Origin of the sequence: Microcoleus sp. Pol12A5, assembly GCF_036701435.1 — a bacterium.
Taxonomy (GTDB): Bacteria; Cyanobacteriota; Cyanobacteriia; order Cyanobacteriales; family Microcoleaceae; genus Microcoleus.
Genome location: NZ_JAUBQU010000019.1, coordinates 1,700 through 59,370, shown reverse-complemented (window position 1 = coordinate 59,370; position 57,671 = coordinate 1,700). Strand labels below are relative to the sequence as shown.

At 46.5% G+C, this 57,671-nt stretch carries 37 protein-coding genes, 1 other RNA gene and 1 pseudogene (1 of these 39 cut by a window edge); 19 read left to right on the top strand and 20 right to left on the bottom strand.

The genetic code is table 11. The features are described 5' to 3' along the window. From QUA45_RS07795 to QUA45_RS07785, 3 genes are all read right to left on the bottom strand, one after another. A protein-coding gene (locus QUA45_RS07795) for an aldose epimerase family protein (RefSeq protein WP_445305294.1) crosses the window boundary here: on the bottom strand, positions 1–685 show its 5' portion. It extends 185 nt beyond the left edge of the window; the window shows 685 of its 870 coding nt (coding positions 1–685); it begins with the start codon at positions 683–685; its stop codon lies off the left edge, out of view. Between the two features lie 137 nt (positions 686–822). Then, the gene (locus QUA45_RS07790) at positions 823–2,901 is read right to left on the bottom strand and encodes a CapA family protein (RefSeq protein ID WP_333220166.1); all 2,079 of its coding nucleotides are present in this window, start codon (positions 2,899–2,901) and stop codon (positions 823–825) included. 12 nt (positions 2,902–2,913) lie between these two features. Then, complete coding sequence (locus tag QUA45_RS07785; protein ID WP_158307982.1) at positions 2,914–3,069, bottom strand: hypothetical protein; 156 nt, start codon at positions 3,067–3,069, stop codon at positions 2,914–2,916. 601 nt (positions 3,070–3,670) lie between these two features. On the opposite strand from QUA45_RS07785, the gene QUA45_RS07780 reads away from it, so the two are divergent. Beyond that, the gene (locus QUA45_RS07780; protein WP_006633466.1) at positions 3,671–3,982 is read left to right on the top strand and encodes a DUF6679 family protein; all 312 of its coding nucleotides are present in this window, start codon (positions 3,671–3,673) and stop codon (positions 3,980–3,982) included. A 322-nt stretch (positions 3,983–4,304) separates the two neighbouring features. Here the strand turns inward: QUA45_RS07780 and QUA45_RS07775 are convergent, their stop codons facing one another. Then, positions 4,305–5,939, bottom strand: coding sequence for an MBL fold metallo-hydrolase (locus QUA45_RS07775; RefSeq protein WP_333220174.1), 1,635 nt, complete (start codon positions 5,937–5,939; stop codon positions 4,305–4,307). 1,600 nt (positions 5,940–7,539) lie between these two features. On the opposite strand from QUA45_RS07775, the gene QUA45_RS07765 reads away from it, so the two are divergent. From QUA45_RS07765 to QUA45_RS07735, 7 genes are all read left to right on the top strand, one after another. After that, positions 7,540–8,736 carry a glycosyltransferase gene (locus QUA45_RS07765; protein ID WP_333095186.1) on the top strand — a complete coding sequence of 399 codons (1,197 nt, stop codon included), beginning with the start codon at positions 7,540–7,542 and terminating at the stop codon, positions 8,734–8,736. Positions 8,737–9,686: 950 nt separating this feature from the next. After that, positions 9,687–10,883, top strand: a complete 1,197-nt coding sequence (locus QUA45_RS07760) for a glycosyltransferase (protein WP_333220164.1) — start codon at positions 9,687–9,689, stop codon at positions 10,881–10,883. A 296-nt stretch (positions 10,884–11,179) separates the two neighbouring features. Then, on the top strand, positions 11,180–12,496 hold the full coding sequence (locus QUA45_RS07755; protein ID WP_333095189.1) for a glycosyltransferase family 2 protein: 1,317 nt from the start codon (positions 11,180–11,182) through the stop codon (positions 12,494–12,496). Between the two features lie 257 nt (positions 12,497–12,753). Further along, on the top strand, positions 12,754–14,004 hold the full coding sequence (locus QUA45_RS07750) for a glycosyltransferase (protein ID WP_333220162.1): 1,251 nt from the start codon (positions 12,754–12,756) through the stop codon (positions 14,002–14,004). Then, a complete protein-coding gene (locus QUA45_RS07745; protein WP_333220161.1) occupies positions 14,001–14,792 on the top strand; it encodes an ABC transporter permease in 792 nt (263 codons plus the stop codon). The genes QUA45_RS07750 and QUA45_RS07745 overlap by 4 nt, the downstream gene beginning before the upstream one ends. Next, positions 14,793–16,865 carry a Wzt carbohydrate-binding domain-containing protein gene (locus tag QUA45_RS07740; RefSeq protein WP_333220159.1) on the top strand — a complete coding sequence of 691 codons (2,073 nt, stop codon included), beginning with the start codon at positions 14,793–14,795 and terminating at the stop codon, positions 16,863–16,865. Positions 16,866–16,940: 75 nt separating this feature from the next. Continuing rightward, positions 16,941–19,358, top strand: coding sequence for a sulfotransferase (locus QUA45_RS07735; RefSeq protein WP_333220157.1), 2,418 nt, complete (start codon positions 16,941–16,943; stop codon positions 19,356–19,358). Between the two features lie 68 nt (positions 19,359–19,426). Here QUA45_RS07735 and QUA45_RS07730 read toward each other — a convergent pair whose 3' ends face one another. The 3 genes from QUA45_RS07730 to QUA45_RS07720 form a co-directional block, all read right to left on the bottom strand. After that, complete coding sequence (locus tag QUA45_RS07730; RefSeq protein WP_333220155.1) at positions 19,427–20,647, bottom strand: NAD(P)/FAD-dependent oxidoreductase; 1,221 nt, start codon at positions 20,645–20,647, stop codon at positions 19,427–19,429. Between the two features lie 217 nt (positions 20,648–20,864). Next, the gene (gene dxs / locus QUA45_RS07725; protein WP_333095197.1) at positions 20,865–22,772 is read right to left on the bottom strand and encodes a 1-deoxy-D-xylulose-5-phosphate synthase; all 1,908 of its coding nucleotides are present in this window, start codon (positions 22,770–22,772) and stop codon (positions 20,865–20,867) included. 1,428 nt (positions 22,773–24,200) lie between these two features. Continuing rightward, complete coding sequence (locus QUA45_RS07720; protein WP_333220154.1) at positions 24,201–26,339, bottom strand: protein phosphatase 2C domain-containing protein; 2,139 nt, start codon at positions 26,337–26,339, stop codon at positions 24,201–24,203. 334 nt (positions 26,340–26,673) lie between these two features. On the opposite strand from QUA45_RS07720, the gene QUA45_RS07715 reads away from it, so the two are divergent. The 3 genes and pseudogenes from QUA45_RS07715 to QUA45_RS07705 all read left to right on the top strand — a co-directional run. Next, positions 26,674–27,105 carry an NfeD family protein gene (locus QUA45_RS07715; protein WP_333095199.1) on the top strand — a complete coding sequence of 144 codons (432 nt, stop codon included), beginning with the start codon at positions 26,674–26,676 and terminating at the stop codon, positions 27,103–27,105. 103 nt (positions 27,106–27,208) lie between these two features. After that, positions 27,209–28,177: an SPFH domain-containing protein gene (locus QUA45_RS07710; RefSeq protein ID WP_333095200.1), complete on the top strand. Its 969-nt coding sequence runs from the start codon at positions 27,209–27,211 to the stop codon at positions 28,175–28,177. 199 nt (positions 28,178–28,376) lie between these two features. Continuing rightward, a pseudogene (locus tag QUA45_RS07705) lies at positions 28,377–28,622 on the top strand (IS1/IS1595 family N-terminal zinc-binding domain-containing protein); the annotation flags it as partial. Between the two features lie 366 nt (positions 28,623–28,988). Here the strand turns inward: QUA45_RS07705 and cimA are convergent. Continuing rightward, the gene (cimA, locus tag QUA45_RS07700) at positions 28,989–30,605 is read right to left on the bottom strand and encodes a citramalate synthase (protein WP_333095211.1); all 1,617 of its coding nucleotides are present in this window, start codon (positions 30,603–30,605) and stop codon (positions 28,989–28,991) included. Positions 30,606–30,722: 117 nt separating this feature from the next. On the opposite strand from cimA, the gene QUA45_RS07695 reads away from it, so the two are divergent. After that, on the top strand, positions 30,723–31,061 hold the full coding sequence (locus tag QUA45_RS07695; RefSeq protein WP_333095201.1) for a 2Fe-2S iron-sulfur cluster-binding protein: 339 nt from the start codon (positions 30,723–30,725) through the stop codon (positions 31,059–31,061). 151 nt (positions 31,062–31,212) lie between these two features. Further along, entirely contained in the window at positions 31,213–32,310 is a 1,098-nt protein-coding gene (gene thiO / locus QUA45_RS07690; protein ID WP_333095202.1) for a glycine oxidase ThiO, read from the top strand. Positions 32,311–32,384: 74 nt separating this feature from the next. On the opposite strand, the gene QUA45_RS07685 is transcribed toward thiO, so the two are convergent. Beyond that, positions 32,385–32,852: a hypothetical protein gene (locus QUA45_RS07685; protein WP_190734193.1), complete on the bottom strand. Its 468-nt coding sequence runs from the start codon at positions 32,850–32,852 to the stop codon at positions 32,385–32,387. A 950-nt stretch (positions 32,853–33,802) separates the two neighbouring features. Here QUA45_RS07685 and QUA45_RS07680 point away from each other — a divergent pair. Next, the gene (locus QUA45_RS07680) at positions 33,803–34,918 is read left to right on the top strand and encodes a fatty acid desaturase (RefSeq protein ID WP_333220153.1); all 1,116 of its coding nucleotides are present in this window, start codon (positions 33,803–33,805) and stop codon (positions 34,916–34,918) included. A gap of 266 nt (positions 34,919–35,184) precedes the next feature. Here QUA45_RS07680 and QUA45_RS07675 read toward each other — a convergent pair whose 3' ends face one another. Continuing rightward, complete coding sequence (locus QUA45_RS07675; protein ID WP_333095204.1) at positions 35,185–36,933, bottom strand: ABC transporter ATP-binding protein; 1,749 nt, start codon at positions 36,931–36,933, stop codon at positions 35,185–35,187. A 549-nt stretch (positions 36,934–37,482) separates the two neighbouring features. Here QUA45_RS07675 and groL point away from each other — a divergent pair. Next, complete coding sequence (gene groL / locus QUA45_RS07670; protein WP_333220151.1) at positions 37,483–39,174, top strand: chaperonin GroEL; 1,692 nt, start codon at positions 37,483–37,485, stop codon at positions 39,172–39,174. Positions 39,175–39,486: 312 nt separating this feature from the next. Here groL and QUA45_RS07665 read toward each other — a convergent pair whose 3' ends face one another. Next, positions 39,487–39,744 carry a DUF2811 domain-containing protein gene (locus tag QUA45_RS07665; protein ID WP_050813024.1) on the bottom strand — a complete coding sequence of 86 codons (258 nt, stop codon included), beginning with the start codon at positions 39,742–39,744 and terminating at the stop codon, positions 39,487–39,489. A 210-nt stretch (positions 39,745–39,954) separates the two neighbouring features. On the opposite strand from QUA45_RS07665, the gene QUA45_RS07660 reads away from it, so the two are divergent. Next, positions 39,955–40,194 (top strand): hypothetical protein, encoded by a 240-nt coding sequence (locus QUA45_RS07660; protein ID WP_333095206.1) that lies wholly within the window; start codon positions 39,955–39,957, stop codon positions 40,192–40,194. A gap of 56 nt (positions 40,195–40,250) precedes the next feature. Here the strand turns inward: QUA45_RS07660 and QUA45_RS07655 are convergent, their stop codons facing one another. After that, positions 40,251–40,472 (bottom strand): hypothetical protein, encoded by a 222-nt coding sequence (locus QUA45_RS07655; RefSeq protein ID WP_333220149.1) that lies wholly within the window; start codon positions 40,470–40,472, stop codon positions 40,251–40,253. A gap of 77 nt (positions 40,473–40,549) precedes the next feature. After that, positions 40,550–41,209, bottom strand: coding sequence for a class I SAM-dependent methyltransferase (locus QUA45_RS07650; RefSeq protein WP_333099927.1), 660 nt, complete (start codon positions 41,207–41,209; stop codon positions 40,550–40,552). A gap of 662 nt (positions 41,210–41,871) precedes the next feature. Here QUA45_RS07650 and QUA45_RS07645 point away from each other — a divergent pair. Further along, positions 41,872–43,917 (top strand): sensor histidine kinase, encoded by a 2,046-nt coding sequence (locus QUA45_RS07645; protein ID WP_333099926.1) that lies wholly within the window; start codon positions 41,872–41,874, stop codon positions 43,915–43,917. 45 nt (positions 43,918–43,962) lie between these two features. Here the strand turns inward: QUA45_RS07645 and QUA45_RS07640 are convergent, their stop codons facing one another. The 5 genes from QUA45_RS07640 to QUA45_RS07620 form a co-directional block, all read right to left on the bottom strand. Beyond that, positions 43,963–45,156, bottom strand: coding sequence for a Gfo/Idh/MocA family oxidoreductase (locus QUA45_RS07640; RefSeq protein ID WP_333220147.1), 1,194 nt, complete (start codon positions 45,154–45,156; stop codon positions 43,963–43,965). Positions 45,157–45,323: 167 nt separating this feature from the next. Further along, the gene (rnc, locus tag QUA45_RS07635) at positions 45,324–46,046 is read right to left on the bottom strand and encodes a ribonuclease III (RefSeq protein ID WP_333220145.1); all 723 of its coding nucleotides are present in this window, start codon (positions 46,044–46,046) and stop codon (positions 45,324–45,326) included. Positions 46,047–46,413: 367 nt separating this feature from the next. Then, positions 46,414–46,847: RNase P RNA component class A (gene rnpB, locus QUA45_RS07630), an RNA gene on the bottom strand. 318 nt (positions 46,848–47,165) lie between these two features. Beyond that, positions 47,166–48,347 (bottom strand): magnesium/cobalt transporter CorA, encoded by a 1,182-nt coding sequence (gene corA, locus QUA45_RS07625; RefSeq protein WP_333220143.1) that lies wholly within the window; start codon positions 48,345–48,347, stop codon positions 47,166–47,168. A gap of 75 nt (positions 48,348–48,422) precedes the next feature. Beyond that, positions 48,423–52,658, bottom strand: coding sequence for a PAS domain S-box protein (locus tag QUA45_RS07620; RefSeq protein WP_333220141.1), 4,236 nt, complete (start codon positions 52,656–52,658; stop codon positions 48,423–48,425). 714 nt (positions 52,659–53,372) lie between these two features. Here QUA45_RS07620 and QUA45_RS07615 point away from each other — a divergent pair. Both QUA45_RS07615 and hemG read left to right on the top strand, forming a co-directional pair. After that, positions 53,373–53,498 (top strand): hypothetical protein, encoded by a 126-nt coding sequence (locus QUA45_RS07615; RefSeq protein WP_333076828.1) that lies wholly within the window; start codon positions 53,373–53,375, stop codon positions 53,496–53,498. A 25-nt stretch (positions 53,499–53,523) separates the two neighbouring features. Next, the gene (gene hemG, locus QUA45_RS07610; RefSeq protein ID WP_333220139.1) at positions 53,524–54,984 is read left to right on the top strand and encodes a protoporphyrinogen oxidase; all 1,461 of its coding nucleotides are present in this window, start codon (positions 53,524–53,526) and stop codon (positions 54,982–54,984) included. Positions 54,985–55,094: 110 nt separating this feature from the next. On the opposite strand, the gene QUA45_RS07605 is transcribed toward hemG, so the two are convergent. Together QUA45_RS07605 and QUA45_RS07600 are read right to left on the bottom strand one after the other, a co-directional pair. Then, positions 55,095–55,787, bottom strand: a complete 693-nt coding sequence (locus QUA45_RS07605) for a response regulator transcription factor (protein WP_333036365.1) — start codon at positions 55,785–55,787, stop codon at positions 55,095–55,097. A 105-nt stretch (positions 55,788–55,892) separates the two neighbouring features. Next, a partial coding sequence (locus QUA45_RS07600; protein ID WP_333220137.1) for a hypothetical protein occupies positions 55,893–57,671 on the bottom strand: 1,779 nt, incomplete at its 5' end.

Genomic DNA, 57,671 nt, shown 5'->3' with positions numbered 1-57,671 from the left:
GCCGCAAGCCGCTCGCCGCGTCAGTGACAGTAGCAGCAAGACCAGTGAGTTCGTCAAAGGAAACATCAATTTCATCCAACGTCGGGTCAAAAACTCCAGTGAAGTAACCCTTTTCATGGGTGTTCTGATCTCTGTACTGCATCCCTGGAATATCAAAGCGCAGCTTAGATTTGTCCGTCGCCAAAAAGTAGGGGTGCAAACCACTAGAAAACGGCATGGGTTCAGCAGACAGATTGGTATATCGCTGAAAAATTTCCAAAGAATTGCCTTTAATCTGATAAGTGAAGGCTAGTTGGAAATCAAAGGGATAAACAGCCAGCGTCTTGTCGCTGCTGTCGAGAATCAGCGTAATAGCAGCGCAACCCTCCGTAACTTGTTCGCCTATTGTCCAAGGCAAGTCTCGAGCAAAGCCGTGCTGTTTGAGCTGACGCTCGACTCCCTTGTGCGTGTAAGTATTGTCGGGGAGATTGCTGCAGATGGGAAACAGGATGGGAATCCCGCCACGTACAGTTAGATCGGGATTGGCGAACCGTTCCGCGTCCAAATAGAAGATTTCTTTGCCTTCAACCAGCCAGCTAGTGGCAATACCGCCCCGTTCCGGCACAACTTCTAGAGTAGAGTTAGCGGCTTCGTCGGAGAGGATATAGGTTTTGTACTGCTTTTGCTTGAGCGCGATCGCAAACACATTTGTCATCGGTAGTAGGTCATTGATCATTGGTTGTCAGTAAATCAGTCGTTAATAAATGGTCGCTAGTATCTTGATGTTCACCCATTACCGCCCTTATCCTCCCCCTGCCTCCTCGTTGTTCCGACCCCCACCGGCTAACCAATTCTCCCAGCTATAGGAGGCAGGGCGATCCGGTGATTGGAGCGTTTGCTGCTGTTAGCTGGAACGGTCGCGGATGCCGGCTGCTTTTTGAGTGCGACTTCAAAAGATACAGCCCGAGTGGGGGGAAGATAGCTTTGGGGACTCGGCACTGCTCCTTGACTAGGAGATGGGGGCGAAATAAACGGTTCTTTGATAAATGGCTCTTTTGTAAACGGCTCTGGTTCCCCGCTGGGATTTTGAGGTTGAGTGGGGTAGATGCGCGGCGGCAAATTTTGATTCAGAGGCGGATTTGACTCAATTGCAGGCCCTGTCCCGTTCGGGAAAAATGAGGAGTTGTCCGGCTGTTGGGGCGCAGCCGGCAAAGCCGGCAAAATCAAAGTAGGTTTGGGTTGTGCGGGCCCTTGCTGAGTGCTTTCACCAGAGGTTCCCCCGGAACCTCGCCCGGGCTGGTATGTACCGCTCTTTGCTGCTCCTGGCAATGGAGAATTTGGAGTTTTTGATGCCGCTCCTGGCTGGACTAGGGCATCGAGAACTACAGAAGATTGCATCGGTCGATCGAAAATACTAGAAATTTGCTCGACGCGTTTGAGGATGCGATCGGCTGCGGCTCCCTTCACCACATTGGGCTGAAACTTTTTCACCTCCACAGGCAGAAACTCTACCTTCATATTCCTGTCTTTGAGCGATACTTTCAGGACTGCGGTATCGTAATCCCTGCGAGCATTGCCGCCGAATATAAAATTACCCAGCGAGTAAACTATCGGACGGCCCTTGTAAATTTCTGCACCTTGCAATACCTGGGGATGGTGTCCCACTACCAAATCAGCTCCTTGGTCGATCGTGAACCGAGCCAAATCAATCTGCCAGTCCCCCGGATAATCTGCCAATTCGACTCCCCAGTGGTAATTCACAATAATCCAGTCTACCTGACCCCTAAGAGCTTTAATATCCTCGGCCACGCGATTGTTACGGCGGGGGTTAGTGCCCGCTTTCCCTTGGTCAGCGACGTTAAGCTCGGCATCGTAATAACCGAGGTAGGCAATCCGCTGACCCTTAACTTCAATAATATCTGGACGCCTCGCTTCTTTAATATCTCTGCCGGCTCCCAGGTGTTGAATCCCACTATTATCTAGAGTATTCATCGTCTCCACCAGCCCCGGTTCCTCGTAATCCATAGCGCGGCTATTTGCCAGATTGACAATATCCACTCCTCCGGCTGTTAATACTTTCACCGATTCTGGATCGGCTTTAAAATTTAATTGTTTTTTGCCAGACCCCAATGTAGAGCGAGTCAGCGAGTTTTCTAGGTTAACCATCGCCACATCTGCTTGCCGGTACTCGTCCATATTGGCGAAAGCCCATTGGTGATCGTTGGCAGCAGATGCTCCGAGCGCATCCGATAGATTCACATTTCCTCCGAACATCAGCGTTACTGTTGGGTCGTAAGGATTAGCAACTTGCTTTTGCTGTACTACTGGTACCACTTCTAAGGCCGCTTGCACCGTATCTGCACGTTTTGGAGGCGGCCCCGACATTAGCGCAGTTTGCTGGTAGCCGGATACTGGAGATACTAACTGCAGGGTCAGAGCTTCGTGGTAGCTAACCCAACACCCTAAAATAAAAGAGGCAAGTGCCGATCCCACTAGCAGCAGAGAACGATACGTTTTAAATTTAACCCAATCGACGACTGGTAGGGAACGGTAACGCCGACGCTGGCGGTTTGCCGGAGTGACAATTCGCACTGACTGTTTCCAGAGAATGTCTGCATCCCCAGCCAAGCGCGCGTGAATTCGCACTCCTTCTACTGCTGGCGAGTTGAGTCTCCAAAGTTGGTGGCAAATAAATTTGACTAAGCCTTCGCGGAGAGTGCTCCCGAGTAATGTAGTATCTGGCGCAAATTCGCGCTGGAATTCTACGAGGATTTGGACGCAGCCGGCCTGAGCCTGTTCGACGCGGGCATAAATCCCTTCGGGTCGCAGCAAGCTGTCAATCCAGTAATTGAGGGCTTGAAAGTTGCCCGATCGCGCTAGCTCCAAGATAGACGGCTGCGACCAATTTTCTGCGTACACCATCAATTAGCCTCCTTAATACGCACGAGCAATGACTCCAATTTGTTTTGAACGGAACCGCAATTCTTTTAGCTTAACCGCCACAGGTTCCGCTGCCCGTTTTGAAGCTAGTTGTTGGCCGCCACCATTTTCTACATTTAGGGGCTGCCTGCTGTCAGTGATTTTTATCACACTCAGGTCGGTAGATTTGAGATTTGAGATTTGAGATTTGAGATTGAGTTCACAGAGGGTAATCGGGGCCAGAACCAACGTCGAAACAAGAGGTTTCTGGGGGAATTGAGGCACAAGAGAGGGAGATTTATGAGGCAGAGTCTGTTTTTATTGTCGCTGTTTGAGTGTCGCTTTAGAGCTTTCGGTTTGAGATTTGAGATTTGAGATTGAGCCAAGAGGCCTTAGCGGACAATAAAACAAACGTCGAAACAATAGATTTCTGGGGGACTTGAGGCACAAGAGAGGGAGATTTATGAGGCAGAGTCTGTTTTTATTGTGGCTGTTAATCGCGTGCCTTTGTCAAGTCCTAATGCTTCGATCTATGCTGGCAAATGCCTCTCACGAGGGATGCCACTGGCTGCACAACCTGTAATTGGATAAATGGCGTACTAGATAGATTTGGTGGTAAAATCAAATTTGGTAACTCCCATCGGTACCAAAGTTGCGGAAAACGTGAAACTGGCCAGTCCATACGGCTGTGCCTTCCGATGTAAAACCCAAAGTACGTTACGGTAAACAGGCCATATTTTAAGCAAGTTACACTGCGCAGGAGAACTGACAAATGCTACAGCGCAAAATCTATCAACTCTGTTGTGATGGTCGTGAGGTTTCTATTTTTCTTCGAGATCAGCAACGTTGGATAGAGCGCGCTCGTATCCTAGATATTGAAGGGGATCTAGTCACGCTGCGCTACGAAACCGACGAAGAAGACGAAATCAGCTCTTGGGAAGAAATGGTGCGTCTCGAAAGTATTGGAGCTGTGTCCCAGAAGTTGGCTTCGGTGTCCCGAACTAACTGCGAACCCCTAGTTTCTGACGATTGTCCCGAAGCCGAACAAATTCGCAATCACTACCCGGACTCGAATTTGGAATAGTTTTGAGCTCGCGCTTGAGGCACAAGGAAAACTTGGGGGAAAAGAAAACGACTTTTCTCCCTTTTTTGTGGAGAAATTATGCAAAAAACCCGGTTTAGGCCAAACATATTCTGGGTTGTGACCACATAAGCTATTTTGCCTTTAAATTTAAGCTTGATGGGTGGATCTGCTGCCCACGGGACAACAGCGTAAATACACAGTAGTTTAAAAATTCAATGCGCGACACCCTAGCCCTGCTGAAACAGGGTTTTTTGTCTGGGTGCGTCCAGGGCTGTTCTTTTGTTTTCTAGGCCTGCAGGCTGGTTTGTAGGTATCCGAGAGCTTATTCGCCGTCTGTTTCGCGATCTAGGAAAAGTTCCGACTCCGGTATCGCTTTAAATACGGGACAGTAACCGTCGGGGGTAACTTTAAAGCCAAACAAAGCACTGGACTGGTTCCAACAGCGCTGGCTGCGGTAGTGCTGACAATTGCCGCAGCATTCGAGGTTTGCCTGAACGGCGCTGCCTTGAAAAAGCAGTTCCCGCTGGGAGATGCCGCGCAGTACCAGCTCTTCGCCTTGCCAGCGCGCTTCTACCAAACCGGTATCGGCAAAATTGGCCCACCGAGGATCGGCTGTAATCGGACTCGGTAAGCTAATTGCTACCTCTGTCCCCAATTCGCTGAGTTCTCCCTCATAGTTGGTTTCTGGGATAGCGGGCTGCAAAAACATTTCCCCGATCGGCAATTCGACAAGTGTTCCGGCCGCCGGAGTGTGCAACTGGTAGCGGTTTCGCAGCTCGTCCAAGTTAGCCAAGTCAGCCAAATATGCAGGGGAACCGTGGAGTAAAATTACGTGCTGGGGACGCAAATTGTGGATGAGTTGGGTCGTCCCGGGCCCGTCGCAGTGTTCGGCTAGCAGATAAGTTTCGACACTTGTGACTCCAGATTCGGGCCTGTTGCCCAGCCAGTCGCTGACGGGATATCCTGGTTTTTGAGGGGCGAGCAAAATCCAAGGATGTGTGCCATCGGCAACATACAAAGCCAAATCAGCTAACTTGTCTGTAATTACAATACAGGGCGTGGCTCCCAATCCGGGGCGTTGTTCGGCAGACAGCCGGCGGACGCGGGGTTTCACCCTTTCGTCCCAAAACAAAGGTTGGTGCAGAGCAAAATTTTGGACGGCGGTGGGAAATTGGGGTAACAGTTCCAGATAAGCGTCGCACCCGTCGGCGACAGTGCCGTCCACCCAAATATCCAAGTCGCGGCCAGTAAAGTAGTGGTGACTGCGGAGCAGCATCAGCATTTCTTGGCCCAAACCAAGGGCCGGCGCGGGCAGCAGTACCGAGTACCCGTCGGCGATGGCGCGGTGGATGCGATCGGCTAACTGATTTTCCAGTTGTCGGCGGTGAGGGTGGCGCGCCGTGCCGTAACTGCCTTCCAAAATTAACACATCCGGCTTCATGCCCCTGAGTTCTCCCAGGGGTAAACCTTCCACCAAACGAGAATTGGACAGGAAAAAGTCGCCGGTGTAAACCACTGTGTAGGTGCGGTGCGGGGCGGCATAAGTCAGCAGCACAGTCGCCGCTCCGGGCAAATGACCCGACGGGAACAACTGCACGCTCAGTCCGGGGCGCACTTCTAGCGGCGACTGCCAGGGCAGTCCCTGACAGAACCGGGACTCTGGCTGCTGAGCCAGTTCTGGCCAGTTGAGCGGTAGCAGTCGCGCTGTCACTTCGCTGGCGTAAATTGGCAAGTGGGGGAAAGATTGATGGAGTGCTAGCAAACCTCTGGCATGGTCAGAGTGGGCGTGGGTACACACCACAAAATCGGCTGGCAGCGATCGATTTAGTGTCGCTGACAGCGGTGCAATATCCTCTATACCGCAGTCGAGTAAAATGCGGTGCGGCCCCATTCGCACTAGCAGACAGACCCCTTCCTGTGCGTGGCCTGCGCCGTAAGGTAAACAATCGAGATCCATCACTGCGGTTAGCTCCCTGCTTTGCACGCAACTTGCAGTATCGCCACATTTAAACATTGGTTGCGACTGCATTCATTCGATCGAGTTCAGTCTCGGACGCTGAAACCGGGTTTGATGGACAAAAACACTTTGTTGCCGCCCCCGCTCCCGGTTAAAAAACCCGGTTTATCAAAGTTCTGGTGCGTAAGCCCTAGAGCTTAATGTTTGCTCGAAGGCTCCGGCTCTCGTGCAAGGAAAGTAATTGCACTTAAGATTTGATGCAGCGCCCAGAAAGCGATTTTCCGAAGGCATGGGCCGGACGGGCATTCGGCCTTGGACAAAGTTCAGGCTACTGGTTCTTGCATCAAAAGTTACATTTTATTGCACCATGTAAGAGCAGCGAGCTCGATCTCATATTCTGAGTTTTAAACCTTTTTCCACAATTTGCGCCTGCTAAAAGGTAATCTTTTTTATGAGAAGATTTTAATTCAGATGACCAAACATCTTGATAAAACTTTACAATTCTTCATTTTCAGGGTTTTGAGGGTCGTGTATAGTCCAATCTGAAAAACGAAGAACCAGCATCGTGCTAGCTAACAGCTTTTGTCAGGGCAGAGAGAGACTTTATGAGCTTGCTCGGTTTCTTTGTAAAAGTTTGATACATTCTTCTAAGCAAATCTTGTGGCGATCGAGGAGGGAGTGTAAATGGCTTTTTGACCGAAAGCATCCAGGATACAATCCCCCGGATTCATCCGTGCAGAAATAAAAAACCTGTATCCGATAAAGTCGCCCCCGAATTTATCGGTGGGGTCAATACTTCAATTCTAAAATCTAAAATCTAAAATCTAAAATCTAAAATCTAAAATCTAAAATCTAAAATCTAAAATCTAAAATCTAAAATCGATTGACTGCCCCATAATACGTTTGTTTACTCCGCTCATTGACTAGGGGGCAAAAGGATGCGTTTTTTTTGTTTAACCCCAAACATAGCCACATAAATTCCCAAACAATAGATGATATTTATCCTGTAAAAATACTACTAACTTGCCAGAAGTAATCTCAGCTCGATGAGTCTCCAACCAGCCTGTAATCTCCTGTTTTTTATCATTTCTGGGTCTAATTTAGGGTTGAGTTTGGGAGTGTTTTTCACCTAATCCGTGCGCGGTTTAATCGCGAAAGTTTGAAGGGCGAGAGTGTTTAATTGTTTGGTATGTTTTCTAGAATAGTATCAGAGCGCAATTAAATCTGAAATGAGGAGCGATCGCACAAACCCGGTTTGAGCAAAAAATCTGGTTTTTAGATTTAGTATTAATGGGGAGACTGGGGAGCGCGCCGACCGCCAATAACACCTGCAATTGACACCTGCCTGGAGGTGCGAAGGTTTTTGATAAAAAATATTATGATGTAGCAAAAAAACTTGACATCAGCGGGTAATCGAAAGTAAAAATAAATAATAGCCATAACAAAAAGAGGCTTTATGTTTGATTCGCGATAGGCGATCGGCAAGTATGGCATTGAGAAGTTGCTATACCCTAAAACAATTTCTGCTAAAATACATCCGGTAATATACGGAGTATCTAGGATTTTTTCGCAATCTAAAATCTAAAATCTAAAATCTAAAATGGCAACAGCTATTCTTGAGCTGGAAATATCCAAACTCCCGCCAGAAATTACGGTTGAGGAGCGTTACAGCAAAGCCTTGATTTTAATTCGACTGCACGGAAAACCGATCGGCCAAGCTCTTTTTTACGTAGTCGGAGGCCGCATTGGCGGTGACGAATTACGGAAAACACTGAGGAATTGTGCTGGTGACAACTTGTGGAAAAACTTGCTCTACGACACTCTAGAATGGGATGAGCGGGGGTCGGTGGAGGCATTGCCGATCGCCACAGTAGCGGTTTGCACGCGCGATCGACCGGAAGATTTGCGGCGCTGTCTAGACGCGCTGATGCAGCTCCCAGATGATGGTCAGGAATACTTAGTAATTGACAATTGTCCCAGCACGGACGCTACCAAGGAACTGGTCAAAAATTATCCACAAGTCCGCTATGTGCGCGAAGACTTAGCAGGCTCCAGCGCTGCCCGTAACCGAGCTTTATGCGAAGCTAAACATGAATTCGTAGCGTTTACAGATGACGATGCTGCCCCCGATCCGAACTGGCTGCGATCGCTGTTGTGGAATTTTAGCGATCCGCGAGTGATGTGCGTCACAGGGCTGGTGATGCCCTTGGAACTGGAAACCGAAGCGCAAGAATGGTTTGAGTGCTACAGCCCCCACGGGCGGGGATTTGAGCGCCGAGTTGTTGATGGGGCGCACTGCAATCCTCTGATTGTGCATCTTGTGGGAGTTTCGGCGAGTATGGCTTTGCGGAAAAGTTCGATCGACTACATTGGCCTGTTTGACGAAGCTTTGGGGGCGGGAACACCCACGGTGGGCGGCGAAGACTGTGAACTTTTTGCCCGCATTTTGCGCGCGGGCTACTGCATTGTCTACGAGCCGAGAGCATTGAGCTGGCACCGCCATCGGCGCACTTGGGAAGAATTGCGAAAAACGCTCCAAGGCTACGGCATCGGAGTCTATGCTTTCTGGACGCGGATGTTTGTAATGAACAGAGAATTCAGTGTGCCTTTATTAGCCTGGGGATGGCTGCGGTATAAGCAAATTCCTGAATTAATTGCTTCTTGGCGAAAGCAACCGGGCTGTATTCCTAGCGATTTACTTTTGGCTCAACTGCGGGGGTGCATTAGCGGGCCGATGGCTTATTTTTCTTCTCGCAAGCGGTTGCGGGAAGTTAAAGGGGAAGTCAATCGATTTTAGATTTTAGATTTTAGATTTTAGATTTACTCCACAGATGAATCTGGAAAATCAAACTAAGGTCTAAGCTTTTTGGATTAGTCATTAGTCATTAGTCATTAGTCAGGAGGAACAGAGAGGTTCGGCAACGGATGGTGTAATAAATTCAAGGGATTTAACAGATGGATATTGAGGGGAGAAGGAAGAAGTAAGAGTGTTTGAAATTTTAATCACCACTTATAAGTTACCAAATACCAAATACCAAGGGTGGATCTCAGTTTTATACACGGAGGCCGGGCGCGTGCTGATTTGGGCAATGGCGAAAATGTGGGTCAGGCGGGTGAGATCGCTCATAAAGTGGGTTGTATAGGAGTGATTATTAGCTCAACTGGCCCCTACAAGACCCTACAAGATATTATGGTTTTTTGTGCCGTTATACTTAGCATTGGGCTTGATGTCAAAAAAGAGTATTTTATGGGCTCGGTCTCTATTCTCACAACGGGTTTGGGATTGCTATACAACTACCTAATTGAGAAAGTTGGAATTGCGAGAGTGCTTAATGGTTTGGTATATTGCCCTTGAATAGTACCCGATCGCAATTAAAGCGGAAATGAGGAGCGATCGCACAAACCGGGTTTTGTCAAAAAATCTGGTTTTTAGAGGTGGCATTAATAATGGCGAGGCTTGGTGGCGGTCTGCTGCCAATAACACCTTCAATTGACACAAGCCTCGACGAGGGATCGTTGCCGGTGGTAAAAGTTGTGTTGGGAAAAAACTTGACATCAGCGGGTAATTGAAAGTAAAAATAAATAAAAGCAATAAAAACAATGAGGCTTTATCTTTGATTCGCGATCAGCAATCGGCAAGTATGGCATTGAGAAGTTGCTATCCCCTAAAACAATTTCTGCTAAAATACCTCCGGTAATATAGGGAGTATCTAGGATTTTTTCCCAATCTAAAATCTAAAATCTAAAATGGCAACAGCTATTCTTGACCTGGAAATATCCAAACTCCCGCCAGAAATTACGGTTGAGGAGCGTTACAGTAAAGCCTTGATTTTAATTCGACTGCACGGAAAACCGATCGGTCAAGCTCTTTTGCCCGTAGTCGGAGGCCGCTTTGGCGGTGACGAATTACGGGAAACACTGATGAATGCTGCTGGTGACAACTTGTGGAAAAACTGGCTCTACGACACTCTAGAATGGGATGAGCGGGGGCCGGTGGAGGCATTGCCACTGGCCACAGTAGTAGTTTGCACGCGCGATCGCCCGGAAGATTTGCGGCGCTGTCTAGACGCGCTGATGCTGCTGCCAGATGATGGTCAGGAATACCTGGTAATTGACAATTGTCCCGCCACCGAGGCCAGCAGTGAATTGGTCAAAAATTACCCGAAAATCCGCTATGTCCGCGAAGATTTAGCGGGCGAGAGTGCTGCCCGCAACCGAGCTTTACGCGAAGCTAAACACGAATTCGTAGCGTTTACAGATGACGATGCTGCCCCCGATCCGAACTGGCTGCGATCGCTCTTGTGGAATTTTAGTGATCCGCGAGTGATGTGCGTCACGGGGCTGGTGATGCCCTTGGAACTGGAAACCGAAGCGCAAGAGTGGTTTGAGCGCTACAGCCCCCACGGGCGCGGCTACGAGCGCCGAGTGGTTGACGGGGCGTACTGCAATCCGCTGATTATAGCTCCAGTGGGGGTTTCGGCGAGTATGGCTTTGCGAAAAAGTTTGATCGACTACATTGGCCTGTTTGACGAAGCTTTGGGCGTGGGCACGCCCGCTAAGTGCGGTTCAGACAGCGAACTGTTTTCCCGCATTTTGCGATCGGGCTACCGCATCGTCTACGAACCGCGGGCTTTGAGTTGGCACCGCCACCGACGCACCTGGGAAGAACTACGCAACTTGCTGCGATGCTACGGAATCGGAGTCTATGCTTTCTGGACGCGGATGTTTGTAATCAACAAAGAATTTAGTGTGCCTCTATTAGCTTGGGGATGGCTGTATTACAAGCAAATTCCTGAATTATTTGCTTCTTTGCGAAACCAACCGGGCTGTATTCCTAGTGATTTACTTTTGGCTCAAATGCGGGGGTGCATTAGCGGGCCGATGGCTTATTTTTCTTCTCGCAAGCGGTTGCAGGAAGTTAAAGGGGAAGTTAATCGATTTTAGATTTTAGATTTTAGATTTTAGATTTACTCACATGATGAATCTGGGAAATGAAACTAAGTTCTAAGCTTTTGGGATTAGTCATTAGTCATTAGTCATTAGTCAGGAGGAACAGGGAAGTCCGGCAACGGATGGTGTAATGGATTTAAGGGATTTAACAGATGGATATTGAGGGTACAGGGAAGAAGTAAGAGTGTTTGAAATTTTAATCACCACTTATAAAAATCCCAATCCTAAATACCAAAAATTAATTTCCCAATTCCAAATAACAACTACTAATTACCAAATACCAATCTACTATGAATAGGGAAAATCCAACAATTAGCATAATTATTCCGAGCCACAATCGAAGTTCTTCGCTGCGGCGCGCTCTTGATGCTGTGCACTCGCAGACTTATCCGATCGACCTGCTCGAAGTTATTGTAGTGGCAGATAGCTGCATAGATGATACTTTGGCAATACTACAAGACTACAAAGCTCAGTTTAAACTGCAGGTGATCGAGGTAAATTGCCGGAGCGCTGCCATCGCCCGCAATACAGGAGCGGCTTCGGCTACCGGGCAATTGCTGCTGTTTCTCGACGACGACATCGAAGCGCTGCCGCCTTTGGTGGAAAGCCACGCGCGGGTTCACCGAGAGCGTCCGGGATCGGCTGTCATGGGCCCCTATCCGCCTAAGTTGCACGGAGGAACTAGGTTTTTTGACGTGGAAGTGCGCTCGTGGTGGGAAGAGAAGTTTTATCAGATGAGCCAACCTGGTCACCGATTTACTTATCAAGATTTGCTCAGCGGCAACCTTTCTTTGGATGCAGAACTGTTTGCTCGTATCGAAGGCTTTGATTCGGCTTTTGGGAACTGCGGCGGGGAAGATTACGAGTTTGGGCTGCGTTTGCTGAAAGCTGATGTACCTTTTGCTTTAGCGGAGGATGCTGTGGGCTATCATTACGAACACGAAACTAACAATCTCGATCGCTCTTTCCGCCGATCTCGTCAGGAAGGGCGATCGGATGTTTTGATCGGCCGCCGACACCCGGAACTCAGACCGACGCTGCACATAAAAGACTACGAAACTCCTTATTTTTTGGTAGACAAGATTGTGGTGGCGCTCACGTTTTTCTGGCCGGCGGTTATGGATTGGCTGGCTGTGGGAGGCAGGAAATCTCTGGATTTGCTCGAAAGCTTGGGGATGCGGGAAACTTGGCGGTGGTTGCGGGCAAAATTGCGCGGTTATTGGTATTTGCGGGGTGTGATTGATGAGCTAAAAAGTCGCTCTGCTATTTCTAGTTTTATGCAAGGGGGCCCGGCCCGTTCTGATTTGGGCGGACATGAAATTAACATTGATTTGCAGCAAGGTTGGGAAGCGGCAGAAAGTCTGCTGGACGCGGAACGACCGGCTGGGGTTTACCTGTATTACGACCAACTGGCAATCGGCCATATTTTTCCGCAAGCGGGGGCGGAACCGCTGCGGGGCGCTCATTTGCGATCGATTCTGGCGCTTCACTTTGCTCAACCACTGGCTGGGGCGATCGCGGTTAACGGTATGCCCCGCAGTGCTGAAACGCTTGAAGAAAAGCCTTTAGTTGCTTTTGAAACTTACGAGTTAGCCATTAATAGCTAAGTAAATAGGTGCAAATAAAGATTACAGGATGCGGGCAGGTGAGTGCCTTCATCTTCTCGCTTATATCTCGTTATGCTTAGCTAAACTAGCCCCTAGAAGATATTTTTTTTCGTGCATATCTACTGAATTCGGGGAAGTTAAACCAAAAACTCAAACCTCAAAAGTTGGGAAATTGGAAAATTGCCACCCCAAACTTAAAAGTCCCAAGTCAAAACTTTTCTATCTAGTGCCCGCTGCAAAATTTTCAGGAGCAAGTTATGGCAATAAAAGTTATGGAGATTGAGTTTGCCGAACAGATTAATCCGATTAGGCAACTCGAACAATACGAAGGAGTTCGGATTTTAGTTCGCTACCGGGGACGGCCTCTGGGCTGGGCTTATGTTAGTAACAATCCCTGGGAACAAACAATTTCCGCTGAGCGAGTGCGACAAACAATTCTGGATCAGTTAGGAAAAGAGTTGGTGCGATCGACTTTAGGAGAGCAGTTCGGCGCTGTTTCTGAAGCAGTGGCGGATCGCGACCTGCCGTCAATTAGCGTTGTCATCTGCACGCGCGATCGCACAGATTTGCTCAAAGGCGCTCTGGAAGCTCTGCTCGCCCTCGACTATCCGCACCGCGAAATTATCGTTATAGACAACGCTCCTGCAAGCAGCAGCACCGCTGAATTAGTCGCGCGATTGCCGGTACGCTACGTCAAGGAAGAACGGCCAGGATTGGACTGGGCGCGCAATCGCGGGATCGCGGAAGCGCGACATGAGATTATTGCTTTTACTGACGACGACGTGCGGCCCGATCGCGGTTGGTTGGGGGGTATTGCTTCGGCGTTTGCTGACCCAGAAATTATGGCCGTGAGCGGTTTAGTGGCGGCAGCCGAACTGGAAACCTTGCCGCAACAGCAATTTGAACTGATATACGGCGGAATGCTGCAACACCTCGACCGCCAGAAAACCGACGGTAGCAAGCTTTCTGTGCGGGAGTTGCTGTGGGCGAGCAAATACGGCGTGGGGGCGAATATGGCTTTCCGGCGGCAAGTTTTCGAGGCTGTGGGCAATTTTGACGTTGCTCTCGATGTGGGGACTGCAACTCGCGGTGGTGGGGATATTGAGATGTTTCATCGCATTTTGGCGAAGGGATACTCGACTTTTTATGAGCCGAGAGCTTTTGTGTGGCACTTGCACCGGCGCAGCGCCGAGGCTTTGAGCAAGCAGTTGCAGGATAACGGGCGCGGTTTTGGGGCTTATGTACTCACGTGCTATCGCAACCGCACTGTGCCGCGCTGGGAAATTTGGAAATTTGCTATGTTTCAGTGGCTTGGTTGGTGGCTGGTGCGCCGCTTGGGGGATCCGGGTTGGCTGCCGCGCAAGTTGGTAGTCAGCGAGTTGCTGGGAGCTCTCGACAGTCCTTTTGCTTACAGAAAAGCGCAGTTGCAGGCGCAGCATTTAGCTGAGATTGAGCCGGAAGAGCAGCTACAGTCCGAACCGCAGGAAGTCGCCGGAGGTGTGCGATGAAAAGTGTTCCCAGGCTGATTAACAGGCGCAAAATCGCTCATTTCTTCGATTTGCTGCGGGTATTGGTCGATCGCGATATGAAATTACTTTACAAGCGATCGGCTTTGGGGATTGCTTGGACTTTAATCAATCCGCTGTTGCAGTTAGCTGTATTTTCATTTGTATTTCGCTCTGTGGTACCGATTAACATTCCGCAATTTTCTTCCTTTGCTTTCAGCGGTTTATTAATCTGGAGTTGGTCTCAAACCGCATTATTTCAAGCAACGGGATTAATTACCAACAATAAAGCGCTAATCAGACAGCCAAATTTCCCCACGGCAATTTTGCCGGTAGTCACGACTATGACGGGCCTAATTCACTTTCTGTTAGCTTTGCCGGTGTTAATTATCTTTCTGGCAATTGATGGCGTTCAGCCGAGTGCAGTGCTGTTTGTGTTGCCGCTACTGATGGTTATTCAGTTTATTTTGACAGTCAGTTTGGCTTATCCCCTCGCCGCTTTGAATGTCACTTTTCGCGATACTCAGCACACTTTGGGCGTAGTTTTGCAGATGCTGTTTTACCTGACTCCGATTTTCTACGACCTCAACAGTGTCCCGAAACAATTTCAGCCTTTTTATCAGTTGAATCCTATGGTGCCACTGCTGGGAGCTTACCGCGCCATACTGCTCAAAGGTACGCAGCCGGATTGGCTGGCGCTGTTAATTGTTAGCTTGGTTGTGGCTGCTCTTTTGCCGATCGGACTGGGAATTTTTAGACGGCAAAGCAATACTTTCGTGGAGGAATTGTAAATGCGTCAAGCTATTGTTGTCAAGGGTTTAGGGAAACGTTTCAACCGCTACTCTGCAGATCGACCTTATACGATTATGGCGGCCGCTTTGGCGGGTTTTCGGCAGATGAAACCGCAGGCGCGCTTTTGGGCCTTGCGGGATATCAATTTCACTGTTTCTTCCGGGGAAATGCTGGGAATTCTCGGCAAGAATGGCGCGGGAAAATCGACGCTGCTGCAACTTATTGGCGGTATCGGCCACGCTCAAGAAGGAACTATTGAAGTTAATGGCAGAATTGGCGGTTTGTTGGATTTGGGTGCGGGTTTTCACTCGGATTTAACTGGCAGAGAAAATGTGTTTGTGGGTGCGGTGGTAGCCGGTTTGACTCGCCGGGAAGCGGCACGTCGGTTTGATGATATTGTTGAATTTGCGGAATTGCAACAGTTTATTGATAGTCCGATGCGGACTTACAGTACCGGGATGCAAATGCGGCTGGCTTTTTCGGTGGCGGTGCACACCGATCCAGAAGTGCTGTTAGTTGATGAACATTTGTCGGTTGGTGATGTGGCTTTTCAAAATAAATGTTTGAACAGAATCACCGAGTTTAAGAATCAAGGATGTGCGATTGTTTTGATTTCTCACAACGCGGCGCAAATTCATAAACTGTGCGATCGGGCTTTGTGGCTGAAATCAGGTGAAATCGTGGCTTACGGGGAACCAGAAGTGGTAGTCGGTCAGTATTTGTCAGAAATGCGCCCAGCCACCGAAAAACGCACTCCCATGCGTCCTCCTGAAATGACGACTACGGGTTCGCAACTGCGAATCAATGACAATCGCTTCGGTTCTTTGGAAGTAGAAATTACGGATGTTAAAGTGTTGCCGGATGATGAGATCAACAGTGGTGATCCTATTACTGTGGAAATTCATTATTCTGTACCGAAGCCAATTTCGGCTGCTATTTTTGGCGTGACAATTAGCCGGGAAGACGGTCAAAGTTGTTTTGATACTAATACTAATCAAATGGGCAGATTGCTGCCGCTGGCCGAAGGTAAAGGCAAAATTCGCCTGCACGTAGACAGGCTGGATTTAGGCAACGGTCAGTATTACGTGAATGCTGGGGTTTACGAGAAGAGTTTGGCTTACGCCTATGATTATCATTGGCACCTTTATCCGCTGTACGTGCGATCGACTGTAAGCCAAAAAACGATTCTTTGTCCGCCCTACCGCTGGGAATTTGATGGCAAAATGCAGGTTGCGGATTTACCAGAACCAATCGAAAAAGTTCACGCATTGAATAAGGATAATCCCGCCTATGCCAAGATTTCGACTCAGTTGAAAAATAAGCAGGAACCAGACTTTTTAATTATTGGCGCTCAAAAGTGCGGCACTGAACCTCTATCCGGCTATCTCGCCAATCACTTGCAAATTATCAAAGATGGTTCCCGCAACATTCACTTTTTTGATTTGAATTTCGAGCGGGGCGTTGATTGGTACAGCAAGCAGTTGACGCGCAGTGTGGCGGATGAGAAGGTGTTACTGTGGGAAATGACTCCTTACTATATTTATCATCCGTTGGTGGCCGAGCGGGTTTACAAGTGTTTCCCGGATGTTAAGCTAATTGTAATGCTGCGAAACCCGGTAAAACGAGCTTGGCTGCACTATCATCTAGAAGTCGCGATCGGCTGCGAAAAGCTGGATTTTGAAAAGGCGATCGCTTCCGAACCCGATCGCCTAAAAGGTGAAATTGAAAAGATCAAAGCCGATAAAGATTATTACAGTTTCAACCACCAACATTATTCTTATTTGTCGCGAGGAATTTATGTTGAACAAATCAGGAATTGGCTCGATTATTTTCCGAGGGAACAGTTGCTAATTCTCAAAAGCGAAGATTTTGAGGCAAATACCGACAAAGTTTTTTCGCAAGTGTTAGATTTCTTGGATATTAGTGCGATCGCAAGTAAAGAATATGAGATTAATACGGTCGAGGAGTACAGCAAAATACCAGCAGCAATCGAACAACAACTGACAGATTATTTCAAACCTTACAATCAGGAACTTTCTGATTTGTTAAAACAGGATTTTACTTGGATTTAGAATTGGCAGGTTGGGTTCAGAGAAGGAAACCCAACCCACCTCAAAATATACCGTTAATTATAATTGCAAAATGTTATGAAACGCATATTTCTCCTAGGCTCGCCTCGCAGTGGCACAACAATTCTTCAAAGCTTATTAGCTGCTCATCCTGAAGTTATTTCTTTTCCGGAATCTAAGTTTTTTCACTATTTGCTATACGATCAGTTTGCGGGAAAGTTGCCAGGTAGAATGGAAGCTTTTTTTAAGGATGAGATTAAACGTCCTGAACTTTTGAAAGATTTTGATGACAGCCAAACTGTGGAAGCTAAAGCTAGTTGGTTTGTGAGAGTTTTGGATGGTTTGGCTGCTGAACAAAAAAAAAGCATTTGGTTGGAAAAAACGCCGGAGCACATATATTTTATTGATGAAATAGAGCGCTTTTTACCGGATGCGAAATTCATACATATTTTGCGAAACGGTATGGATACAATAGCTTCTATGTTTGATGCTACTAGGAGTTTTAACGAATTGTGGGGCGCTGGTTGGGATTTAAACCACTGTATCAATCGCTGGGAACACGCGATGTTAACTAGCCACAAATATATTAATAAATCAAATCATATATTAGTTAAATATGAGGAGCTTTTAGATAACAAAACAATAATTCTAGGAGAAATTTGTAATTTCATGGGCATTGAATATGACGATACAATGCTCGTTAATTATCAAGAAAAAGCAGCCAAGCTAAGTTTAAATCTACCTTGGCATAAAGGAATTGAGAGAGATGTCAAAAGTAGTAACGTTCACAAATATCATAAAATTTTCACGCGAAATGAAATTAGATATGTTTTAGAGAAAATTCAGCGAGTCCAGGGTGAAATGGCGTGGAAAGTTACGGTGGAAGTGAGCGAACCAATTTCGGATATTTACGCTTTGCAAATATGCGATCGCCTGTGCTGTACGATCGAACTAGAAGGAATTCAACTAGGTATTATTGAATTGCCGATTTGCGATGGCATGGTTGCGGCTTCGGTTTTGGCGGATGCGGTTGCAGCCCAGTATGCTTGGCAAATTCTCGATCGCTTCTTTCAACGCAATCGCTGCGAAAAAGGCAATAAGTTGTGGGAAATGTTGCTGGAACCATTGCACCCTAAACATGACTGGACGCTATTTCTGCAAGAATTATGGGGGCGTCCGCATTGGCATTTGGAGGATTTATACAATCCTGAAATAGCTGAGAAAGTCCCAACAATTACCCTCGAAAAAGATTTGATTGCTGTAGAAGTTAGCGATGAATTTGCTAATATAAAAGTTGAGCTTTCTGAAATAAATGTGCTGGTGAAAGTAGGCGGCGTTGCTGTCGGTATTGTCACTGTTGCGGTGGAAAATAATTTTGTTTCGGCTCAAAAATTGCGATCGACAATTACTCGAAATATGGGTTTTGAGTTGTGCGTCGCCGCCGTGCGAGAAGCTTTGGTTGGAAAACCACTCAACGGCAAGCAATGGCTGCGATCGCGCTTAGCCTGTTGTGCTCAACAAAGGTCGAATTTGCCCGACTCGTTCAATGCACCGGGTGCTGGGGGCATTTATCCCCAAAATGCGGTGATATTCGGCAGGCGATCGGGTGCGATCGGGACGAGTGTCAGCCGCCGCGCCTCACTCCCGGCGGCGGCGCTGCAGGAAATCGAGTCAGCCGCGGCAATCGCGGGGGAACCGACAATGCAAATTCCCCAAGAAAACGAGTTTCCAAAGCAAGTATTTTACGCACCGGAAATTATTGGCTCAAAATCTTCTTATCGGGAAGTTTCTCACTCGGTGAAACCTCAAGTTTTGGACAATCATAGCGTTACACAAAAACTCCCGATTCTCTCGTACCGCCGCATTTCTCCTGACGGTTTAGACGCAGTTACTCCCCAGATTTTTGAACAACAGTTACACAAGCTCAAAAATCTGGGTTATCACAGTGTGAGTTGGGAAAACTGGCGAAGCGCAAAACAGGCTAAAACTCCTTTACCCGGTAAAGCTGTATTGATGACATTTGACGGCGGCTATCTCGACTTTATCCAATATGCTTGGCCTGTGCTAAAACGCTTTGATTTTACAGGAACTGTTTTTATTGTAGCGGAGTCAATAGGCAAGACAAATAGTTGGGAAAAAGCCGAATTTAAAGAAGTGCCGTTAATGGGATGGCCGGAAATTTTGCAATTGCGGGATGCAGGGATTGAATTCGGTTCTATGTCTGCTACTCATCAACCTTTGACTGCATTGTCGCCGACAGAAACTGTGCGGGAGGCGGTCAAATCCCGTGCTATCTTGGAACAGGGATTAGAGAAATCTGTTAAATGCTTTGCTTATCCTTACGGGGATTTCGATCCCATTGTAGCGCATTTAATTGGAGCTAGTGGATATACTTTTGGTGTATCATATCAATTAAATTTTAGCAGTTTTGACGATTCTTTATTGTCGCTGCCGCGCATTCAAGTAACTACCGAAAATGCCTTAAAATTAGCTTAAGTTAGCTTAGTAAGGTGCGTCAATCAGCGAGATTTTTCCTCAATCAACAATCTCTCAACGGACGCACCTTACCAGTTAAATTTATTAATCAATTCCTTGATTTTTCGCTGCAAATAACCGCCCAACCCTCGGGAAATTTTCTCAAACTTATAATAAAATAAAATCTCCATAACATCTTCTGTGTTCATATACTTTAAATAAGAAATTATTTTATCGGTCAGTTCATCATTAACATCATCGATATACTTTCTCACTGCTAATCTTTCCGAAATATTCCATTTCCGCTCAAACTTGCGGTGCATTTCCATCTCATAATCCCGAAAATCTGAGATTTTTCCCTCCAAATACCTTTGAATATATTTCCCGGCGATTTGGGCACCATCCATCCCGTGTCTAATTCCTTCGCCACCCAAAAAATTTACTGTCGAAACACTATCGCCGATCGCAATTATATTATCCTTGCAATAAATATCATTCAAACCGCGACTGTACTTCAGCATTGAACCGTGTTTGTCAAGAATTTTATAATTTTTAGAATTCAGATATTCATCAATCAGTAAATCAATATATTTTTTCAGCGGTGGCAAATGCCTCAGCTTTTTCTGCTCTAAAAAAATTCGGGCAGCACCAACTTTCAGCCTGTTTTGTTCCATTGGAAATATCCAAGAATAACCTTTAGGCATCCATTTATCACCCACAAATAAGATTAAATCGCTGCTGTATTTATTGTAAATTTCTGGCTCTAATTCAATTAAATATTCGATTCCGGTTCCCGACAAAAAATCGGGCTTATCATTCTCTTTTTCGTACATAATCGCCCTAGCAAAGCCAGTAGCATCAACCAATACTTTAGTCCTAACTTTGATAAGTTGACCGTCGGATAACTGTTTAAATTCGACTGTTGTTTCGCCCTTGCTTTGTGAATGTCCGGTGTAGCGATAACCCAGCCAAACTTCACCGCCAAATCGCTCAACTTCGCTGGCCAAAAATGCTCTAAATTTAGCAAAGTTGAGAACAACTCCCAAGCTTTCGGGAGACTCCCAAGTTTGACTGACTTTGCTGGTTTCAATAGTAAGTTTGTGCCAAAAGCTGCCGATAACGGATTCAGGTAAATCGAATTTAGAGATGGTTTCTAGAGGCGTCGCGGCGCTAGAAAAGTCATTTTTATTAAAATTGTCGTTTTGCTCTGCCAGCAAGACTTGGTGACCAGATTTAGCTAGGATTCTCGCGCAGTGTCCGCCTGCGGGACCTGCTCCTACTATTACTATGTCAAAACTTTTTACAGTCATCTTGCTTTTAACTCACTTCTAATGTCAAAACAGCCGCACACATATCAACTACTAATCGCCGAGTGTTCAGCCACTGGCGTTAGATTAAAATTTAAGGTACGATTTGGTTTCACGTTAGTCATTGTTTTTTCTGCCTTATCCTCAAGTCTTACTTCAATCCTGCTGCTCGGAACTCTAATGGTAAGGTGCGCTAGGCGCACCCTACAATTCTAGCTATTTACACGCTAACAGGAGACTGTTTGCGGCTGAATGTTGCTAAGATACGATCGCACATTTGCGACGGATTTAATCCCAAACTGGCAAATGATTGTTCAGGCGTTGCATGATCTACCAATGTATCGGGTACACCCAACCGCATCACTGGAACAACAACATTATTGTCCAACAAAGCTTCGGCTACTGCTGAACCAAAGCCTCCCATCAAACAGCCTTCTTCCATTGTGACAACTTTGCCGATTCGCTGTGCCAAAGGCAGGATTAATTCGGTGTCCAAAGGCTTGACAAAACGCGCATTGATCACAGTTGCTTCAATCCCGTGCTCGCTCAGCATCTCGGCGGTTTGCATTGCCGGATAAACCATTGAACCGTAACCCAATATCAGCAAATCGTCGCCGTTGCGGAGAATTTCGGCTTTGCCGATCGGCAATTCTTCCCAACCTTCCTCCATCAAAGGCACGCCGTAACCGTTGCCGCGCGGGTAACGCATGGCGATCGGGCCGCTGGTGTGGTTGATTCCTGTGACTACCATCCGCTGCAATTCTGCCTCATCTTTTGGTGCCATAATTGTCATATTTGGCAGACACCGCAAGAAAGAAATGTCGTACATTCCTTGGTGGGTGGGGCCGTCAGCGCCGACTATTCCGGCGCGATCCAAACAGAAGAAAACGGGCAAATTTTGGATACAGACATCGTGAATTATTTGGTCATACCCCCGCTGCACAAATGTCGAGTAAATTGCTACAACCGGGCGCATTCCTTCGCAGGCTAAACCAGCGGATAAAGTCACGGCGTGCTGTTCGGCAATCCCGACATCAATGTACTGTTTCGGCAGTTTTTCATGAAGTTTATCCAGACCTGTTCCGGTTGCCATTGCAGCGGTAATGCCGACAATTTTGGGATTATCTTCTGCTAGCTTTACCAGGGCGTGGGCAAAGACTTTCGAGTAAGCTGGAGGCTTGGGTTTAGTGGAGGGAATGCCTTTGCCGGTAGCTAAGTTAAAGGGATTTTGGGCGTGATATCCTACTTGGTCTTTTTCGGCGATCGCATATCCTTTGCCCTTCACCGTCACAACGTGAACCAACACCGGCCCTTGGATAGTATGAGCTTGTTTGAAAGTGGTAATTAACTCTTCCAAATTGTGTCCATCTACCGGGCCCATGTAAGTAAAGCCCAATTCTTCAATTACTGCTCCAACTTTCGAGACTGCTAAGCGTTTCATCCCTTCTTTGAGGCGTTCCATTTCTGGAGTAAAAGTTTCGCCAACAAAGGGAATGTGTTTGAATTGTTCCTCTAAGTTATCTTTGAGAAACTGCACTGGTGGCGACAATCGCATCTTGTTCAAATAGCGGGTAATTGCGCCGACGTTGGGGGAGATTGACATCTCGTTGTCGTTGAGCACAACTAACAAATTGGTTTTCGGCATATGGCCCGCGTGGTTGATCGCTTCGAGTGCCATGCCGCCCGTCAATGCGCCGTCGCCGATGACTGCTACAGTTTTAAAGTTTTCCCCCTTGAGGTCGCGCGCCATCGCCATTCCTAACGCTGCGGAAATGCTTGTGGAAGCGTGGCCGGCGCCGAAGTGGTCAAATTTGCTCTCGCAGCGCTTGAGATAGCCTGCAACGCCGTCTTTTTGGCGCAGGGTGTGGAAGTGGTTGTAGCGACCGGTTATCAATTTGTGAGGATAAGCTTGGTGGCCGACATCCCAAGTAACTTTGTCGCGATCGAGGTCGAGTGTTTGGTAGAGTGCTAAGGTCAGTTCGACTACACCCAATCCTGGGCCGAGGTGGCCGCCGCTAGCGGCTACAGTTTCTAAATGCTTTTCTCGAATTTGTCGGGCAATTTGTTCGAGTTGATGAATCGAGAGGCCGTGTAATTGGTTTGGGTGAGTCAGTTCGCTGAGATGCATATTTTAAAATCTTGCTCCTGTGAATCAGGACGAATCCTTAACAGATATAGGTTGTGCCTGCGAGGTTGAGTACGCGCAAACGTTAGAATAGTTTAACGGTTATTTGAGAAAAACTGTTAGGCGTAAGATTTTTGTTATTTTTAGCCTGGTAATTATAGTTAATAAATTGTGCGCCGTCAATATAAAAAAAGCTTATGTTGTTAGTTCCTAATCGCTAATTGTTAGCTGCCTGGAGATTATTAAGCATTGTTAACTACTTTTTGTAGTGATGGCTGACTTTTTAGCCCTCTTATTTCTGCAAGCAGACTATGATACCAAATCATTAACTGTGATGGAGCATCTCATATTTGTAAAAACACTTCTTCTGGCTCCTGCCTTCTGCCTCTTTTTTTCTACCTTCTGCCTCCTGCCTCAAAACTCCAATTTCTAGCTTGGCTGCTTTCCTTGAGATGATCCCACTGTGATTTACATAGCATAGCTGATGTCAAGTCATTGGTAACAAGTTAGAAATGAGTAGATTTTGTCAGCCCCTCTAAGTGGATAAAAAATTAACTAATAATGATAATTAAAAAAGCGGAAAGGTTGGACTAGCCCAATTAAGGCAACGATCGTCAATAAATTGTCAAATAGTTTTCACAGGTCCGCGAGAAAATTATCTAATACCAAATCCGGGTTAATGACCTCTAATTGATGACGACCGGGGCCAAAAGCAGCCATACGATCGCGGGAGGGACACCCAAGCTAGGGAAAATATTCACTTGTTTATCAACTGTCAAGCGAGCTGTATTTATTGAAGTTGGTGACAATTTTTCTTCAATATTTGCCTCAAAGGTTCTATTTTTTGAGAGTACACAAGCGAGTGAAGTTTCCGCAGGGTTATCATCAGGGGTAAGAGGTAACGTTTCCCGGATTTGGTATTATAAAACGATAAAATTGACGAGTAATTGAGCGATTGTGTAGGTAAGCTCACATCTGAACCATTCTCGCTCGCACAGGCTTTCCGGCTTGTTCCACAAAGAGTAGATTTTCTTGTGAAACGGGTCCCAGATCCCGTTCATAAAAGGCTTATTGAAAATGGTGCAACATCTCAGTAAGTAAAAATGGGTGCTAGCCGAAAAACCAACCGCGACCACGCAAAAAAAAACTTACAGGCCAATCTTGGAAGAGAAGATCAATGAGCTCTACCAGAAAGCATTCAATTTACACTGGGAAATTTTTCCCGAATTTGGATAGTAGATAGCTGCGACTCTCGAAGCATTTTTTTGTAAGCTCAAAAGCCTAGAAGATTTACCACAAGGGCCGTTGGTCGGAAAGAAAGAACACGGGGACTGAAGTCCCCCGCGTCGCTTCCCTCTGGAATCTGAAGACGCGATCGTTTCCCGCATCCCATATTACTTTTATGAAAGGTTCTGCTTAATTCAATCTCCCTTACTCCGGTGATGGCAAAGGAGTTTCCCCTTCTTCGGGCGGCGGAATTTCCGCAGGAGTCGATTCGGGGGACGGCGAGGGACTCTCGACCCCGGGCGACGGAATTTCCGCAGGAGTCGATTCGGGGGACGGCGAGGGACTCTCAGCTCCGGGCGAGGGACTCTCCGAAGGACTTGGGGCGGGAGTTTCCGGCGGTGGCGGAAGTGGTGCGGGATCTGGCTGGCGGCTTTGGAGGCTTTGCACCCACAAACCTAAACCGCCGCCGGCTAATATCAGCCCCAACACCCCCAGTAGGGGCAGTGGCAGCTTGGATCGGCGTTTTTGAAGGGGTTCCGGGGCGGGGGAAGTTTCGGGGTACAACAACTGTTTGGACGATTCTGAAAGCTGAGATTCTGGAATCCTCCCGGACTTCTGGAGGGACCGCGGCAGGGACGGCGGCAGCGACACCGAGGCGGACGCTGGCGCTGACGCCGGCGCTGACGCCACCGCCGGATCGAACAGTACCAATCTCTCAGGCGACATCCGACAGTGAGTGGCCACCACGGAGGTGTTGTCATAACCGTTTTTCTCGTTGGCGAGACGAATCCAAGACTGAACCGCGGCTTCCAAAGACATTTTGCCCTCAAGCACTTCTGGGCCGTAATTCTCCCAAGATTTCTCTACCCAGTCGTTGTCGCTCAAACCGTCGGAACACAGCAGCAGTAAGCCTTCCTCTTCGACAATAAATCGCTGAATCGTCGGGCGCAGGAAATCGCCGTCCCGCGTTCCCAAAGCTTGAGTCAGGGCTCCTGCATCGGCTCGCAGTTGAGTCTCCCAGTATAAACAATGTCCTAGCTGGACTTCCCTTGAGGCTACGTCGTCGTCCACAGTCAGCCGGTGACAGTAATTTTTGCCAATCCAATAAGCGCGGCTATCTCCAACATTGACTAAATAAAGTTCGTGGCTGTTATTCGAGGGCAAGTCCTCGGAAATTTTCACTTTTTGAGGCAACTGGAGGGCCATCACCAAAGTCGTCCCCATCCGCTGCCGCAACTCTTTTCCCTGCTCGTTATTTTGAGCGGAAATCACATTATTCACAACTTTCACTATTTCTTCGAGTTGCTTGATGACCATTGCTGGCGTCATCAACTCTTCTTGTTGAGCAATTTCTGCGAGCAAATTTTGGATTAAAGCTTTCAGAGACTGCACGGCTAATTGACTGGCAACTTCTCCTCCTTCGTGACCTCCAACCCCGTCGCAAACCATTGTCAAGTAAGGAATTAATTTGTCGTTCCCTGAAGTTTTGCTAGATTGAAAATCAGTAGCAATCGGATAGCAACTGTCTTCATTTTGGGAGCGTTGCGGGCCGGTATCGGTCATGCCGACTACTTCTAAGTGCAGAGGCAATTGAGCGGCTTCTTCTAATAGTAAATCGTTTAGTTCCAGGGCGATCGCGTCGAAATTCATGCTGCTGCGGCGCATAAACTGACAAATCTCTCCGAGTCTCGACTGCACCTCGGGTTGCGCTGATTCCACCAAACCTGACCACACATCTCCCAAATCCCGCAGCGTCGGTACAAAATTGCCCCGGTGCAGTTCCAGCAGGCGTACCCGCCAACCTTCCACGCGCAAATTTTCCGGTACCAGCAAACTCGAAGCGACTCCCTGTTCCGATAGCGGCGCCCACAGTTGGAGCATTTGCCACAGCCAGTAAACTTGGCGCGCGGCGCTTGTCCCCGACCAAGCTTCTAAAATAGAAGGATACAGGCGACCGAAATTATTGATGGGCACATTTTCCAACAAGAGCACGTCTGTCGCTTCCGGTGCTTCCCCCAAGGAAGAAAAACCGTATACTTCCGGCGTATGCAGCCGTTGGGGATACAAATGCAGGTAAGGCATAATGCTATCCGGCAGTTGTTCAGGGACGCTGGGAGGCAAAGCTGGACGGCTGTCGAGCCAGATTTGAGGTGCAATGACAAAGTATCGATCGGCTATTACCTTACCCGTCGGCACTTCCTCGGCTGCTTGTCCCACCACCCACACATAGCGATAAATTAAATCCGTTTCGCACGCTGCACAGTGCTGGCGGCCAAAGGTATTGCGGGGATCGGCACAGCTAAGATTCGGGCAATAAATGGGTTCGGAGAAACTGCTGATCATATCGAAATAGTTTGTGTAAAAACATTCTGAAGATATATAATTCGCAACCTCAAATTCATGAGCTTGAGAATAAACTGATTTTAGCCCCTATCAATTTCTTAACTGCCTTTGGGCCCCTAGAAATTGTAGTTTCTGCCAGTCTGCACCGGCTTAAATTGTAATTTAAGTTACTAAACTCTGACTTGGAGTACGGTAGAAGCCTCAACCTGATACCGTGGCGCGAAAAATCGCTCTGAGGGCCAGCAAGTCGCAAACCCTTGCAGAGTCAGTTGTTTGCATTTCTTAAATCTTAAATTTCCAATCTAAGATCTAAATAGTATCACCTATTCTTTTTATGATCTTGACTCCGACGCTCCTTTGGCTGCTAGCTGGGTCTTTGCTGTGTTTGGCAGAGCTATTTCTCCCGACTGCTTTTGTCGCTTTTATGATGGGACTGAGCGCCTTCGCCGTAGCTGGATGCTCTCTAGTTCTACCTTACGTTAATTTACAAATATTCCTGTGGATGGTATTTTCGACAGTTTTTGTGCTGCTGTCTCGGCGGTTGATACCAAAAGGCAAGGCAAGGGCGATCGCAGATTCTCAGGAAGCAAAAACTTTGACAGAAATTCCCCCCGGAGAAGCCGGCCGAGTCATTTATGAGGGGAATTCTTGGCAAGCTCGCTGCGAAGACACGAAGGCCACTATCCCCCCCAACCAAAACGTAATTGTCGTGGGACGGAAAGGCACTACTCTAATAGTTTTGCCAGAAAATTTATTGCATTCTTAAACAAAATGCGTAATTAATCACAGGCAATTAGTAGTTAGTCATCAGTCATTAGTCAACATTTAACAGGCAACACTCAACACTCAACATTTAATAGGAGGCGACCGTGGAACAAATTTTTTTACTCGTATTTTTAGCTTTAGGCGGCTCAGCCCTCGCAGGTTCCGTCAAAATTATCAATCAGGGAAATGAAGCATTGGTGGAAACTTTAGGTAAATACAGCGGTAAGAAACTGGAACCGGGTTTGAATTTTGTCAAGCCGTTTCTCGATCGCGTCGTGTACGAGCAAACAATTCGGGAAAAAGTCTTAGATATTCCTCCGCAAGCTTGTATTACCCGCGACAACGTTTCCATCACCGTTGATGCTGTCGTTTACTGGCGCATTGTAGACTTGGAAAAAGCTTGTTACAAAGTAGAAAATCTCCAGTCAGCAATGGTAAATATGGTGCTGACTCAAATTCGCGCCGAAATGGGTCAACTGGATCTCGAACAAACCTTTACTGCTCGTTCTCAAATTAATGAAATTTTGCTCAGAGATTTAGATATTGTTACCGATCCTTGGGGAGTGAAAGTAACGCGGGTAGAATTGCGCGATATTATCCCTTCTAAAACTGTACAGGAATCGATGGAATTGCAGATGGCAGCCGATCGACGCAAGCGGGCGGCAATTCTGACATCTGAGGGCGAACGCGAGTCAGCAGTTAACAGCGCCAAAGGTAAAGCTGAAGCGCAAGTTTTGGATGCAGAGGCGCGCCAAAAAGCGACTATTTTGGAGGCGGAAGCTCAACAAAAGGCGATCGTCCTGAAAGCTCAAGCAGAACGCCAAAGTCAGGTTTTGAAAGCTCAAGCTACTTCTGAGGCCTTGCAAATTATCGCCAAAACTCTGCAAAATGACCCCACTGCCCGGGAAGCTTTACAATTTTTGTTAGCTCAAAACTATCTGGATATGGGTCTAAAAATTGGCACCAGCGACAGCAGCAAGGTGATGTTTATGGACCCGCGCAGCATTCCCGCGACGCTCGAAGGAATGCGATCGATCGTGGGCGAAGGTAATAATAATGAGGTTAAAAAGTAGTCTTAGCTAGAATGGGCAATTGAAAGAGACTGGTAACTCTGTATGAGGGATGAAACTCCTCATACAGAGTTAGCATTAATAGCAAAAGTGATTGTGTCATCACGCGCACCACATTATTAAATAATCGGCGTTGCTGAATTAAGATATTATTGATTTTGAGAGCAATTTACAAAAAATAATTTAACACCAGTCATATTCTATGAAATGTCCTGAATGTAAGTCAACTCACATCAATAAAAATGGGCGAAAAAAAAGTAAGCAGAACTACCTGTGTGTTACCTGTGGCAGACAATTTATAGACTGCTATCAACCTCACAGAGGTTATGCTCAAGAAGTGAAAGACGAATGCCTAAAAATGTATGTTAATGGCATGGGTTTTAGGGAGATTGAAAGAGTCAAAGGTGTACATCATACGACAATTATGAATTGGGTCAAACAACTAGGATAACTCACGGGGAGCATCTCATATTTGTAAAAACACTTCTTCTGGCTCCTTCCTTCTTCCTCTTTCCCAGCAGCAAGAGAGCCTCGGCGCGTCGGGCCTCAAAACTCCAATTTCTAGCTTGGCTGCTTTCATTGAGATGCTCCCGACTCACGCCCAGAGCACCCTTCTCATTTAAAAGGCTTTCGGGCCTGTTCCACAAAGAATGAATTTCTTGTGGGTGGGATGTTATAGCCAGCCCATAAAAGCCTTATTGAGAATGATGCAAAATCTCAGGTTTCACCCTTTTTAAATTGGCTAACCGCCTCTTGAAATCGCCTGATATCTATTTAAACATCGATATTCAGGCAACTTCTCTTCGCCGTCAACCTAATAACTCGACACAGTTAAAACGATCGCCTCCCTATCTCCCAACACCAAACCATACTCCAAACCCTCAACAACCGCTTGATAAGAAGCATCCAAAATATTACCAGAAACCCCCACAGTTGTCCAGCGGTCTTGACCGTTGCTAAACTCAGCCAAAACGCGAGTTTTAGCAGAAGTTCCCGCACATCCGTCTAGAATTCGTACCTTATAATCGGTTAAGTTAAAATCAGTAATTGCAGGATAAAAATTCCGCAAAGCCTTCCGCAAAGCCGCATCAAGTGCGGAAACAGGCCCGTTTCCTTCCGCGCATTCGAGAATATCTTGACCGTTAACAGTCACTTTCACCGTTGCTAAAGAATTAACTGTTTCCTCCTTACCTTTATCGCAGTGAACTTGAAAACCTTTGATTTCAAATAAATGCTTGCGCTTTCCCAAAGCCTCTCGCATTAACAATTCAAAAGAAGCCTCAGCACCCTCAAATTGATATCCCTGACTTTCCAAATTTTTCAATTTTTCCAGAATTTGGCGGCAAGCAGGATTTTTGCGATCGAGATCCATGCCAAAAGTGCGAGCCTTCGCCAAAACATTGCTCAAGCCCGCTTGATCGGAAATCACAATTCGCCGCCTGTTGCCAATTTTTTCCGGTTCCAAATGTTCGTAAGTTAACGGATTTTTCTCAACAGCCGATACATGAATTCCACCTTTGTGAGCAAAAGCCGAAAGACCGACAAAAGGAGCACGATCATCGGGAGCAAGATTGACAATTTCACTAATCGAGCGACTTACTTGAGTTAATCTCACTAATTGCTCGTCTTCAATGCAATTCTGACCCAGCTTTAGCTGAAAGTTAGGAATCAAAGAACATAAATCGGCATTACCGCAGCGTTCGCCGTAACCGTTTATAGTTCCCTGTACCATCCTCACTCCTTCCCGCACAGCAGCCAAAGCATTAGCAACCGCAACTCCAGAGTCGTTGTGAGTATGAATTCCTAATTGTAAAGATTTTTGTCTATTAGTTCCTAAAGATTCTAAAACATCGCGAACCACCTCACTAATTTCGTGAGGCAAAGTACCGCCGTTAGTATCGCAAAGCACCAGCCATTCTGCACCGGCATCGTCGGCTACTTCTAAAGTTTTAATAGCATAATCTCGATTGTTTTTGTACCCATCAAACCAGTGTTCGGCATCGTAAATAACGCGCCTTCCCTGACTCCGCAAATATTGAATTGTATCTCGAATCATCGCCAGATTTTCTTCTAGCGTGGTCTTCAAACTTTCAATAACGTGCAAATCCCACGACTTGCCAAACAGCGTCACCCAGCGAGTACCGGCGGACAAAATAGCCTGCAACATTTCATCATTAGCTGCCGTAGTTCCCGGCCGCCTAGTCGAACAAAAAGCTACAACTTCTGCTTGAGTTAGGGGCTGTTCTTTGAGTCGCCAAAAAAATTGTACGTCTTTAGGATTCGCCCCCGGCCAGCCGCCTTCAATAAAGGGAATTCCTAAACTGTCTAACTGTCGAGCAATTCGCAGTTTGTCTTCGAGAGATAAGGAGAGTCCCTCACACTGAGCACCGTCTCGCAGCGTGGTATCGTAGATCCAGAGCCGATTTGTCATGGGAAATTGCGATCGAGAAATTGGTAATATATCACTTACCATATTAGATGAATATATTTGAATTTAATGCGATAATATATAGGAAAATTAACATAAATCTAACTGGGGTAAATTGCTGTGGTCAAGGTAGAAGCGCAAGGCAAAACATTTGAGTGCGATCGCGGAGCGAATCTCCGTGAAGTATTGCTCAAAAACGGCATCGATCTCTACAACGGCAACGCCAAAGTCATCAACTGCCACGGCCTCGGCACTTGCGGCACCTGCGCTGTCACCGTCGAGGGCGAAGTTTCCGAGGCCCAGTGGCGCGAAAAAGCCCGACTTTCGGTTCCTCCCCATTCTCCCGCCTCCAACCGCCGTTTGTCCTGCCAAACCAAGGTTTTAGGCGATATTAAGGTGACAAAATATGACGGTTTCTGGGGTCAAGGTTGTGAAACTGTCTGGAAACCCCAAGCATAGATTTTTTGTTAAGGAAGGCAGATAGGACGATCGCCTTGCCAGATAATCTGTAAGACTTGCATAATAATTCTAACTGTAAGGTGTGCTTAGCACACCTTACTCTAAAGAAACCCGAGAGGTCAAAAAAGCCAGAAAGTCCATATAAAAGTTAATGAATTCATCTAAAGATATTCTGATTATTGGCGGCGGAATAATTGGTCTTTCGCTAGCAGTAGAACTGAAATTGCGAGGGGCATCTGTCGCAGTTCTGACCGCCGATTCTAAACAACCGACGGCCAGGGCTGCTGCGGGAATGCTTGCCCCGCAAGCCGAACGAATTCCCCCGAGTCCGATGCTGGATTTGTGCTTGCAAAGTCGCGCACTGTATCCTGCCTGGGTAGAACGGCTAGAGAATATTACTGGATTGAAAACGGGATATTGGCGATCGGGAATTCTCGCACCAGTTTGTCAAAACGAATCTCAAGAAAAGCCGCTTTTGTCAAACCTTAATTATCAATGGTTGGACAGAGATACTGTTCGCCAGCACCAGTTTGGATTAGGTCAAGAAGTAATTGGCGGTTGGTGGTATCCTGACGACGCTCAAGTAGACAACCGCGCTTTATTTCGGACGCTTCAATTTGCCAGCAAAGAATTAAAAATTGATATTATTCAAGGCACTGCAGAGGAAATTGTTCGGCATAAAAAACGAGTTTTTGGAGTGGAAACAACGGCAGGAAAATTACAAGCTGACCGTTATGTTTTGGCTGCTGGTCCTTGGTCTGAGAAATTATTGGATATTCCTGTTTTTCCAAGAAAGGGACAAATGCTGTCAGTATGTGTACCAGAAGATTGTGGAGTTATCCAGCCCCTACAAACCGTTCTATTCGGGACTGGCATTTATATTGTGCCACGTCAAGATGGCAGAATTATTATTGGTGCAACTAGCGAAAATGTTGATTTCACGCCGGGAAATACGCCTGCGGGAATCCAAAGTTTGCTAGCAGGAGCGATTAAGTTATATCCCGAATTACAAAATTATCCAATTCTGGAGTTTTGGTGGGGATTTCGGCCAGCTACTCCTGATGAATTGCCGATTTTGGGTGGTAGTGCTTGGGAGAATTTGACATGGGCGACGGGGCATTACCGCAATGGCATTTTGTTGGCTCCGGTGACGGCTAAATTGTTGGCTGATTTGATTGCGAATCAGAACTTAGATCCGTTATTGGCTGCTTTTCATTATTCGAGGTTTGGACCTTCAGCACTTACTTGAACCTATATAGGTTGGGTGCAGCATACCTTACTGCTATAATAGGCGCATTCCACCATTTTTTGGTAACTCTGGAATTAGTTCGCATCCTGTTTTTTGGGTTGGTTTAATTCCCTGCATTTAGCGGCAGCCAAATCGTAAGCATTTTGGTAATCGCTACCGCCTAACATCAAATCGCCGTAATATTCATAAGGTTGATTGCCATAAATCGGCAGCGGGTCGTCTTCAGGATAATCTTCTTTTGATTCTTCTAGGATTGCTTTGAGTTTCTTGACGCTGAAGCGCTGGACTGGGAAGTAATGAATGTCTTGAGCGATGAAACCAAGATGGGGAAAGGTTGGGTCAACAATTCGCTCATCGAGTTCAATCCAGCTATATTCGATAGGTTTATATGGCACTCCCGGCACGGCTAAAAAGCCTTGAACATAAATCGCGCCCTCGGTGGCTAACGCTGCTTTACAAGCGTTGTCAAAGCAGTTTTTACGGTTGCTTTTGATGCGAGCGGCCATTTCAATAGAAAGCGTCTCATCTAATAGTTCGGTCATAACCCATTTCTAATCGCGTGTGCGATTAGATTGTAGCAAATCAAAGCTATCTCCGAGCACAAAAAACGCAGGCAATTGCGATCGCTCCTCAAATTCTATTCTCAAGGAGTTGAGCCAAAATCCTCTGCGCTTCTGGATGTTGTGTCAGCTTTGGTTTCCGAGATGGGTCGTTTGTCGATCGCCCCTATCGCCCGCCAATAAAAAGTTTTCGCCCGTAGCCCAACTTTTGAACCTGCGATCGAGTTGGGCTAGAACCCGGTACAGTAAAGTGTGGCACAGACGATGCAAGCAAAAATAGTGGCATAAATTACTGAATGGCGTGCAACCAACCAATGATATTCATACCTTCCGGTGCAGCGATTTGTTCGGCTGTTGACAGGCTTCACAGTTTTTTCTGTAAACAAAGCAGACTTGTGATAACCTCATAAATGTGCAAAAATCGGTTCCAACAAAAAAACCTTTGGAAGAAACGGGGAAAGTCCGGCGTAAATCCGCCCCTGTCCCGCAAATGTGATGAGATTATACAGTCTCTACGGTTCCGCATCACTTGCAATTCCTAACTGAATTATCGCTAACAGATTATCTGTAACGACCGTCAAGAGAGCTATCCGCTATCTCAATTTTGCTTCAAATCATTGCGACATACCATCCCACCCAAGAAATTATTCTGCTAACAAATGACTGTCAAATAGAAATCGATTTTCTGCAACAATTAGCAATTACTCTTACCGTTTTTTATGAGCAAGTACGTCAATGCTGGGATTAATTTCAGCTTGGCGAAACCATCTAAATGAGGAGCTAATGAACTAAATATTATTAGCAGGTTTGTCAAGTATAGGCAAAATTCCAACCGCAACTCACCCGCTTACCTGCAATAAAACAATTCCAAAAATACCCACCCTATCCTGATGCTAAGCGAAGCACTTATCCACACACCATAGACATACTGAATGAAAAACGCGATCAAAAAGTCGGATTTTGTGCTAGCTCCTTATATGAAGAGCAACAATTTGAAAGCTAGTTGCCAAATACTCAATACAGTGATTCCTTATATACTCTTATGGTTTTTAGCCTTTAAAGCTGCTGCCATTTCTGTATTCCTGCTGCCGCCGATAATGGTGTTGATGACACTTTTTTCAGGACGTTGTTTCTCTTTGATGCACGATTGCGGACACTATTCTCTTTTTAGTTCCAAAAAAGTCAATCGCATTATGGGTTTTCTGTTAGGTATCATCAATGCGATTCCTCAGTATCCGTGGTCGAGGGGACACGCTTATCACCACAAACATAATGGTAATTGGGATATGTACCGAGGCCCTTCGGCGTTGATATCCACCGAAAAATTTGCGGCGCTAAGTCCATTTAGCCAAAAGATGTATCAATTACTCAGACACCCATTGATGCTGTTTCCAGGTGGTTTTTTCTATCTAATTATTAAGCCACGACTCGCGCTAATCTTGGGAATTACTGGTTTTATCAGACATATTTTTGCTTGTCTCAATCAAGATTTGGGCATGGGTTTATCTGCAATCATTGCTTCTTATAAATCCAAACATTGGTATACGACGGCTGAATTTTGGGATTTACTGTTCAACAATATTTGTGTTGTTGCTAGCTGGATTTATCTGAGCAACTTACTGGGATTGGGCTTTTTCTGGAGTGTTTACTCAATTGTCATGACCTGTTCAGCAGCGATATTTATCTGTATTTTCTTTGTACAGCATAATTTTGACGGTTCCTACGCTCATAAAGCCGAGGGTTGGGACTATCTTCTTGGCGCAATTGAAGGCAGTAGTTACCTAAAATTACCAAATCTTCTCAATTGGTTTTCGGCTGATATTGCTTACCACAATATTCATCATCTCTCTGAGCGAATACCTAACTATAATCTTCAAGCTTGTCACAATGCTAATATTCACCTGCTGGCTAATTCAAAATCACTGACCATTCGCGATATTCCTGACTGCTTCAAATTCATTCTTTGGGATGCTGCTTCAGATAGTCTGCAATCGATTAAATTGTTTCAACAACAAGAAGAAATTCCATTCAGTAAAGTAGCTCATTAAAGTCGGTTTGCAATAAATTTGGTGGATTTTTTATCACCAAAATCCTAGGATTAGGGATGCAGTTAGTGGGATAAGTTTCAACCCTAACTTTCCTAGTTAAGTAGGTGGTTACAAATAAACATTAGATGGGGAGGGCGGGTTTAGGCGGGAGCTATACTAGCAGCCAGTTTATTCTGACAAACCCCGCCCTTCTAGTCACCAGTTTATTTGCACCTACCTATTTATCTATGGTCTAACTCTAGATAACTCAAAGTATCGGTCACTGGTCAGTGCAGCAATTCCTCTAATTTTTGCTGGTTCCACAAATACTGATAAAGCCCTGTTTCCCCTACCAATTCAAGGTGAGTGCCACTCTGAACTATTTCTCCCCTATCCATCACAAAAATGCGATCGGCACTAGCCGCCGCCGACATTTGATGCGAGATAAAAATTACCGTTTTGCGATCGGTTCCCGTTGCCAAGTTTCGCAAAATGTCGGTAGCCGTTTGATTGTCAACGCTGGAAAGAGCGTCATCCAAAATTAACACCGGGGCGTCAACTAACAAAGCGCGAGCAAGTGCCGTTCGCTGCCGCTGTCCGCCGGATAAAGTAATGCCGCGCTCGCCGACAACTGTTTTGTACTGCTGCGGAAAGTTGAGGATTTCGGCGTGAATTTGCGCTTGTTTGGCTGCAGCTTCAATCTCCGGCTGTTCCGCTAAAGGGTTTCCGTAGCGGATGTTATTCTTGATGGTAGTGCCGAACAGAAAACTTTCTTGCGGAACGTAGGCGATCGCCCCGCGCAATTCGGTCAATTTTACCTTGGTAATATCCTGTCCGTCTACAAATAACTGACCCGGATCGATATCGAGCAAGCGTGGCAGCGCATTAGCTAAAGTTGATTTTCCAGAGCCGATCGCCCCAACAATGGCGACAGTTTCTCCCGGTTTTATGGTAAAATCAACATCTTTAAGCGCGGGTATCTTAGCGCCGGGATAAGTATAATTTAGATGGCGGGCGACAATTTCGCCTTTGACTGGAGTTGCCAGTTCAACTGCATCGGCAACATCCTTAATTTGCGGTTCCACCGTCAGAATTGATTCGATGCGATCGACACTCACCTCTCCCCGCTGGTAAGCAGTAATTGTGAAACCCAACAGCGCCGTCGGAAACACCAAACGCTCGACATAAATCAGCAACGCCACAAAATCGCCAATGCTAATTTGACCATTAGCAATTGCCCCGCCACCAGCAGAAAGCAGCACCAACAAACTGATGCTTGCCAAACCGCCCAGCAGCGGAAAAATAAAGTTTCTAGTTTTTGCTAATTCCAAATTTGCTGATAGCAACTGTGCGTTTGAATTGCGAAAAGCTCGGCGTTCGTTTTCTTCTTGAGCGTAAATTTTAATTACGGAAATCCCGCTCATATCCTCCTGAATCAAATCGCTCATCGCCGACAATTCCTCTTGCACGGCTAACTGTTGGATGCGAAGTTTGTCGCTAAATAACTGAACCAAAACTAACATTAAAGGATAAACGGCGATCGCCAACAGCGTCAGCCTTACATTAATCCCCAGCATCACCGGCAAAGTCAAAGCATAGGCAAATGCCGTATTCGCCAAACTCAGCACCGCAAACCCCACCAAGCGCCGAATATTGTCCAAATCGGAAGTAGCGCGGTTAATTAAATCTCCTACCGTATTGGCTGCAAAATAAGACGGTTCTAATGTTAATAAATGATTAAATATTTGCTGTTTGAGGTCAAATTCGACTTGACGCCCGACGCCAAACAGCAAAATCCGCGACGCCATCCGAATTACCCACATAATTGAGGCGAGGATCAGAATTAGTGCCACGAAGTTGAAAACTTGGTCAAATTTAGTCGCAACTTGGAGAGTGTCAACTGCATTCCGAATCAGCAGGGGAATGTAAACGCCCACAGCATTGACAACTAATAGCGAAAAAACGCCCCAGAAGGTGGGCTTCCAGTGCGGGCGCATATAAGAGCCGAGTTTTTGCAGTCGAGAATAACGAGCCATGTGTTAGTGCGTAATTTGAGATTAATTGAGGAAAGGAAGAAGGTTCGGCAACGGATTTTGTAACGGATATAACGGATGCAAGGAACAAGGAACAAGGAAGAATGAAGAAGTCCGAGGGAAGGCGCAATCTTCAAGCTCATGTTTCAGCAATTAAGAACGTCCTAATAGTCTTGGCGGTTGCTATAGAAGGTAGAAGTTGGAAAAAATAATAGAAGCTCTATCGAAAGGTAGATGACCGCAAACTCAAGTTAAGAAATTTTTAATAAAAATTCTGCTTTGGGATAACGTGCCATCAAAATTAGGTTTTGGTATTAACTAAAACCTGATTATATCGATATGTAACAAACCCCATTATATCTGTGGGAACACGAGATCTGTGGGGACACGGCAATGCCCTGTCCTTAGCCACCCGGAACGAGCTCGCCCAAATCCCAATCCGTCCCCCCAATCCCCCACACCGTCGAGGCGCGCTACAATCAAAAATCGATCGACTTAGCACTCAGCCTCAGAGAGTGCTAAATTTGCTAATGTAAGCGATTGGAGACAAACATGACCAAAATAGTTGCATTTAGCGACAAATCTCGGCGGGCACTAGAACGCGGCGTCAATCAACTCGCCGATGCTGTCCGCATCACCTTGGGCCCGAAAGGCCGGAACGTCCTATTGGAAAAGAAATACGGCAGTCCCCAAATTGTTAACGACGGTATCACCGTTGCTAGGGAGATCGAACTCGAAGACCCCCTGGAAAATGCCGGCGCTCGCTTAATTCAAGAAGTCGCCTCCAAAACTAAAGATATCGCAGGCGACGGCACAACAACCGCAACGGTTATAGCTCAATCCCTCATTCGCGAAGGTTTGAAGAATGTCGCTGCAGGCGCCAACCCAGTCGCGCTGCGCCGGGGTATTGAAAAAACGATCGCCCACTTGGTGCTGGAAATCGAGAAATTGGCCAAACCCGTCGAAGGAAGCGCCATTGCTCAGGTCGCCACTGTCTCCGCCGGTAACGACGAAGAAGTCGGCGCCATGATTGCCCAAGCAATGGAAAAAGTCACGAAAGACGGCGTAATTACTGTTGAAGAGTCGAAATCTCTGACAACAGAATTGGAAGTTGTCGAAGGGATGCAGTACGATCGCGGATATCTTTCTCCGTATTTCGTCACTAACGGCGATCGCATGGAAGTTGATTACGAAAACGCTCGCATCCTGATTACCGACAAAAAAATTAGCTCCATTCAAGAACTAATTCCAGTTCTCGAAAAAATCGCCCGCACAGGTCAACCGCTGCTAATTATCGCCGAAGATATTGAAGGCGAAGCTTTGGCAACTCTGGTAGTCAACAAAGCCCGCGGCGTATTGAACATCGCAGCAACGAAATCTCCTGGTTTTGGGGAGCGACGCAAAGCTATGCTTCAAGATATCGCCGTTCTCACAGGCGGTCAACTGATTTCAGAAGAAGTCGGACTCAGCATCGATACCGCAACCCTAGAAATGCTCGGTACCGCCCGCAAAATTACGATCGACAAAGAAAACACGATCATTGTTGCTGGCGAAGAACACAAAGCTGACGTGCTAAAACGGATCGAGCAAATCCGCAAGCAGCTAGAAGCGACGGATTCCGAGTACGACAAGGAAAAGCTAACCGAACGCATCGCCAAACTCGCCGGTGGCATCGCTGTAATTAAAGTCGGCGCAGCTACCGAAACCGAGCTCAAAGACCGTAAACTGCGTATTGAAGACGCTCTGAACGCTACTAAAGCTGCTGTGGAAGAAGGTATCGTTGCCGGAGGTGGCACGACGCTAATTCACCTGATTACAAAAATAGATGCGATCGCACATACTTTAGACGCCGAAGAACAAGTAGGCGCTGACTTGGTGAAGAAAGCTTTGGAAGCACCTTTGCGTCAAATCGCTGATAATGCCGGCGTTGAAGGTTCGATCGTCATCGAGCGAGTGCGGGCGAGCGAGTTCAACATTGGCTACAACGCTCTCACCGACGTGTACGAAGATATGATTGCCGCCGGGATTATTGACCCGGCTAAGGTGGTGCGATCGGCTTTGCAAAATGCCGGTTCCATCGCTGGTATGGTGCTGACCACTGAAGCTGTGATTGTCGAAAAACCCGAGAAGAAAAAAGCCGGCGGCGACATGGGCGACATGGGCGGCATGGGCGGCATGGGCGGCATGGGCGGCATGGGTGGCATGGGCGGCATGGGCGGCATGGGCGGCATGGGCATGATGTAGTCTTCAGCCATTTGTTTGTAGTCTGTAGAGTGCGCCACAAGCACCCTGGATGTAAACAAGCGCATCTTATGTACTACCCGTCTACTGTTTGACGATTAAGACAGCTTCTCCCCTCGGCATCCCCTGATAGTCCGGGGGGACTTGAAGCTATCAAAGTCCCCTTCTTAAGGGAGATGCAATGGGGTTCGGCATTAAGCTATAAGCGATAGTTCTCAGGGATTTTAAGCTGAAGTTGCCACCTCTGCAGTGCGCGCCCTCTCGGTCAACTAAAATCCTTCCCAGAAACCGCGTCTCCCTCTCTCCCCCGATCCTTCAAGACGACGGAGTTACATTGTTGCTGTGCAAATCTTGAGGAGATTGAAACAGAGTTTCGAGATAAACTCTCGCAGCTTGGCGATAACTGCGCGAAGCTTCAGGCGTACCGCTATCGGCATTCTGCAACAAAAACAGCGACAGGGCCGCGCAAAATACTCGGTCTAGATCCCATTCGGGATGGGTTTCCAGGTAAGTTTTGAGAGAATCGTGCAGCGTTTCGGGAATTTCAGCAAAAATACTGACTGTTGGGTTCATCATTTTTTTTAGTCTCGCTAATAAATTGAAAACAGAACCCCCCCTTCGGCCGGATACAGGTGCAGGCACAGCCGAAATCAGAGCGCTTTTTTTAGGTCGGTCGCATCATTGTGCGCTATGAGGGGGTGGGTTTGTCAATGTTGCGAAATATTACAAAGTCCTTTAGATAAAAAAAAGGTTTACCAAATAATAAGCTTTTCAGGGCATTTTTTGTTACATATCTTTATGTGTTGGGCGGTTTATGAGGGATTGGGCAGCAAGTTAAGGAAATCCCCAATTCCGCAGCAAGATGCTACCGTGCCGTTAATTTCTGTGGAAAACTTTGTCGCACCTGTGGAAAACCTCAGACTTGCCTGTGGAAACGCTGTGGAATGTTTAGGGAAAAGTCAGGGAAAAAATAAGAATTGCAAAGGGCATGGGGCATGGGCATGGGGCATGGGGCATGGGTAGCAAGTAACAAATGACTAATAACAAATGACTAACGACTACTGACTACTGATTGCTGACTAATGACTTCCTAAGTGCCACTCTGCCGCTTTTTGGCCGATGGTTGCCAATTCTGTCGGCGGAATTTTGTCGAGATTGGCTAAGATAAACCTCATGGGATCGATCGACTGAAGTTTGTCCCGATGGCGCGCTAGGAAATCCCTGTAGGGAAGATCGATCATCGGTGCGGTTGATAGCAGCTTGGTTCTGCCAAAGTTGATCGCCTCATATCCAAACGCCAAAAGTTATCTTTTACTTTTCATGAGCGCTGGTCGTTTATTCAGAAAAATTAATGGGCTGAAAAATCACAAATCCCAACTCATAATTTATCCGCTGGTGGCGAGAACGTACTAGAGCATAACATTGATTTCCAAAGATAGGGAAACCGCCCAGCAAATTTAAATCTTATGTCGGTGTATCCTTCAGATGTTAATAACTTGGTCAGCGTCTCTACTGAAAAAAATTTAATGTGACCGTTATCCCAAAGAACGGTAAAATGTTTATCTAGTTGGCCAGAAACCGCTAAAGCCAGATTTTTTAAATAGCCGTGATAGGGCGTGGAAATAATTAGTTTTCCTCCCGGATTGAGGCATTTTTTGGCAGTTCTTGCTAGTTCTTTAGGATAAAGCAAGTGTTCGATTACTTCAATAGCTAAGACAACATCAAATGACTTCAGAATATCGGTATCTGGGAGGTCGTAAATATCTGCTTGGATAAACTGACACTCGGGGAAACTTTGACTGGAGATGGCAATTCCGGGCGCAGAAGTGTCAACGCCGACAACTTCGCAGCCGTGCTCTGCGATAACGTGACTGAGGCTGCCATTGCCGCAGCCGAGATCCAAAACTCGGAGTTTTGTCTTGCTGGTCTGCTGAAGTGCCGCCAGCATTTCTAATAGGGGAGATATCAAATAAGCGTGATGATATCTCGGACGGTTGTTTGTGTAATAATACGTATAATTGCTAAAGTTTTTTTTCATCGATTAAGCTATGGAGATTATTGCCGAGACCGCGAATTTACGGAGCGTGGGTACACTGTTTGCGCCAAGGTTCCCTACATTAGGGTTGTCAAAGTCGATCGGCAGGTCGATCGTCTCATTCTTTTTGTTTGATCGGTGAATTTTGTCACCGAATCAACCGGAGGGCAAAAGAAATCTTTCACAGGGTGCAAAATCTTGCATCGCCCATCTCTGGCCCATCTCTCGAAGGCATTCGCAAAAAAAAGTCCGATCGAGCAAGAATTCTCTATGTACACTAGCCGGAAACGGAACTTTTTGCCTGTTAATTTGGGGCGAGTGCATCGATGCGATTCTAGCTTCAAGCAACTGCGGTATGTCCACCCGACGCTTTTTGCAGCCTGAAAAATTGGCCTAGGGGCGATCGGATGCCAGTCGCTCCGAGAATTGAGTAGGGAAGTGTGACCGAAATCACAGGCATTTGCCAAACAAATTGCTGAGCATCTTTGGACCCACACACTTAGAATCGAGATTACTACAGTGGCTTCTATAATTGTGTTTAAATGTTGTTCTGAAGCTGTGTTGTCCAGTCAGCAGAGCACCCTAGACAGATTCATGCTTTCGGTCTGGTTTATTTCACTTTAATGGTCGCTGTTGGGTGTTGCACCTTAATTTAGATATTTCCTATGGTTAAGTTAGGTCAATCCTCCTTTCGCCGTATTTTACTGTCGCGGATTTTGTTGCTCAGCGTACCTGTTCTACTGGTGGGGGAGTATGTTACCTATCGCAAGGCACGCTCGACGCTTCTGGAAACTGCTCGTCAAAACTTGACAGAAAGTGCAGTCAGAAAAGCAGAAACTATTGAACAGTGGGCGAAATCGCTGAAGTCGAATCTGATCGGCGCTTCGGAAAGCTCGATGTTGCAGTCGGTAAATCCGAAGGATTATCAAAAGTTTATCGCCCAATTAGGGCAGCGGTTGCCAGCGCAGGTTGATTGCTTGCAATTGACTAATTTAAAGACAAATCAAGTGATAGCAAGCACTTGCGGGCCGCAGCCGATTCAGTCGCTGCCGGCAAAATTTTGGCCGCCCGTACAGCAGCAGCAAACGCTGCTGGACGACAAGAGCGTTTACATCAGCCTGTCCTTGCCTCAGCAGCGACAGGGGACAGCAAACGATCGGAAGGGGGCTTTGGGGGCTGAGGATTTTCCAGATGCGGGTAAAGGAGGCAGCGATAGCCAAGCGAGTTTGGTGTTGAGCGCTCCTGTTTACATTCGTCGGGGCAATACCCTGCAGTTGAGTTATGCTTTGAGTTTGCAGTCGGCATTGCCTGTGCAAACGAGCGCTCCCAAGGGTTCTTTAGCCGGCTATACGGTGGCGATCGACCAAGATGGGACGATTTTGGCGCACCCTAATATCAACCGCGTGGGCCGCAATATCGCCCAAGAGGCAGATGCCGATCGACTAAAAAGTATTGTCAAAAGGGCAATCGCAGGCGGAACTGCTTTTCTCCATCTATTTTCCTTTGAAAGAAATGGTGTAGAGTTGCTAGCAGGATACGCCGCTATCCCGAGTCCTTCAACTACACAGGAGAACAGCAAGTGGATTATTTTAGCTGTCTCTCGTTTAGATTACGCTCTGTCAGGTTTGGAAGAGATTCAGCAAGTTTTATTTAATTTAATTGTAGGCTTGGTTGCTGCTAGTATCATCGCGACTTTATATCTGTCTCGCGACTTGGCGCGTCCTGTGGAAAAACTGAGAGACTACGCGATGAAAGTAGATACGGAAGCGTCGCAGACAGTGCCCCAAGATTTCCAAATTAGGGAATTTAATCAACTATCAGAAGCACTCAACAGCATGGTGCAGCGCCTCAGATCCTGGGCCAGAGAATTGGAAGTCGCAACCAAAGAAGCGCAAGTTGCCAATCAATTAAAAAATGAATTTTTGGGGAATATTTCTCACGAATTGAGAACGCCGCTCAACGGGATTATTGGTTTTATTCAAATTGTGCGGGACGGCTACTGCGATGACCGAGATGAAGAAATGGAATTTTTACAGCGGGCTCACGACTCGTCCATGCAATTGCTCAATATCATTAATGATATTTTGGACATTGCTAAAATAGAATCCGGCACGTTCTCGATGATGTTAGAAGTAGTTGACATTACTCAGGTACTTGAAGACGCGATTGATTTGCAAGCGAGTCAAATAGAGGAAAAAGGCTTGAAGTTAAGTTTGCCAGCTCCTCACGATCCGATTATTGTTCATGCCGATCCAGAGAAGCTAAAACAGGTGTTTTTAAATGTTTTGAGCAATGCCGTTAAGTTTACAGAGTCGGGCAGCATTAATATATCGGTGCGGCTAGAATCTAGGACTAATTCTGGTAGTTTTAACGGCAGTGGTGAAAGTACGACGGGTCCTAGCGGTCAAAGCGATTGGGTGGTGGTGACAATTAAAGATACGGGAATTGGTATCGATCCCGAGCACCAGCAGAAATTGTTTCAACCTTTTGTGATGGCTGATGGTTCTACAACTCGCAGGTTTGGCGGTAACGGTTTGGGCTTGGCTATCTCGCGAAGGATAATGGAATCTATGATCGGAAGCATTACCCTGCACAGCGCGGGCGTGAATCAAGGTACTACGGTGATGATTTCTTTGCCTGTCAATCAGCAGTCAAGTTTTTATTTTCACAGCCCGGACTTAGTAACGGAAAAGGGAAATTTCAAAAGTTGAGGAGTGATTTTCCCAATCTAAAATCTAAAATCTAAAATCTAAAATCTAAAATGGTTTTAGGGGCTGTCCGCCGAGTTCGAGGGATTTGCTCAAAGTGCAGAGAATGCGGATTAATTCGACGGAGGCCGGGCCCGAAGAGGTAAGACAGGGGGTATTTGTTTGCACGCAGTTGAGGAAGCGATCGCACACTCGCCTCAGCGGTTCTACTTGTTCTAAACTCAACACTTCGCGGTGTCTGATGCCGGTTGGCTGTGGCGCGATCCTCTTCGTTGGCGTAGCCCCCGTAGGGGCGGGCTTCGCGATCGCACTTTCAAAACAGTTATTCTCTTCGCCTCCCCAATCTGGATTGCCGCGCTGCACAATCAGGGGAGTTTCTGGCGACATTTCATCAAAAATCAAGGTTCCCAAACTGCCAACAACTGTTAAGCGCCGTTGTTTGTCGGGATTTAGCCAGCACAGGTGAATAAATGCTTGAAATCCGTCGGGATAGGTGAGCGTTACCCAAACTAAATCTGCTAGTTTTTCTGCAGGATTAGTAGTCACCAGCGAAGGAGCAAATTGATTTTCAATTTCTGCTGCTTCTTGATTTATTCCTTCTTCCTTCTTCCTTCTTCCTTCTTCCTTCTTCCTTCTTCCTTCTTCCTTCGGAAAAACAGTACCCATCGCCCTTACTTCAATTGGCGTTTGTTCCAGCCAAGTATTGAAAATAGCGATATCGTGAACTGCCAAGTCCCAAAGGGCATCAACGTCATGGCGCACGGGTTCAAAATGGGTGCGCTGGGCGTAACCGTAGCGCAATTTTCCGAGTTGATGCTGTTGAATAATTCTTTGGCCTCGATCGACTGCTGGATGAAACAGATAAGTGTGGTCAACGAAGAGTTGCCGCTGCTGTTTTTCCGCTAATTGGCAGAGTTCTATGGCTTCAGTGAGGTTGAGGGCGAGGGGTTTTTCTGCTAAGACGTGGTAGCCTTGTTTCAGCGCTGCTGCTGCGAGGGTGTAGTGTGTGGAAGCTGGAGTAGCGATCGCCACAGCTTGCAGTCCCGGCAGGGCTTGCACTTGAGACCAATCGGTAGCTAGAATCACCGAGGCATCCAGATTGAATTTTTTTTGAACGACCGCCAATGAATCTCGATTCGGGTCTACCACCGCTAAAACTTGGCTGTTGGGATGTTCGAGAAAGTTGCGAATTAGGTTAACTCCCCAGCGACCTGCACCCAATACAGCTATTCCGATTTTCATTGATTATAATTGCAAAAATCGCAAAGTAATTATAGCATAATTTGTTATTATTATCTATGTTTTTACTCCAAAAAATCACTGTTGACTGTTGCTAGTAGTTATGTAGTAGTTATTGATTATTGGTTATTGGTAGCAGCTAACAAATAACCAATAACTGATAACACGAGTCAACAGTCAACAGTCAACTGACTATTAACTAATTTATTGAAAGCTACCTGAGCCGCTGCTTGTTCGGCGGCTTTGATCGATCGACCTTTTCCCTCTGCTACCAACTTTCCTTGAATGAGAACTTCTGCTGTAAAACGATCTTCCCCGCCCTGCACTGTCCCGGTTTCTTGGACGCTATATTTGGGCAAAGTTTTGTATTTGCCTTGAGTCAACTCTTGGAGAGCAGCTTTGTAGTTTTGGCGGGCAGGATCGCTGCGGATTTCCGCAGCTAGGCGTTGAAAGTGAGAATCTAGCCAAGGGCGAATTAATTCTAACGTCTGGGTACTCAAATAAAGCGCAGCCAGTACCGCTTCCAAAGCATCTGCCAGACGGGGTTCAGCCCCTGTTTTGTCCGAGGCGGCACTGCTGGAAACAATTAAATAGCGATCGAACCCGTAACTTTCAGCGATTTTAGCAAGAATGCGATCGCTCACCAAGATCGATCGAATAGCAGCAAATTCCCCCACTGTACAGTCTGGATAAATCTCAAACAACAATTCCGACGCAGCCAGCCGCACAACTGCATCCCCGACAAACTCTAGTTGCTCGTAATTGGCCTTAGCTGACGCGCTCGCATGAGTCAAAGCTAAATCGAGGAGATGCCATTTTATCGAAGCATGCTTCGTCAGTCCCAATTTTTGAATTAATGTTTCAAGTTGCTTTTGGCGACCCGGATAAATCATACCATTTTAGATTTTAGATTTTAGATTTTATAATTAATTGCCAATGACGGGTGACTATCCGGGCTTGGAGCTTGTCTAAAGTTGTATATTTTTTTGAACAATGTCTCAAATTCATATCACTAAAAAGCTTTTTATTCAAAAACCCAATAGTCCTTGTGGTGCTTGTACTCCGCTCTGTTAATGTGGTGAATAAGTGCCTCAAACGCTGGAAATCTCTGCTTCTGGCGATCGATAAATCTTCTTTATTTGATAGATTATTAGCAATAAATAACATATCCAGAATAAAGCTCAACGCTTACGATGACGCAAACACCTTAATTACACCTTGACTAATCTGCCCCTAAGCACCTTACCAAAATTTGGGTGGGGAAAAAGTCGGACATAAGCCGGGTTCTGTTCTCTCAACTGCAAGCAGTTTTCGAGGGCAGTTATCTATCTGGGGCGCCTGTTACCAGACGCCTCAAGCGGTACCAAAAAACGGAACTGGTAAAAAACCAACCATAGTTCCTCCGACCTTGCTCCCAACTGGGGTTTACCGAGCCAGCACCTCTCGATGCTGCTGGTGCGCTCTTACCGCACCTTTGCACCCTTACCAAATTAGTTTTTGCTTCCCAGTCAAAAATCCTCAGTTACTTACTAATGACCAATGACTGCTGACTAATGACTAATTGGCGGTATCTTTCTGTGGCACTATCCTCACGATCGCTCGCACTGGGCGTTACCCAGCAAGTTTGGTTTTTCGGGAGCCCGGACTTTCCTCAGACAAGCTTTCGCTAATCCGCAACCGCCTGCGCCTACTTTTTCCCCAGATTTATTGTACGCGATCGTTCGTCAATCAATTTGGGATTTGAGATAGAAGATTTTAACTTGTCGCCCGCTTAATTTGGACATTTGTGTTTATTCAAACTCTTGTACGGTCGGCTCGAAAGCCCGCCCTACAATTAAATTACCATGCAAATCCCCTTAAATTCACTCACGGATGAATCAGGGGGCGGAAAAGTTGGGAATTACGAGCCAAGGATTTATGGCACCGATTCCACTAGGGGCAGGAAACCTTTTTACCTAACATAATTTTTAATTATTCAATCTTCAATCCCAAATCTAAAATCTTCAATTCAGTTACTTTAATGAGTCATCTTTGATGGTAGAAAAATTATCAAACCAGCCACGCCGCCAGAAGAAGTAAACTAAGCCAGAGGCGATCGCTAGCATAATTCCCCAACAAAGCGGATAGCCAAAATACCAATTTAGTTCCGGCATATTCCAGGGAGATTTCTCTGTATTGAAATTCATTCCGTATACTCCCGCAACAAAAGTTAGAGGAATAAAGATACTCGAAATCACCGTCAGCAATTTCATGATTTCATTCATTTTATTACCAACCGAAGACAAGTAAACATCCATCAAACCAGAAGACAACTCTCGATAGGTTTCGACCATATCCATCACCTGCACCGTGTGATCGTAACAGTCGCGCAGGTAAATTCGCACCTCGGGACTAATCAAATCACTGCTATCTCGAATTAAAACATTAATTGCATCCCGCTGCGGCCAAATGGCGCGGCGCAGAGTCAGCAATTCTCGCCTGATTTTATATATTTTTTCCAGGGTTTTGCGGGTGGGGTTTAGAACAACTTCATCCTCTAATTCTTCAATCCGCTCTCCATAAACTTCTAATACAGGGAAGAATCCATCTATAATCGAATCTAACAGAGTATAAGCCAGATAATCTGCTCCATGTTTGCGAATCATTCCTTGTCCTTTACGAATGCGATCGCGCACTGGTTCAAAACAATCATAGTCCGGTTCTTCCTGAACAGTTAACAGGTAATGCTTGCCCAAAATAAAACTTACTTGTTCTTTATGAAAAGTATCTGATTCTGGATGGAGCATCACCATCCAAGCAATGATTAAAATATGTTCTTCATAGTCTACTACTTTCGGTCGCTGGGGAACATTAACTACATCTTCCTGAGCCATTAGGTGTAAATTAAACACTTCGCCCATTTGTCGCCAAGTTTCTTTGTTTCCCAATCCCAACATATCAACCCAAGAAACAGATGCTGTATCTAAATACGCAGCAGCTTTTTGAGGATTTGCCAATTTTGCGCGAGTTGCGGCTGTTTCGCAATAGTCAATTAATACAATCTCCGGAGGCGGCGCATCGGGTTCTAAGTCGAGAGTTCCCGGCGGAGCCCCCGGATCGTCATAAAAATAGTCAACATAGGAATCATCATCATCTTCTTCTTCTTTAATTTGTTTTGCAACGGCACTAGAAGTATGTATGCTTTTGTATACCATGCTAATATTCCTGACTTTAGAACCTTTAATTAGATTATCATTTTTCTGGTGCAACTACCAATTACCAATGACTAATTACCTCTGCCGAATGGGAATCTCGATCGCAAATTCAGTTCCCTCTCCCGGCGCGGAAATGCACTGTAGCGTCCCTCCGTGTCTTTCCACCACAATCTGATAGGAGATAGACAGTCCCAATCCCGTACCTTTGCCTACTGGTTTAGTAGTAAAAAATGGGTCAAATACTCGACATTTAACAGACTCTACCATGCCACACCCGTTATCGGAAATTACGATCGCCACCCCATTGTTCTCCAACACCTCAGTGCGAATCCGAATCCACGGCAATGTGTCGCAAGTTAAAGGTAAACTAGCAAAATCTTGGCCTTCCTCTTCCGAATAACTCCCCAGTTCCAACTTCCTATTCCTGACATCGGCTAAAGCATCAATAGCATTATTTAAAATATTCATAAACACTTGATTTAACTGTCCCACGTAGCACTGTATCGGCGGTAATTTTCCATATTCTTTAACTATTTGAATAGGACGATTCCTGCCATTTTCTTTGAGTTTGTGTTGCAAAATTAACAGAGCGCTGTCTATTCCCTCGTGAATATTAACACGCTTGAGATCGGATTCTTCCAGGCGGGAAAAATTACGCAAAGACAGAACTATTTGACGAATTCGCTCTGCTCCGGTTTGAATAGAAGTCAGCAGGTGCGGGAAATCCTCTTTCATGAATTCCAGTTCTATTTCTTCTGCCAAATCTTGGATAACAGCAACAGGTTCCGGGTAGTGTGCGTGGTACAAACTGCACAGTTCCAGCAAGTTTTTGGCATACTCACTAGCGTAAGTGATATTACCATAAATAAAACTGACAGGATTATTGATTTCGTGAGCAATTCCCGCCACTAACTGTCCCAAACCCGACATTTTTTCGGCTTGAATTAGTTGAGCTTGAGTCCTGCCTAATTGTTTCAATGTTTGCTCTAGCTGGCGATTTTTATGTTTTAATTCAGCTTCGGCTTGTTTGCGCTTGGTAATATTGCGCGCTAGAATAATAATTTGATCTGAATTAAACGGCAACAGTCGGGCTTCATAAGTTGTTTCTCCTTCCGCCATGGAAAGGGAATATTCTATATCGATTGAATTTCGTGTTTCGGAAACTTCAAAGATTGCTTGGGCAAATTGGCAGGCGACGTTGTGTGGCAATACGTCGGTCATTCGTTGACCCATAAAATGTTCGGGAGGTACGTATAAACTCGAAGAAGTTCCTGACAAATAATCCACGATTATACCGTCAGCATCTAGTCGAAAATACAAATCAGGCAAAGCGCGAAAAACTGCTTCTAACTCTAAAGTTTTTTGGCGCAATGCTTCCTCGGCGTAGTAGCGATCGCTAATATCAAAAATCACCCCGTCCAAATAGCAAACGTTCCCATCTGCGTCAAACACAGGAGAACCCTTATCCCACACCCATTTAACCGTGCCGTCTGATGCTAGCAAGCGGTATTCCAAGTTATAAGACTCTTTCTTTTCTATGCCTTGCCGAATAGTTGCTTCTACTTTTGCCAAATCTTCCGGGTAAATAATGCTAGCAAAAGTCCGGCATCTCCTGTCCAAAAGCCAAATAAAATCTGCCGCCGGGTAGCCGGTTAATAAGTAAACGGCATCGCTAATAAAATTAGTCGAAAAATCGCACTTCCAGCGATAAACCACTCCGGGAATATTAGCTACCAAAGACCTAAATCTTGATTCACTTCTACGCAAAGCTGCTTCCGATTCATGTCGTTCGGTAATATCGTGAGCGAAAGCTAGCACTGCAAATACATTACCTTCAGCGTCGCGCAGGGGAAGTTTTTGGGTATCAAAAATATGTACAGAACCGTCAGCAATAGTTGCCGGATCGCAGGGATTGTGGATGATTTCGCCGGCCAGTACAGCAAAGTCGTCTGTGCGGAAGCCTCGGAGATTTTTGGCGGAATTCCCAAACACTAGCTCTTCTGAAAATCCTAATTCTAAGTCGGATTTGCCAATTATTTCTTCGACTGTTTTGCCGATCGCCTGAGCGAAACTCCTGTTAGCCAAAATACACCGAAAATTTTTGTCTTTGGCAAAAATCCAGTCGCTAGTTTTGTCTATTACTGTACGCAGGAGTTGTTCGGAACGTTCGGTTTTTTCCAAAGACGCCTGCAGTTCTAGTTCTAGGCACTTGCGAGCAGTAATGTTTTCAAAAGCAACACCGACACAGTTGTTGGGTAATGGAAAAGCTTTAATAGAAAAAGCGCGAGTTATTCGGCCTCCTTCATCGCAGTCAATATCTTCAAGTTCTACGGCTTTCTGGGTGCGAATTACCGAAGCAAATGCTTGGGGAATGTTTTTCGATCGGAGGTGGGGAAAAATCTCGTCGATTGTCATTCCCAAAACATCAGCCATTTCTAATCCGGTAAATAGGGTAGCTGCAGGATTTGAGGCGATCGCCCTGAGGGTGCTGTCATCGTCTATGTTTTCTAAATGGTAGACGTACAAACCAATTTGCATATTCTCGACAATTTGGTCGTAGAGGCGCACGCTTTCGTCTACCTGCCTGCGTTCGGTAATATCTTCAGTAATCCCCAAAACGTACTGAGGACGGCCTGTGGCGTCGAGAATTGGCACTTTGCGGGTGTGCAGTATTCTCATACCTTTGTGGCGAGTTTGGATCGGCTCTTCGGCTATGTCTTTAACAGTAGATTGGTTATGATCGCCGGTTAATATTTCCCTATCTTGAGCAGTGAAAACATCAGCTTGTTCTTTGGGGTAAATATCGTAGTCATTTTTGCCGATCGCCTCTTGAGAGGTAACACCTGCGATCGTTTCTCCGGCTTTATTCCACAGCACAAATTTCAGCGAAGAAGCATCTTTAGCAAAAACTCCCACCGGCAGATTTTCTACTACGGAATTGAGGAAGGCTCTAGCTGATTTTAATTCAGCTTCTGCACGCTTGCGTTCGATGCCTAAAGCAATGACATCGGCAACCGATGCTAAAGTGTCCTGAAAGGGTTTTGTCAGGGGCTGGCGGCTGATAATTACCATGACTCCCACCAGCCGTTCTTCGACTATCAAAGGGTAGCCGGCGAAGGTCAGAATTTGCTTAGGAATTGGGCAATTTGTCGGCTTTTCACTGGTGTTTATAATTGCTACTTCGGAACTTTGCGCCTCTGTTGCTTTTGCGGATTCTTCCTCTGGGATTCCAAAATTGTTCAGTTCAAATCCGCAGTCAAATTCCGGTTTTTGCTGTTTGGCGATCGAGTTAACCTTACTTTCAATAAACCTAGCCCGATCGTCTGTGCGGCTGTAGATTCCCGAGGCTGCTTGCAATTCCCAAACATTATGTTGAGAGTTGAAAGTCCAAATTTCAGCAGAAGCGACATCAAGATTCCGCACCATTGCCTCGCAGCAGGGAAGCAGGATATCTTGAGGGTGTTTGGTGAGGGCAATACCGACATCGGCTACCATTGCTGTGAGGCGAGAAGCTTGGGCTTTTTCTGCTTCCAACCGTTTGCGATCGGTGATATCTTCCACCAAAGAAAGCACGGTAAAAGTGTCGCCGCTGCGAATAATCGAGTTGAACCAGCGACACCAAATTACCTGTCCGCTTTTAGTATAGTTGCGGTTAATTGAAGTATTGCCGTTGCCAGTGGCTAGTTCAAGCTCGATCGCCCTTACAGCCTCTCTATCTTCCTCGCAAACCAAAGCCAAATCGCCGAACTGCTTGCCCATCATCTCATCGGATGTCCAGCCAAAGATTTCCTCGGCGCGTTTCGACCACTGAACGATCCGAAAATCTTCATCCCAGCCCACCATTGCCAGGGGACTGTTAGCTGCGTTCAACCACAGTAAATGGTTCGATCGGCGTAACTGTTGAGTTTTCTGCTGCTGCCAGCGGTAGTGCCTGGTGATATCTCTACCAACGCCGAAAACCCGCATCTGGTTGCTAGAGGCATCCACCGCTGGCGTGTAAGCCGTTTCGTAAATTTTAATCCCGCCGTCTGCCGCCGTCACCTCATGAATTGCCAGCCGTTTTTTCCCGGTTATAAATACTTGTTGCAGGCAAGAATCAATCTGCAAGATTATATTTTTTACCGCAGGATTATTAGGATATAATTTCAATAATTCCTGATTAGTTTTGTTGACTATTTCAGCAGGCTCTAATCCCATCCAAGCCGCAGCAATAGGATTGATCGATAAATAATTTTGCTGTCGATCGCACTCTAGGAAAGCATCAACAGAGTTAGAGAAAAAAGACTGAAACGAGTTGATAACTTCCTGCATGGGTATTTTTTCATGAGAAAAGCTTAGTATTATGAAAACCTCGTGTCTTTAGACTCATATGTTGCACCATTTTCAATAAGCTTTTATGAGCCGACAGGATGCCCACCCCACAAGAAATTAACTCTTTGTGGAACAGGGTGGAAAGCCTGTTCTTGAGAATTGTGCAAGATGTGAGTAGAGTGATCGAGGTAGCACGCATCAGGCAGTTTTCACCGCCTTGAATATTGATTATTCCTACAGGGGGCTACTTGGTCGCTTGGTACTTTTACGATCTATTTTCAACGGAACAATTACCGTTTCCAATATTTCACCCGCATCGCATAGCAGCTTGGGCTTACACCCATATTTTTGATAATCTAATCAGTTAAGACGATAGCTAGTCAACTCTCTCTTTTGATTAGGGCATAAAGCCCAATCTCTTCAGAGCGGGGTGGTGACTTGCTTAAGCTCTAAAATTTGCCTAAAGTTAGTTTAACCCACTCAAATCTTTTTGGGCACTGTACTGCTGCGTTACTGCTGCCTTTACCGGTGCAATTTTTGGCGCTGTTCCCTATAATACAAAAATTTTAAATAAATAGTATATTTGGAAATATAGCTTAATTACAGCAGATGCTCTTTTTTTAAACCAGACCCAGCGGGTAAAAAAGTGAGATCGAGAGACGGGGAGACGCGGAGGTGGGTTAATCCACAACCTACGAGAAAAATGCTTAAGAAATGCCCGACAGCTTACCGATTCCCAATTCCCAATTCCCGATTCCCAATTCCCAATTCGGTAATCTGAAAGCGGTTTGGCAGTACGCCCAGCAAAGAACGCAAGCCGTGCAAAGCCATGTAACATAAAGATTGCGATATTTTTCTATGTAATATGGAACTATTAGATACCTTGATTGTGGGTGCGGGTATTAGCGGTTTGAGTTTGGCGCACGCACTTCACAAGGAAGCAACGAGTGCGCCGCCACTGAAGATTTTAGTCGCTGAGAGTCAGGGACGTGTGGGCGGGAACATCACCACTGTGACAGCCGAAGGGTTTCTCTGGGAGGAGGGCCCGAACAGTTTTTCGCCGACGCCAGAATTGATGAAGTTGGCTGTGGATGTGGGATTGAAGCAGGAGTTGATTCTTGCCGATCGCAAATTGCCTCGTTATGTTTATTGGCAAAAAAAGCTGCAACCGGTGCCGATGACTCCACCGGCGATGATTCAGTCTCAGTTGCTGAGTTTTCCGGGAAAACTGCGGGCGTTGTTCGGGGCTTTGGGCTTTGTCGGGCCGGCAATGGGCGCTGGACTTTCGCAGCAGGGTGACGAGGAAACTGTTTCTCAATTTTTCCGCCGTCATCTGGGGACGGAAGTGATGCAGCGGTTGGTGGAACCTTTTGTTTCTGGGGTTTATGCCGGCGATCCGCAACAACTTAGTGCGGCGGCGGCTTTTGGCCGGGTAGCAAAGATGGCTGATGTGGGTGGCGGGCTGGTGGCGGGGGCGCTGCTTTCTGCTAGGAAAAGACCGAAGAAATTGCCTGCAGACCCCAATGTTCCTAAGACTAGACCGGGGGAGTTGGGTTCGTTTAAACAGGGTTTGAAGGCTCTGCCAGAGGCGATCGCTGCTCAATTAGACGATCGAGTGAAACTCAACTGGCATCTGACTCGCCTCGATCGTACAGAACGCGAAACTTACATTGCTGTATTCTCGACGCCCGACGGACAGCAGGAAGTTGAGGCGCGCACCGTGGTTTTGACAACGCCTGCTTACGTTACAGCCGATTTGTTGCAGTCTCTGCAACCGAAAGTTAGCAGTGCTTTACAAGCTTTTACTTATCCTACGGTTGCCTGCGTTGCCCTAGCATATCCGCAGTCTGATGTCAAGGGAAAATTAGTAGGTTTTGGAAATTTAATTCCGAGGGGGCAGGGAATTCGCACTCTGGGGACGATTTGGACATCGAGTTTATTTGCCGATCGCACCCCTGCGGGCTGGCACACTCTCACCAGTTTCATCGGCGGGGCTACTGATTCGGAAATTGGCAATCTCGACTCAGAACAAATCGTTCGGGAGGTGCACCGAGATTTGTCTCGGATTTTGCTGAAACCAGATGTGCCACAGCCAAAAGTTTTAGCGGTGAAGCTGTGGAAGCGGGCGATTCCTCAGTACAATTTGGGGCATTTCGATCGCCTGCAACAAATCGATGAGGGCTTAAAATCTTTGCCTGGGGTATTTTTGTGCAGCAACTACATCGGCGGAGTGGCTTTGGGAGATTGCGTGCGAAGGGGTTTTGAGCGTGCACGAGAAGTGGGCGAGTATTTGCAGAACAAACAATCAGATACTCGATCTGAATGATTGTGTGGGGAGGACGGGTTTACCAATATCGAGTATGTTAATCCGAGATATTGGTGAACCCGCACCTACAGCCTTCTGCCTTCATATCCGCTGCCCAATGCCGAATGTTACTAGGTTGTGGGTTCAAACTTGTAACCCACCCCCCTAACGGTTTGAATCATCGAAATTTGAGTGGCATCTGGTTCAATTTTGCGGCGAATTTGACCTATATGGACATCCACCACGCGATCGGCTCCTACATACTCGTAGTCCCACACTTCATGCAGCAATTCCGATCGCCTCCACACGCGACCTGGTTTGCTGGCCAAACAGTACAGCAGGTCGAATTCTAAAGCAGTCAAAGCAACTATCTGACTGCCGAGAATTACCTCGCGGCGAACCGGATCTATTAGTAGCTCTCCAAAAGTAAGAGTTTGTTGTTCGGCGGGAGTAACAATGCGTTTGCGCTTCAAAATTGCTGCAACGCGAGCTCCAATCTCTACAAGACTAAAAGGTTTAGTAATGTAGTCGTCAGCACCTTCGGCAAACCCTTTCATTTTGTCAGCTTCATCGGTTCGGGCAGTCAGCATCAACACAAACACGCCCGTGCGTCTTTGCATTTCTTGACACAGTTTGTAACCAGTTGTATCAGGTAAATTTACATCTAGAACTACTAAGTCAGGATTGAGTTGCTCAAATAATTCCAGACCAGTCTGACCGTCTTCGCCAGACTCAACTTGATAACCTTGCTGGCTCAAAAAACGGTGAATTAAATTTCGGATTGCCGGGTCGTCATCAACCACAAGGATTTTTACAGGGGCCATGACCACAAGTTTGCTTGAAGAATTAGGCAAGAATATTCAGCCATAATAATAGAAAACTGGATACAAATCTCGAAAAAATTGAGCTTTTAATAGTTATAGCCCTATTTATAACCTACGCAAAATTTCAGGCAATAAATCTCCAGGAACTTTGGATAAGGCTAAATTTTGGCCTGGCAGCCCACATTCACTATAGAAAGCTCTAATCGTTTTGACAATATAGCTCAATGCTGTTTGCCGAGAATCAGCAGCTTGGGAGTTTGCCGCGGCTTGCAAGTTGAGTTTATCCCCATATGTTAACCCTTTGTCATTGAGATGTTGTCCCCATTCGGCGCACACTTGCAACTGGTGGTGCAGTGCTGCTTCTAGATGGCTTGTCTGTGCAGCTTTATTAGCGGCAAAATCTGGTTCTATGGCTAGTTGATAGTGGGCTAGTCCAAGATTGTTGCGGGCGGCCAAGGCGTCAAAGGTGAGTTGGGTTCGATCGAGCTCTCCGGCGATATCCAGGGCGGCTTCGTAGGCGGTAATCGCCTGCTGCAATGATTCCGTCCGCGCTCGTTTCTGCTGAAACTGGTTCGCCAAATGCCAATAAGCGGTACCGAGATTATTGTAGGTGGCTGCTGCTGCTGCGGGTACTAATTCTCTGGTGCGGTATTTCAATGCTTCGCGGTAGGCGGAAATCGCCCTGACTAGCAGGGATTCTGAGGGTTCGTGCTGGGCGAGGTTCCAGCAGGCGGTACCGAGGTTGTTTTGTACTCCGGCATAGTTGAGGGGTTCTCGTTCGGGACTGTAGCAGGAGAGGGCTTGGGTGTAAGCTGCGATCGCCCTTTTGAGATATACGATCGGCTCACCATCTTGGGCTAAATTCCAGTATGCTGTCGCCAAATTATTCTGAGCAGCAGCGTACTGCTGGGGTTCCACGGCGGGGTCTAGATCCAGCAGCGCTTGTTGGTAAGCTGCAACTGCGTGCTGCAAGTTCTCTGTCTTGTCTCGATAGCGCGCTAAATCGGCCGAAGCGATGCCCAAATTTTTGTTTAATCTAACGCGGGTTTGGGGTACGGTTTCGCTATCTGTTCGGTTCAAACCTTCAAGGTAGAGGGTGATGCTGCGTTCAAGGCTGGATAATGGATCTGAGGCGTTGAGGGCATTGGTGCGATCGCGCGATAGCATCCAGTAGAGAGTGCCGAGATCGTTAAGCAGATCGGAAATTGGCGGTAGGCTGTTGGACTCCTGGGCGTACTGAGTTAAATTTTGTGTCAATTGGGCTATCAGCCGCGCGCATTCATCAGTTAGTGGTATATTTTGCTGCGAGTTGCTGTCAACGTCGAGATATGCAATCACTTGTTCGATCGCGCGAATGGCTATTGTCAAGTTTTGCTCTGAAACGTCTCCGCCCAGGATGCGATCGCGGTAGTAATTCCCCAAACTGTGATAAGCCAAAGCCAAGGCTTCGCAAGAACACTGATGTTCTTGCAGCAGTTCGATGTATTGCAGAGTTTGCAGCGGCAGAAAATTCTCCTCTGATGTGGCATCATTTTCTGCTTCTAACTCATCAGAGGCTGCTGCTAGCACCAAATCTGCCAGTTCGACGGATTTAGAATCAGGCGCTGGGGACGGGGGATGGGAAATTGGGGATGGTTCGTCATCTGTCAGTTGGACGGATTTAGAATCAGGCGCTGGAGACGGGGGATATGAACTTGGGGAGTGTTCGGGAATTGGGGATTGTCCAGACAAAGAAGATATTAAAAGTTTGTTGCCAAAGTCTCCGCTGTCCCGCAGGTTTCGCAAGTCTCCGGAGTGCCCGAAGTCATCAAAGTGCCCGAAGTCTCCCTTAGCTGGAGTTGGTTCGCCTTCAAACTCAAATACTCCGGTTCGCCAGTGCCAAAA

Coding starts and splice junctions, on each gene's coding strand:
- QUA45_RS07615 (WP_333076828.1), top strand. CDS start 53,373: ATGCCCGACAGCTTACCGATTCCCAATTCCCAATTCCCGATTCCCAAT.
- QUA45_RS07765 (WP_333095186.1), top strand. CDS start 7,540: ATGGCAACAGCTATTCTTGAGCTGGAAATATCCAAACTCCCGCCAGAA.
- hemG (WP_333220139.1), top strand. CDS start 53,524: ATGGAACTATTAGATACCTTGATTGTGGGTGCGGGTATTAGCGGTTTG.
- QUA45_RS07780 (WP_006633466.1), top strand. CDS start 3,671: ATGCTACAGCGCAAAATCTATCAACTCTGTTGTGATGGTCGTGAGGTT.
- QUA45_RS07760 (WP_333220164.1), top strand. CDS start 9,687: ATGGCAACAGCTATTCTTGACCTGGAAATATCCAAACTCCCGCCAGAA.
- QUA45_RS07775 (WP_333220174.1), bottom strand. CDS start 5,939: ATGGATCTCGATTGTTTACCTTACGGCGCAGGCCACGCACAGGAAGGG.
- QUA45_RS07645 (WP_333099926.1), top strand. CDS start 41,872: ATGGTTAAGTTAGGTCAATCCTCCTTTCGCCGTATTTTACTGTCGCGG.
- QUA45_RS07680 (WP_333220153.1), top strand. CDS start 33,803: ATGAAAAACGCGATCAAAAAGTCGGATTTTGTGCTAGCTCCTTATATG.
- QUA45_RS07675 (WP_333095204.1), bottom strand. CDS start 36,933: ATGGCTCGTTATTCTCGACTGCAAAAACTCGGCTCTTATATGCGCCCG.
- QUA45_RS07755 (WP_333095189.1), top strand. CDS start 11,180: ATGAATAGGGAAAATCCAACAATTAGCATAATTATTCCGAGCCACAAT.
- QUA45_RS07640 (WP_333220147.1), bottom strand. CDS start 45,156: ATGAAAATCGGAATAGCTGTATTGGGTGCAGGTCGCTGGGGAGTTAAC.
- groL (WP_333220151.1), top strand. CDS start 37,483: ATGACCAAAATAGTTGCATTTAGCGACAAATCTCGGCGGGCACTAGAA.
- cimA (WP_333095211.1), bottom strand. CDS start 30,605: ATGACAAATCGGCTCTGGATCTACGATACCACGCTGCGAGACGGTGCT.
- QUA45_RS07650 (WP_333099927.1), bottom strand. CDS start 41,209: ATGAAAAAAAACTTTAGCAATTATACGTATTATTACACAAACAACCGT.
- QUA45_RS07715 (WP_333095199.1), top strand. CDS start 26,674: ATGATCTTGACTCCGACGCTCCTTTGGCTGCTAGCTGGGTCTTTGCTG.
- QUA45_RS07790 (WP_333220166.1), bottom strand. CDS start 2,901: ATGGTGTACGCAGAAAATTGGTCGCAGCCGTCTATCTTGGAGCTAGCG.
- QUA45_RS07740 (WP_333220159.1), top strand. CDS start 14,793: ATGCGTCAAGCTATTGTTGTCAAGGGTTTAGGGAAACGTTTCAACCGC.
- QUA45_RS07720 (WP_333220154.1), bottom strand. CDS start 26,339: ATGATCAGCAGTTTCTCCGAACCCATTTATTGCCCGAATCTTAGCTGT.
- QUA45_RS07620 (WP_333220141.1), bottom strand. CDS start 52,658: ATGCAGGAAGTTATCAACTCGTTTCAGTCTTTTTTCTCTAACTCTGTT.
- thiO (WP_333095202.1), top strand. CDS start 31,213: ATGAATTCATCTAAAGATATTCTGATTATTGGCGGCGGAATAATTGGT.
- QUA45_RS07745 (WP_333220161.1), top strand. CDS start 14,001: ATGAAAAGTGTTCCCAGGCTGATTAACAGGCGCAAAATCGCTCATTTC.
- rnc (WP_333220145.1), bottom strand. CDS start 46,046: ATGATTTATCCGGGTCGCCAAAAGCAACTTGAAACATTAATTCAAAAA.
- corA (WP_333220143.1), bottom strand. CDS start 48,347: ATGGTATACAAAAGCATACATACTTCTAGTGCCGTTGCAAAACAAATT.
- QUA45_RS07730 (WP_333220155.1), bottom strand. CDS start 20,647: ATGACTGTAAAAAGTTTTGACATAGTAATAGTAGGAGCAGGTCCCGCA.
- QUA45_RS07665 (WP_050813024.1), bottom strand. CDS start 39,744: ATGAACCCAACAGTCAGTATTTTTGCTGAAATTCCCGAAACGCTGCAC.
- QUA45_RS07735 (WP_333220157.1), top strand. CDS start 16,941: ATGAAACGCATATTTCTCCTAGGCTCGCCTCGCAGTGGCACAACAATT.
- QUA45_RS07685 (WP_190734193.1), bottom strand. CDS start 32,852: ATGACCGAACTATTAGATGAGACGCTTTCTATTGAAATGGCCGCTCGC.
- QUA45_RS07605 (WP_333036365.1), bottom strand. CDS start 55,787: ATGGCCCCTGTAAAAATCCTTGTGGTTGATGACGACCCGGCAATCCGA.
- QUA45_RS07750 (WP_333220162.1), top strand. CDS start 12,754: ATGGCAATAAAAGTTATGGAGATTGAGTTTGCCGAACAGATTAATCCG.
- dxs (WP_333095197.1), bottom strand. CDS start 22,772: ATGCATCTCAGCGAACTGACTCACCCAAACCAATTACACGGCCTCTCG.